This window comes from Cytobacillus sp. FSL R5-0377, from assembly GCF_038004385.1.
Lineage (GTDB): Bacteria > Bacillota > Bacilli > Bacillales > Cytobacillaceae > Cytobacillus.
The window spans coordinates 576,717-634,387 of sequence record NZ_JBBORA010000001.1 but is presented as its reverse complement, the minus strand read 5'-3'; the positions used below and the strand labels follow the sequence as shown (position 1 = coordinate 634,387).

General features: G+C 41.1%; 55 protein-coding genes, 1 tRNA gene and 1 pseudogene (2 of these 57 cut by a window edge). 47 read left to right on the top strand and 10 right to left on the bottom strand.

Going from position 1 to position 57,671, the window contains the following annotated elements:
• From NSQ49_RS03130 to NSQ49_RS03100, 7 genes are all read left to right on the top strand, one after another.
• Positions 1 to 86 carry the end of a TIGR00282 family metallophosphoesterase gene (locus NSQ49_RS03130; RefSeq protein WP_159862732.1) on the top strand. Its footprint begins 712 nt before the window's first position, so the window shows 86 of its 798 coding nt (coding positions 713-798); its start codon lies off the left edge, out of view; it ends in the stop codon at positions 84 to 86.
• Between the two features lie 329 nt (positions 87 to 415).
• Positions 416 to 676: a stage V sporulation protein SpoVS gene (gene spoVS, locus NSQ49_RS03125; protein ID WP_009330666.1), complete on the top strand. Its 261-nt coding sequence runs from the start codon at positions 416 to 418 to the stop codon at positions 674 to 676.
• Between the two features lie 404 nt (positions 677 to 1,080).
• Complete coding sequence (locus NSQ49_RS03120) at positions 1,081 to 2,004, top strand: dipeptidase (RefSeq protein ID WP_251282845.1); 924 nt, start codon at positions 1,081 to 1,083, stop codon at positions 2,002 to 2,004.
• Between the two features lie 299 nt (positions 2,005 to 2,303).
• Complete coding sequence (locus tag NSQ49_RS03115) at positions 2,304 to 4,040, top strand: 2-oxoacid:acceptor oxidoreductase subunit alpha (RefSeq protein WP_159862734.1); 1,737 nt, start codon at positions 2,304 to 2,306, stop codon at positions 4,038 to 4,040.
• On the top strand, positions 4,041 to 4,907 hold the full coding sequence (locus tag NSQ49_RS03110) for a 2-oxoacid:ferredoxin oxidoreductase subunit beta (RefSeq protein ID WP_159862735.1): 867 nt from the start codon (positions 4,041 to 4,043) through the stop codon (positions 4,905 to 4,907).
• Positions 4,908 to 5,371: 464 nt separating this feature from the next.
• Positions 5,372 to 6,925 (top strand): tRNA (N6-isopentenyl adenosine(37)-C2)-methylthiotransferase MiaB, encoded by a 1,554-nt coding sequence (gene miaB / locus NSQ49_RS03105; protein ID WP_251282846.1) that lies wholly within the window; start codon positions 5,372 to 5,374, stop codon positions 6,923 to 6,925.
• Entirely contained in the window at positions 6,925 to 7,350 is a 426-nt protein-coding gene (locus NSQ49_RS03100; protein WP_159862737.1) for a RicAFT regulatory complex protein RicA family protein, read from the top strand. The genes miaB and NSQ49_RS03100 overlap by 1 nt, the downstream gene beginning before the upstream one ends.
• Positions 7,351 to 7,452: 102 nt before the next feature.
• Here NSQ49_RS03100 and NSQ49_RS03095 read toward each other — a convergent pair whose 3' ends face one another.
• The 3 genes from NSQ49_RS03095 to NSQ49_RS03085 form a co-directional block, all read right to left on the bottom strand.
• Positions 7,453 to 7,803 (bottom strand): hypothetical protein, encoded by a 351-nt coding sequence (locus NSQ49_RS03095; RefSeq protein WP_159862738.1) that lies wholly within the window; start codon positions 7,801 to 7,803, stop codon positions 7,453 to 7,455.
• Positions 7,804 to 7,868: 65 nt separating this feature from the next.
• On the bottom strand, positions 7,869 to 8,165 hold the full coding sequence (locus NSQ49_RS03090; protein ID WP_159862739.1) for a hypothetical protein: 297 nt from the start codon (positions 8,163 to 8,165) through the stop codon (positions 7,869 to 7,871).
• Positions 8,166 to 8,206: 41 nt separating this feature from the next.
• Entirely contained in the window at positions 8,207 to 8,581 is a 375-nt protein-coding gene (locus NSQ49_RS03085) for a hypothetical protein (protein ID WP_159862740.1), read from the bottom strand.
• Between the two features lie 308 nt (positions 8,582 to 8,889).
• Here NSQ49_RS03085 and NSQ49_RS03080 point away from each other — a divergent pair, with 308 nt between their 5' ends.
• From NSQ49_RS03080 to mutL, 6 genes and pseudogenes are all read left to right on the top strand, one after another.
• Positions 8,890 to 9,435 carry an outer spore coat protein CotE gene (locus tag NSQ49_RS03080; protein ID WP_159862760.1) on the top strand — a complete coding sequence of 182 codons (546 nt, stop codon included), beginning with the start codon at positions 8,890 to 8,892 and terminating at the stop codon, positions 9,433 to 9,435.
• Between the two features lie 326 nt (positions 9,436 to 9,761).
• A pseudogene (locus NSQ49_RS03075) lies at positions 9,762 to 10,073 on the top strand (VOC family protein); the annotation flags it as partial.
• Positions 10,074 to 10,421: 348 nt separating this feature from the next.
• Entirely contained in the window at positions 10,422 to 10,811 is a 390-nt protein-coding gene (locus tag NSQ49_RS03070) for a VOC family protein (RefSeq protein ID WP_201306478.1), read from the top strand.
• Between the two features lie 265 nt (positions 10,812 to 11,076).
• Entirely contained in the window at positions 11,077 to 11,694 is a 618-nt protein-coding gene (locus NSQ49_RS03065) for a PH domain-containing protein (RefSeq protein ID WP_159862742.1), read from the top strand.
• A gap of 187 nt (positions 11,695 to 11,881) precedes the next feature.
• A complete protein-coding gene (mutS, locus tag NSQ49_RS03060; protein ID WP_159862743.1) occupies positions 11,882 to 14,482 on the top strand; it encodes a DNA mismatch repair protein MutS in 2,601 nt (866 codons plus the stop codon).
• 18 nt (positions 14,483 to 14,500) lie between these two features.
• Entirely contained in the window at positions 14,501 to 16,426 is a 1,926-nt protein-coding gene (gene mutL, locus NSQ49_RS03055) for a DNA mismatch repair endonuclease MutL (protein ID WP_159862744.1), read from the top strand.
• Between the two features lie 211 nt (positions 16,427 to 16,637).
• Here mutL and mreBH read toward each other — a convergent pair whose 3' ends face one another.
• Positions 16,638 to 17,645: a rod-share determining protein MreBH gene (gene mreBH, locus NSQ49_RS03050; RefSeq protein ID WP_251282847.1), complete on the bottom strand. Its 1,008-nt coding sequence runs from the start codon at positions 17,643 to 17,645 to the stop codon at positions 16,638 to 16,640.
• Between the two features lie 274 nt (positions 17,646 to 17,919).
• Here mreBH and miaA point away from each other — a divergent pair, with 274 nt between their 5' ends.
• The 4 genes from miaA to NSQ49_RS03030 all read left to right on the top strand — a co-directional run bounded on the left by miaA (position 17,920) and on the right by NSQ49_RS03030 (position 20,776).
• Positions 17,920 to 18,882, top strand: coding sequence for a tRNA (adenosine(37)-N6)-dimethylallyltransferase MiaA (gene miaA / locus NSQ49_RS03045; protein ID WP_159862746.1), 963 nt, complete (start codon positions 17,920 to 17,922; stop codon positions 18,880 to 18,882).
• Positions 18,883 to 18,909: 27 nt separating this feature from the next.
• The gene (gene hfq / locus NSQ49_RS03040; RefSeq protein ID WP_009330585.1) at positions 18,910 to 19,143 is read left to right on the top strand and encodes an RNA chaperone Hfq; all 234 of its coding nucleotides are present in this window, start codon (positions 18,910 to 18,912) and stop codon (positions 19,141 to 19,143) included.
• A gap of 378 nt (positions 19,144 to 19,521) precedes the next feature.
• Positions 19,522 to 20,472, top strand: a complete 951-nt coding sequence (spoVK, locus tag NSQ49_RS03035) for a stage V sporulation protein K (RefSeq protein WP_159866983.1) — start codon at positions 19,522 to 19,524, stop codon at positions 20,470 to 20,472.
• A 70-nt stretch (positions 20,473 to 20,542) separates the two neighbouring features.
• Positions 20,543 to 20,776, top strand: a complete 234-nt coding sequence (locus NSQ49_RS03030) for a glutaredoxin family protein (RefSeq protein ID WP_159866986.1) — start codon at positions 20,543 to 20,545, stop codon at positions 20,774 to 20,776.
• A 73-nt stretch (positions 20,777 to 20,849) separates the two neighbouring features.
• Here NSQ49_RS03030 and NSQ49_RS03025 read toward each other — a convergent pair whose 3' ends face one another.
• Complete coding sequence (locus NSQ49_RS03025) at positions 20,850 to 21,464, bottom strand: trimeric intracellular cation channel family protein (protein WP_159866989.1); 615 nt, start codon at positions 21,462 to 21,464, stop codon at positions 20,850 to 20,852.
• 229 nt (positions 21,465 to 21,693) lie between these two features.
• Here NSQ49_RS03025 and hflX point away from each other — a divergent pair, with 229 nt between their 5' ends.
• From hflX to NSQ49_RS02960, 13 genes are all read left to right on the top strand, one after another.
• Positions 21,694 to 22,950 carry a GTPase HflX gene (gene hflX, locus NSQ49_RS03020; protein ID WP_159866992.1) on the top strand — a complete coding sequence of 419 codons (1,257 nt, stop codon included), beginning with the start codon at positions 21,694 to 21,696 and terminating at the stop codon, positions 22,948 to 22,950.
• 13 nt (positions 22,951 to 22,963) lie between these two features.
• Complete coding sequence (locus tag NSQ49_RS03015; protein ID WP_159866995.1) at positions 22,964 to 24,235, top strand: methionine gamma-lyase family protein; 1,272 nt, start codon at positions 22,964 to 22,966, stop codon at positions 24,233 to 24,235.
• Positions 24,236 to 24,422: 187 nt separating this feature from the next.
• Positions 24,423 to 24,830 (top strand): MerR family transcriptional regulator, encoded by a 408-nt coding sequence (locus NSQ49_RS03010; RefSeq protein WP_159866998.1) that lies wholly within the window; start codon positions 24,423 to 24,425, stop codon positions 24,828 to 24,830.
• A gap of 101 nt (positions 24,831 to 24,931) precedes the next feature.
• The gene (glnA, locus tag NSQ49_RS03005; RefSeq protein WP_159867001.1) at positions 24,932 to 26,266 is read left to right on the top strand and encodes a type I glutamate--ammonia ligase; all 1,335 of its coding nucleotides are present in this window, start codon (positions 24,932 to 24,934) and stop codon (positions 26,264 to 26,266) included.
• A 233-nt stretch (positions 26,267 to 26,499) separates the two neighbouring features.
• The gene (locus tag NSQ49_RS03000) at positions 26,500 to 27,105 is read left to right on the top strand and encodes a hypothetical protein (RefSeq protein WP_159867004.1); all 606 of its coding nucleotides are present in this window, start codon (positions 26,500 to 26,502) and stop codon (positions 27,103 to 27,105) included.
• Positions 27,053 to 27,373: a hypothetical protein gene (locus tag NSQ49_RS02995; protein ID WP_159867007.1), complete on the top strand. Its 321-nt coding sequence runs from the start codon at positions 27,053 to 27,055 to the stop codon at positions 27,371 to 27,373. The genes NSQ49_RS03000 and NSQ49_RS02995 overlap by 53 nt, the downstream gene beginning before the upstream one ends.
• Before the next feature lie 84 nt (positions 27,374 to 27,457).
• Positions 27,458 to 28,456, top strand: a complete 999-nt coding sequence (locus tag NSQ49_RS02990; protein ID WP_159867010.1) for a LacI family DNA-binding transcriptional regulator — start codon at positions 27,458 to 27,460, stop codon at positions 28,454 to 28,456.
• A 330-nt stretch (positions 28,457 to 28,786) separates the two neighbouring features.
• Entirely contained in the window at positions 28,787 to 29,377 is a 591-nt protein-coding gene (locus NSQ49_RS02985) for a KpsF/GutQ family sugar-phosphate isomerase (protein WP_159867013.1), read from the top strand.
• A 20-nt stretch (positions 29,378 to 29,397) separates the two neighbouring features.
• Positions 29,398 to 30,324: a ribokinase gene (gene rbsK / locus NSQ49_RS02980; protein WP_159867016.1), complete on the top strand. Its 927-nt coding sequence runs from the start codon at positions 29,398 to 29,400 to the stop codon at positions 30,322 to 30,324.
• Positions 30,325 to 30,458: 134 nt separating this feature from the next.
• Entirely contained in the window at positions 30,459 to 31,730 is a 1,272-nt protein-coding gene (locus tag NSQ49_RS02975; RefSeq protein WP_251282848.1) for an ABC transporter substrate-binding protein, read from the top strand.
• A gap of 80 nt (positions 31,731 to 31,810) precedes the next feature.
• Positions 31,811 to 32,695: a carbohydrate ABC transporter permease gene (locus tag NSQ49_RS02970; RefSeq protein ID WP_159867022.1), complete on the top strand. Its 885-nt coding sequence runs from the start codon at positions 31,811 to 31,813 to the stop codon at positions 32,693 to 32,695.
• A 9-nt stretch (positions 32,696 to 32,704) separates the two neighbouring features.
• The gene (locus tag NSQ49_RS02965) at positions 32,705 to 33,520 is read left to right on the top strand and encodes a carbohydrate ABC transporter permease (RefSeq protein WP_201306561.1); all 816 of its coding nucleotides are present in this window, start codon (positions 32,705 to 32,707) and stop codon (positions 33,518 to 33,520) included.
• Between the two features lie 50 nt (positions 33,521 to 33,570).
• Positions 33,571 to 34,668, top strand: coding sequence for a glycoside hydrolase family 172 protein (locus tag NSQ49_RS02960; protein WP_159867025.1), 1,098 nt, complete (start codon positions 33,571 to 33,573; stop codon positions 34,666 to 34,668).
• Positions 34,669 to 34,813: 145 nt separating this feature from the next.
• On the opposite strand, the gene NSQ49_RS02955 is transcribed toward NSQ49_RS02960, so the two are convergent.
• Positions 34,814 to 36,571, bottom strand: coding sequence for a hypothetical protein (locus tag NSQ49_RS02955; RefSeq protein ID WP_159867028.1), 1,758 nt, complete (start codon positions 36,569 to 36,571; stop codon positions 34,814 to 34,816).
• Between the two features lie 179 nt (positions 36,572 to 36,750).
• On the opposite strand from NSQ49_RS02955, the gene NSQ49_RS02950 reads away from it, so the two are divergent.
• Positions 36,751 to 37,863: a LacI family DNA-binding transcriptional regulator gene (locus tag NSQ49_RS02950; RefSeq protein WP_251282849.1), complete on the top strand. Its 1,113-nt coding sequence runs from the start codon at positions 36,751 to 36,753 to the stop codon at positions 37,861 to 37,863.
• A 224-nt stretch (positions 37,864 to 38,087) separates the two neighbouring features.
• Here the strand turns inward: NSQ49_RS02950 and NSQ49_RS02945 are convergent, their stop codons facing one another.
• Together NSQ49_RS02945 and lexA are read right to left on the bottom strand one after the other, a co-directional pair.
• Positions 38,088 to 38,372 carry a DUF4257 domain-containing protein gene (locus tag NSQ49_RS02945; RefSeq protein WP_009330566.1) on the bottom strand — a complete coding sequence of 95 codons (285 nt, stop codon included), beginning with the start codon at positions 38,370 to 38,372 and terminating at the stop codon, positions 38,088 to 38,090.
• Between the two features lie 285 nt (positions 38,373 to 38,657).
• Positions 38,658 to 39,281, bottom strand: a complete 624-nt coding sequence (gene lexA, locus NSQ49_RS02940; RefSeq protein ID WP_159867031.1) for a transcriptional repressor LexA — start codon at positions 39,279 to 39,281, stop codon at positions 38,658 to 38,660.
• A 157-nt stretch (positions 39,282 to 39,438) separates the two neighbouring features.
• On the opposite strand from lexA, the gene yneA reads away from it, so the two are divergent.
• The 9 genes from yneA (at position 39,439) to NSQ49_RS02895 (ending at position 48,382) form a co-directional block, all read left to right on the top strand.
• The gene (yneA, locus tag NSQ49_RS02935) at positions 39,439 to 39,771 is read left to right on the top strand and encodes a cell division suppressor protein YneA (RefSeq protein WP_159867034.1); all 333 of its coding nucleotides are present in this window, start codon (positions 39,439 to 39,441) and stop codon (positions 39,769 to 39,771) included.
• A gap of 9 nt (positions 39,772 to 39,780) precedes the next feature.
• Positions 39,781 to 40,428 (top strand): YneB family resolvase-like protein, encoded by a 648-nt coding sequence (locus NSQ49_RS02930; RefSeq protein ID WP_159867037.1) that lies wholly within the window; start codon positions 39,781 to 39,783, stop codon positions 40,426 to 40,428.
• Positions 40,429 to 40,571: 143 nt separating this feature from the next.
• The gene (locus NSQ49_RS02925) at positions 40,572 to 40,805 is read left to right on the top strand and encodes a DUF896 domain-containing protein (RefSeq protein WP_009330562.1); all 234 of its coding nucleotides are present in this window, start codon (positions 40,572 to 40,574) and stop codon (positions 40,803 to 40,805) included.
• A 221-nt stretch (positions 40,806 to 41,026) separates the two neighbouring features.
• Positions 41,027 to 43,033, top strand: coding sequence for a transketolase (gene tkt, locus NSQ49_RS02920; RefSeq protein WP_159867040.1), 2,007 nt, complete (start codon positions 41,027 to 41,029; stop codon positions 43,031 to 43,033).
• A gap of 378 nt (positions 43,034 to 43,411) precedes the next feature.
• Complete coding sequence (gene sirA / locus NSQ49_RS02915; RefSeq protein ID WP_061792605.1) at positions 43,412 to 43,849, top strand: sporulation inhibitor of replication protein SirA; 438 nt, start codon at positions 43,412 to 43,414, stop codon at positions 43,847 to 43,849.
• Positions 43,850 to 43,935: 86 nt separating this feature from the next.
• Positions 43,936 to 44,151: a YneF family protein gene (locus NSQ49_RS02910; RefSeq protein WP_009330559.1), complete on the top strand. Its 216-nt coding sequence runs from the start codon at positions 43,936 to 43,938 to the stop codon at positions 44,149 to 44,151.
• A gap of 137 nt (positions 44,152 to 44,288) precedes the next feature.
• Complete coding sequence (locus NSQ49_RS02905; RefSeq protein WP_236566248.1) at positions 44,289 to 44,729, top strand: DUF6376 family protein; 441 nt, start codon at positions 44,289 to 44,291, stop codon at positions 44,727 to 44,729.
• A gap of 106 nt (positions 44,730 to 44,835) precedes the next feature.
• Positions 44,836 to 46,584: an ABC transporter transmembrane domain-containing protein gene (locus NSQ49_RS02900; RefSeq protein ID WP_251282851.1), complete on the top strand. Its 1,749-nt coding sequence runs from the start codon at positions 44,836 to 44,838 to the stop codon at positions 46,582 to 46,584.
• A 4-nt stretch (positions 46,585 to 46,588) separates the two neighbouring features.
• Positions 46,589 to 48,382, top strand: a complete 1,794-nt coding sequence (locus NSQ49_RS02895; protein ID WP_159867046.1) for an ABC transporter ATP-binding protein — start codon at positions 46,589 to 46,591, stop codon at positions 48,380 to 48,382.
• Positions 48,383 to 48,426: 44 nt separating this feature from the next.
• Here the strand turns inward: NSQ49_RS02895 and NSQ49_RS02890 are convergent, their stop codons facing one another.
• Positions 48,427 to 48,597 carry an aspartyl-phosphate phosphatase Spo0E family protein gene (locus tag NSQ49_RS02890; RefSeq protein ID WP_048009069.1) on the bottom strand — a complete coding sequence of 57 codons (171 nt, stop codon included), beginning with the start codon at positions 48,595 to 48,597 and terminating at the stop codon, positions 48,427 to 48,429.
• A gap of 319 nt (positions 48,598 to 48,916) precedes the next feature.
• Between NSQ49_RS02890 and NSQ49_RS02885 the strand changes: the two genes are divergently transcribed.
• The 3 genes from NSQ49_RS02885 to NSQ49_RS02875 all read left to right on the top strand — a co-directional run bounded on the left by NSQ49_RS02885 (position 48,917) and on the right by NSQ49_RS02875 (position 50,903).
• Complete coding sequence (locus NSQ49_RS02885; RefSeq protein WP_159867049.1) at positions 48,917 to 49,624, top strand: cytochrome c biogenesis CcdA family protein; 708 nt, start codon at positions 48,917 to 48,919, stop codon at positions 49,622 to 49,624.
• 279 nt (positions 49,625 to 49,903) lie between these two features.
• Complete coding sequence (locus NSQ49_RS02880; RefSeq protein WP_159867052.1) at positions 49,904 to 50,263, top strand: response regulator; 360 nt, start codon at positions 49,904 to 49,906, stop codon at positions 50,261 to 50,263.
• A 151-nt stretch (positions 50,264 to 50,414) separates the two neighbouring features.
• On the top strand, positions 50,415 to 50,903 hold the full coding sequence (locus tag NSQ49_RS02875; RefSeq protein ID WP_159867055.1) for a CcdC family protein: 489 nt from the start codon (positions 50,415 to 50,417) through the stop codon (positions 50,901 to 50,903).
• A 110-nt stretch (positions 50,904 to 51,013) separates the two neighbouring features.
• On the opposite strand, the gene NSQ49_RS02870 is transcribed toward NSQ49_RS02875, so the two are convergent.
• The gene (locus NSQ49_RS02870; RefSeq protein ID WP_159867228.1) at positions 51,014 to 51,439 is read right to left on the bottom strand and encodes a DUF2621 domain-containing protein; all 426 of its coding nucleotides are present in this window, start codon (positions 51,437 to 51,439) and stop codon (positions 51,014 to 51,016) included.
• A gap of 127 nt (positions 51,440 to 51,566) precedes the next feature.
• Here NSQ49_RS02870 and NSQ49_RS02865 point away from each other — a divergent pair.
• The 4 genes from NSQ49_RS02865 to NSQ49_RS02850 all read left to right on the top strand — a co-directional run.
• Positions 51,567 to 51,663: transfer RNA gene (locus NSQ49_RS02865), tRNA-Sec, on the top strand.
• A 1,255-nt stretch (positions 51,664 to 52,918) separates the two neighbouring features.
• On the top strand, positions 52,919 to 55,795 hold the full coding sequence (locus NSQ49_RS02860) for an endo-1,4-beta-xylanase (protein WP_251282852.1): 2,877 nt from the start codon (positions 52,919 to 52,921) through the stop codon (positions 55,793 to 55,795).
• Between the two features lie 755 nt (positions 55,796 to 56,550).
• Positions 56,551 to 57,045, top strand: coding sequence for a YehS family protein (locus tag NSQ49_RS02855; RefSeq protein ID WP_251282916.1), 495 nt, complete (start codon positions 56,551 to 56,553; stop codon positions 57,043 to 57,045).
• A 340-nt stretch (positions 57,046 to 57,385) separates the two neighbouring features.
• A protein-coding gene (locus tag NSQ49_RS02850; RefSeq protein WP_341070357.1) for an ABC transporter substrate-binding protein crosses the window boundary here: on the top strand, positions 57,386 to 57,671 show its 5' end (the start). The gene runs 986 nt beyond the window's last position; only the first 286 of its 1,272 coding nucleotides appear in the window; its start codon is at positions 57,386 to 57,388; the stop codon falls past the right edge of the window.

Here is a 57,671-nt window from a genome sequence, read left to right as displayed (position 1 = left end):
CTGTTATTGAACTAAACCCTAAAACAGGGTTGGCTAAAAAAATTGACCGGATCTTAATAAATGATGACCATCCTTTTTACTCTTAATTAGATAAAAACTGCATCCGAATGAGCCGGATGCAGTTTTTTTTATTAGGAGAAACCAGACTTCAGCTCAGATTTTCCTTGAACAAGCAGAACTCAGGAAGAAAATCAGCCAGGAAACCATGCTTTTTTTGTCCAAGCCGGAATATGTGAATTCCAAGCTGAATATAGTAGCAATGGAATGATATATAGACCTGGTGCTGAATTCCATCAAAGCGGCTTGTTTATGACCGGAAAGAAATTGCCTGTCTAAAGGCAAATGGTCTCTCCAGAAGGCTAATCAGCGCTTTGAGCAATGCATACAGGAGGGGTAAAACGAGGAGGAGCTAGGAATGGAAATATTAAAAGTTTCAGCAAAATCTAATCCTAATTCTGTAGCTGGTGCGCTTGCCGGAGTTCTTCGCGAAAGAGGAAATGCGGAAATCCAGGCAATTGGTGCGGGTGCATTGAACCAGGCTGTTAAGGCAGTAGCGATCGCAAGAGGATTCGTAGCGCCTAGCGGAGTGGATTTAATTTGTATCCCTGCATTCACGGATATCCTGATTGACGGCGAAGAACGGACTGCCATTAAGCTGATTGTGGAGCCGCGTTAGTTCAGAAGCTTCAGAATGGGAAATCATCCTTTGTCATATGCAGAAGTCAGTAAAATATAGATCTAACAAAAAATAATAAAACCTGTTTGCATTATAGGCAAACAGGTTCTTTTTTTAATAGGCTGTTTTCGTTATGTTTGCTGCATTAAGGAACCCTGTCTTCGCCTGCTGGGTCTCACATTTCACTCTCCTCGCGCAGGACATTGATGAAGCTTCCTCGAAAAACTACCTCACGAAGAAAATACGTCTGCAATTTGGGGATGAAGTGCCCAAAGCGCAGAGCAACTCAGCAAATTCCAGTAAGTTATGAGGAGTGCCTGCAGGGGAGAATTCAAAAAAAGACAGCCTTTTTTTAGAAAGAGCTTCTTAAAAAGAGAATGATATGAAAAAAGGAGGAAGGACGCTTGAAAATATTTGATGCACATTGTGATGTTTTATATAAAATGTTTATGGATAGAAAGATTAACTTTCAAAATTCAGGCAGTCTACAGGTAAATATGGATGCGATGCAGGCATCCGCCTTAAAGGTCCAGTGCTTTGCCATATATGTGCCGGAATCTGTCCATCCGGAAATGAAGTTCAACGCAGCCTTATATATGACCAATTTGTTTTTCGAGAAAGTGCTTAAACCCAACCCGCAATTAAAGCTCATTAGAAATGCCCGGGACATCGGCATGCTGAAGGATGATGAGGCAGGGGCTATACTGACCTTGGAAGGCTGCGACGCGGTTGGCTGCGATATGCTGAAATTGAAGACTCTTCTCAGGCTGGGAGTATCTTCAGTGGGGTTAACCTGGAATTATGCAAACTGTGCGGCTGATGGAGTGCTTGAAGAAAGGGGGGCAGGCCTGTCTTCGTTTGGCAAAGGGGTGGTTTTTGAACTAAATGCCAGCAAAGCATGGTGCGATGTGTCCCATCTTTCGGAACGGGGCTTCTGGGATGTGATGGAATGGGCCGACTATCCTATTGCCACTCATTCGAACTGCTATTCGCTGTGCCCGCATCCCCGCAATTTAAAGAATGAACAGATTGAAGCCCTGATAGACAGGGACAGTGTGATGGGCATTACATTTGTGACTGAATTTTTATCAGGCAGACAAACAGCGACAATTACCGATATTCTCAGGCACCTGGAGCATGTATGCTCACTTGGGGGAGAGAATCACGTGGGGTTTGGTTCGGATTTTGATGGTACAGAAGGAAAAATTGCAGATTTGGAGGATGCAAGAAAATACGACAGCCTGATAAATGAACTAATAAAATATTATTCTGATATACAAGTTGAACAATTTTTATTTCACAATTTTTATAGCAGGTTTCCAAAGTGAAAATGGTAAAAAAACTATATATCAAGGGATATGAGGAACTTCAAAAATCAAAAATGAAAACATCTTTTTAGCATTTTTCGAAAAATAAAAAAATATTCATCTTTTATCCGATAAATGCCCGGAAAGGGTTGCTTTTTTAGACACATAGGTCTAGAATTGAAAGCGTTTAGTACCCATCCAGCTTCCAGAATATAGCCATAAAAGCATGTTGATTTAGGGGATTGACTGGACAAGTACTACGCTGATATTTAATAAACGTTTTTACATAATTTCTTAACGTATCTAAAGGGGTGTAAGACATGATCAATCAACTTTCATGGAAAGTTGGAGGACAGCAAGGGGAAGGTATTGAAAGTACTGGTGAGATTTTTTCCATTGCACTAAATCGTTTAGGGTACTACCTGTACGGTTACCGCCACTTTTCATCACGTATTAAAGGCGGGCACACGAACAATAAGATTCGCGTAAGCACGTCACAAATTCGTTCTATCTCAGATGATTTAGATATTCTGGTAGCTTTCGACCAGGAAACAATTGATTTAAATTACAAAGAACTTCACGATAAAGGGATCATGATTGCAGATGCGAAATTTGATCCTAAACAGCCAGAAGATACGAATGCAGCTTTGTATGCTGTGCCTTTTACAGAGATTGCTACAGAGCTTGGTACATCCCTGATGAAAAACATGGTTGCTGTTGGTGCAACATGTGCAGTTCTAAATTTAGATATTAAAGTATTTGAAGAAGTAGTTCAAGAGATTTTTGGACGAAAAGGACAGCAGGTTGTCGATAAGAACATGGAAGCCATTCAGGCAGGCTTTGATTTCATGAAAGAAAAGCTCAGTGATGATGTGGAATTAATGGAGCTTGAAAAAGCTGACGGGCTGAAGCGTTTATTTATGATTGGCAACGATGCAATCGCTCTTGGTGCGCTTGCAGGAGGCTGCCGTTTTATGGCTGCTTACCCAATTACACCTGCATCCGAAATCATGGAATACCTGATTAAAAAGCTTCCTGCGCTTGGCGGATCTGTTATCCAGACTGAAGATGAAATTGCCGCTGTTACAATGGCAATCGGTGCTAACTACGCAGGTGTCCGATCGCTTACAGCATCTGCCGGTCCCGGACTTTCACTTAAGATGGAAGCGATCGGCCTTTCAGGGATAACTGAAACACCTTTAGTTATCGTGGATACACAGCGTGGAGGACCTTCCACAGGACTTCCGACAAAACAGGAGCAGTCTGATTTAATGGCAATGATTTACGGAACTCATGGCGAAATTCCAAAAATCGTTCTTGCTCCTAGTACTGTCCAGGAAGCATTCTATGACACTGCTGAAGCATTCAACCTTGCAGAAGAATACCAGTGTCCGGTTATTGTACTGTCAGATTTGCAGCTATCTCTTGGAAAACAGACAGTGGAGCCGCTTGATTTCAGTAAAGTTGAAATCCGCCGCGGAAAGCTTGTTACAGAAGAACTTCCTGAAATTGAAAACAAAGGCTACTTTAAGCGCTTTGAGGTTACAGAAGATGGGGTTTCTCCACGTGTAATTCCTGGCATGAAGAACGGCATTCACCATGTAACAGGTGTTGAGCATGATGAAACTGGAAAACCTTCAGAATCAGCTGCAAACCGCAACGCGCAAATGGATAAGCGTTTCCGCAAGATTGAAAACATTAAATTCAATACACCTGTTCACCAAAATGCTCCGCATGAAGAAGCGGACCTGCTGATCGTTGGCTTCAACTCAACAAGAGGGGCAATTGAGGAAGCTATGAGCAGACTTGAACAGGATGGCATTAAAGTAAACCATGCACAAGTTCGCCTGATTCATCCTTTCCCAACTGATGAATTATTGCCGCTTGTAAAAACAGCTAAGAAAATTGCTGTAGTTGAAAACAATGCTACAGGACAATTAGCGAACATTATGAAGATGAACGTCGGACATGCTGAGAAAGTATATAAGCTGTTAAAGTACGACGGAAATCCATTCTTGCCGCATGAAATCCACACAAAATGCAAGGAGTTGTTCTAAATGGCCACATTTAAAGATTTTCGAAATAATGTAAAACCAAACTGGTGCCCGGGCTGTGGCGACTTTTCCGTGCAGGCTGCGATTCAGCGTGCGGCAGCAAATGTTGGTTTAGAGCCTGAGAATCTAGCTGTCGTATCAGGCATCGGTTGTTCCGGACGTATTTCCGGCTATATCAATTCATATGGTTTCCACGGCATTCATGGACGTTCACTTCCGATTGCCCAGGGTGTTAAAATGGCTAACCGTGATTTAACTGTTATTGCATCCGGCGGTGATGGAGATGGATTCGCGATTGGTATGGGCCATACGATCCATGCGATCCGCCGTAATGTGAACATTACTTATATCGTAATGGATAACCAAATCTATGGTTTAACAAAAGGACAGACTTCACCTCGTTCTGCGGCTGGCTTCAAAACGAAGTCCACTCCGCAAGGTTCAATTGAACAGGCTATTTCTCCAATGGAAATGGCATTAACAGCTGGTGCGACTTTCGTGGCGCAGAGCTTCTCAACGGATCTTAAAGATCTGACTGCGTTAATCGAAGCGGGAATCAAGCATGATGGCTTCTCCTTAATTAACGTGTTCAGCCCATGTGTTACATACAACAAAGTAAACACATATGACTGGTTTAAAGAAAACCTGACTAAGCTTAGCGATGTGGAAGGCTATGATCATTCAAGCCGTGAAATGGCTATGCAGACTCTAATGAAGCACAGTGGTCTTGTAACTGGCTTAATCTATCAGGACACAGAGCGAAAGTCTTATCAGGAGCTGCTTTCAGGTTACTCTGAAACTCCATTATCACAAGCGGACCTTAAGCTTGATCAAGCTCACTTTGATAAACTTGCAGCTGAATTTATGTAATAGACTTGAAGCCCGGGGCATCCGGGCTTCTTTTATATAATCTGTTACGGCTAAATGTGACCTTGGGGAAATTATTGTATAAACCGGGGAAATACAAGACGGATTTTGAAGAAACCTACCAGAAAAATAGTGAAAAATTTAAAATTATCCGGGAAAAATATCTGCATACTGGGGAATGGCCTAAGCGAGAGAGTCTATAGGAGATTGTAAATGTATGTGACAGTTGTCACATACAAAATATTAAAGTTAGTCTAGTATAATTGATAGTGCAGGATTAGAAATGTCTCTGATCGTACATACAAGTAATAGCTGCAGATAAGTGCCGGAGTACGGTTTTCTATTGTTTTAACTATTAGAAAGCCTTATACTATAATAATGTGCACATATATTTTTTGCACAACATGATCATAGCTAAAATGAGTTTAAATGATAGATGCTGCTCAGGAAAAAGAGAAAGGGGATAAATGATGAACGAAAAACAACGTTTAGAAAGCCAGCAAGTGCAAACAGCAAATCCTTCGGACAAAAAATCCGTAAAAGATTACAGCAAATACTTTGAAACTGTTTACACTGCACCTTCCTTAAAGGAAGCGAAAAAACGCGGTAAAGAAGAAGTAAAATATCATAAAGATTTTAACATTCCTGACGAATTTCACGGAATGGGAAATGGACGCAAATTCTATATCCGCACATACGGCTGCCAGATGAACGAGCATGATACCGAAGTAATGGCTGGCATTTTCCTTGGTCTTGGCTATGAGCCGACAGACTCAGTGGAAGATGCTAATGTTATTTTACTCAATACATGTGCCATCCGGGAAAATGCTGAGAATAAAGTGTTTGGAGAGCTTGGCCATCTTAAACACTTAAAAAAAGAAAAACCGGATCTTCTGATTGGAGTCTGCGGATGTATGTCACAGGAAGAATCGGTTGTTAACAAGATTCTTAAAACATATAACCAGGTAGATATGATTTTTGGAACACACAACATCCACCGTCTTCCTAATATTCTTCAAGAAGCCTATATGTCAAAGGAAATGGTTATTGAAGTATGGTCTAAAGAAGGTGACGTAATTGAAAACCTTCCAAAAGTGCGCCGCGGCAATATTAAAGCATGGGTTAATATTATGTACGGCTGTGATAAATTCTGCACTTACTGCATCGTTCCTTACACTCGCGGAAAAGAGCGGAGCAGACGTCCCGAGGACATCATTCAGGAAGTGCGGCAGTTAGCGGCACAGGGCTATCAGGAAATTACCCTTCTGGGGCAGAACGTAAACGCATATGGAAAAGATTTTGAGGATATGAAATATGGTCTTGGCGATTTAATGGATGAGATGCGCAAAATCGATATTCCGCGCGTACGCTTTACAACCAGTCACCCTCGCGACTTTGATGATCATCTGATTGAAGTGCTTGCCAAAGGCGGCAATCTGGTAGAGCACATTCATCTTCCGGTTCAATCCGGTTCTACGGATGTCCTGAAAATAATGGCACGTAAATATACGAGGGAACAATACTTGGAGCTGGTTCGCAAAATTAAAGCGGCTATTCCAGAGGCAACTTTTACAACTGACATCATTGTCGGCTATCCTAATGAGACGGAAGAGCAATTTGAAGAAACAATTTCCCTATACAGGGAGGTTGGCTTCGAAGCTGCTTATACATTCATTTATTCACCTCGTGAAGGTACACCTGCCGCCAAAATGGTGGATAACGTACCAATGGAAGTAAAGAAAGAGCGTCTTCAGCGCCTGAATGCAGTTGTGAATGAATTTTCGGCGGAGGCAATGAAAAAGTATAAAGGCCAGATTGTCGAAGTTCTTGTGGAAGGAGAAAGCAAGAACAACCCTGAAGTTCTTGCAGGATACACAAGAAAGAATAAGCTTGTAAACTTTAAAGGTCCAAAAACAGCGATTGGCAAAATTGTAAAAGTAAAAGTAACAGATGCAAAGACATGGTCCCTAAATGGAGAAATGGTTGTTGAAGAACTAGATGCGGTTGAGGTGAATCAGTAATGGCTAAATACACAAAGAGTGAGATTGTTGAACGTGCGAAGGATTTGGCACGCATGATTGCAGAAACTGAGGAAGTAGATTTCTTCAAACGTGCAGAAGCACAAATTAATGATAATGAAAAGGTTACTGCTACCATTACAGCCATCAAAGGTTTGCAAAAGCAGGCAGTCAATCTTCAGCATTATGGAAAAGCTGAAGCCTTAAAGAAAACGGAAGAAAAAATAGCCAAATTAGAACAGCAGCTGGACGAGATTCCTGTTGTACAGGAATTCAAGCAATCCCAGGTGGATGTCAATGAACTGCTTCAAATTGTGGCAAATACGATTTCCAACACAGTAACAGACGAAGTCATTACGGCTACAGGCGGAGATCTGCTGAGCGGCGAAACCGGATCAAAGATCAAGAACACCAGCTGTTCACATTAATTACACCAACCGAAACACCCTGCACCAGTTAGTGCAGGGTGTTTTTACGCTCTATATTTAAGGGAGGAATTGGTTTTGGCCATGGGTTGTGGGGGAGGCCATTTATTGGTTTCGCAATAGTTCTACTGCTTTTAAAAATTCTTTTCTATACTCCTGCTGTTCAATAAGCGCAGCATTTAACGTCGACAGCAAGGATTGATTGAGCATTTTCGTTCCTGAATCATCAGACTTTTTGTCCAAAAAGTTAAGAAGGAAAGTATATACAAGCAGCAATGTCGAGTAATTGTCCACATATGTCAGATTAATAGCCCGTCCGCCCTTTCCGCCGGCAGCATGGTTATTGATCGAGGGTATCCCGGCTTCTGCAGCCATATCAATAAACTCCTTTGGAATACCCAGCTGCTTAAGGACTTCCGGATCCAGATCGAGCTTTTGCATACTTTGACTTAGCATGGTACTCCCTCCCTTCTTTTTGGACATTTTAATACTCTGCATAGAAAATAATGCTTTATCTTTAATTAAGCTTTGTTGCTTTGCTGCTGAGTTGTGGTGTTAACAGAAATAGCTGTGGAGTCTCCTCCATTAGCAACATTATATTGAGCTGAAAGAATTGGAATGTTGATCAGTGCAGCGTTAACGGCAAATCCTCCACCAGAAATCGGCAATTGGCCGTTTAGGTTTGTTTGTGGAAGGTTTGCTTGTGCAGCGAAAGTAAAAGCTTCCGCTTCATTGCCGCTGTCTGCTCCATTTACAGCTCCTCCGCTTGGCAATACGCTATTGTCATTCTCGTTATTGTCATAGCATCTTGATAGCATAGTTTTCACCTCCTTCAATTGATTGAAGTGGCTTATCCAGATTATGAATCTTTCTTCATCATGTCGGAAAGATCTAAATCCAGAAGTTTTTTACCGTTTACAGATAGTTTTACCTGTTTATAATCCTCGGATGTTTCCACAACAGGCAGCAGATTTTTTAATGCAGGAATCATGTTCCCGATCCCGGAGGAATTTTTTGCGAAGAGTCCTTCTAAGTTTTTCAACGGCTTGAAAGCTTCCATTAGATCTCCTTTTAACTCTTCAGACTGAATTTTTTCTAATCCTTTTGTATAAAATCCGCCCAATGATTCAGTGAATTTGGCAACCATTTGTTCTGCATATTGTTTTGCCTCTTCCCCTGTCAGCTCTTTTCCATTGATAGAAACTTTATAGCTGGAGTTCTCCTTGTCTGCCATTCCTGTTCACCTCCTTATCGATAGTTTATTATATTGATTCATTAGCCAAGCTGTCTCCGCTGGTGTAATAGGACAAACGTGCATTTTTATATTAATTACCTAATTATGAGTAAAGCCTTTTACTTAAGGAAGGCATCTATACTTATTTAATTCTCCCCCGGGATTTGTACTGATCGGAACATTCGCCCGCTTCCGGCATACTATAAATCATGCCAATACTTTTGCCTAACATTCATAAAAATTATCGCACACTAGTCTAATATCCCGCATAGGATGAATTGAAAATGAATGAGGAGGGTTCGCTCGCAATGGGAGATTACAGAGAGATTATAACGAAAGCGGTCGTTGCGAAAGGACGAAAATTCACACAGTCCAATCATACGATCTGCCCGTCACACCATCCGTCAAGCATACTTGGCTGCTGGATCATAAACCATACGTACGAGGCGAAAAAAGCTGGAAAAACAGTGGAAATCTGCGGCCATTATGACATTAACGTTTGGTACTCTTATAACAATAATACAAAAACCGAAGTTGTTACCGAACGGGTTGAGTATAAAGATGTCATTAAATTGAAGTACCGTGATCCGGACTGTTTGGATGACCATGATGTCATCGCCCGTGTTCTGCAGCAGCCGAGCTGCTGTGAAGCTGTTATTTCTCCAAACGGCAACAAAATCATCGTCACAGTGGAAAGGGAGTTCATGGTTGAGGTAATCGGCGAAACAAAAGTTTGTGTAGCTGTTTACCCAGACAAGTGCGAATGTGATGATGACGATTGGGGACTTGATGTGGAAGATGAAGAGTTCGAGGATTTAAATCCTGACTTTCTGGTGGGAACTGAAGAAGAGTAATGACAAACTAGGAGGTTTTGCTTCCTAGTTTTTCTTTTGATATTTCGGTGTTTTCGCAGGGGGCGGCTGGCTGCAGCGGGCCAACCCGGAAGACGCAGAGCCTCGAGGCTATTCAACGCCCGCCCTGCGGTTCGCTAAGCGGCCAGGAGGAGAAATCAGCCTGCAGCATTGCTGGGCCTGGTACAACAATTTATAGAAAGGGTTCTTATATTCTCGTACTATTAAAATCAAGCGAAATAACGACAGAAGCTTCCATCTTTAGTCTGAGCCTTTATAAAGAGCATTTCCTTAGAATGGAGCTATAAGATGTAAAGGGGAGAGGCTAAATGCAAATTTTTCAAGTGAATTTAAAATGCCATGATATTCACAGAATGAAAGATTTTTATACAAATGTTCTGGAGATGGAGCTGCTGACAGAAACTGAAAGTTATTTTACGATTATGGCGGGCACAACAAAACTGCTTTTTGAGAAAGGTGACTCGATTCCCATTTATCATGTATGCTTCCGGACAAATGCCGAATACTTTGATCACATGTTCCAGAAATTAGGAGCTGAAAGTGTGCTGCTTCCAAACCAGAAAGGCGAATACAGTATGTTTTGGAAAGGCAAGCAGGCATATTTTGTCGATCCGGACGGGAATATTCTGGAGATGCTGGAGCGTCCTTTTGAGGGAACAAAAAAGGATTGGTTCCAATGGCATGACGTCGGAGAGGTTGGTTTTCCTGTTAAGGATGTCTCTGCAATGGAGCAGGAGTTAGATCAGTTCCTGAAAAATGAACAGATGGATTCCAGTGAGACGTTTGCCTTTTACGGGGACAGAAAAGGGGTTTTTGTCCTTGTGAAAGAGGGCCGGAATTGGTATCCAACTGAAAGGGCTGCCGTAATTTCTCCTATTAAAATATTTGCTTCAGGGCCAAGAGATGACAGATTTAAGCATAAGGATTATCCATACGAATTGATTGTGAGAAAAGAATGGGAAGGGGGCATCCCGGCAGTGCAGTTTCGTATTGCACGTCCGACAAATCAGCTTGATAAACTTATTGCCTTTTACGAAAAGGGACTGGGACTGAGAAGAGTCGGCGAGTTTTGGAATCATGAGGACTATGATGGGGTCATGATTGGTTTGCCTGACAGCCGGTATCATCTTGAATTTACACAATCCAAGGAAAAAATGGAGCTTCCGCAGCCGACAAAGGAGCATCTTTTAGTCTTTTATGTAGCAGATCGTTTTGAGCGTGATAAAATCGCCGAAAGGCTTGCTGCTTTAGGGTTTTTGGAAACAGAACCGGAAAATCCATATTGGGGCAGAGGAGGAATAACAATAGCAGATCCAGATGGATGGCAGATAGTATTGATGAATACCCCGGGTATATAAAGCTTCCGGCTCTTAAGGCTGTTTTTGCAAGGCTTGCTGCATTTTTCATAACTTAGTATAATTTCCTGCGAAAGGTGTGAGTCCTCTCAGGCCAAGCCGAGGAGGCTAGCTATTACTCTCCGCAGGTTCGCTGCGTGCCTGCAGCAAAAATCAACAGACTAAATTAAACAAGAAACAACAAACTTGGAAAAACGTAGAGCTATCGCTTTCCTGCATATGTTAAAATAGCAAAGTAATAAAATGAATGCAGAAAGGTTGAGAGTTTATGTTTAAAAAGGTTGCCTCTGATGTGCTGGGATTAAGCGATGTGGGGAGCGTTATCCAACCGGCTGACTATGACAAAGTTGATGCTGACGATTATGTCCTGCACGAAGATAATGAGAAAATTTACTTCCTAATAAAGTCCAAATCCGATGAGTACTGCTTTACGAATAAGGCGCTTATACATCTGGATGGCACAAGTGCTGTCAGTAAAAAACGAACTCTAAAGCGCTATAGCTACCGTGAATACAGCATTTCAAATGTGATGCTCGAAACAGCTGGTACAGTTGATTTAGATGTGGAAATCAAATTTGTGATCGGCTCTCAGGCATTCTCGATCGACGTACATAAAAAGCATATCGAAGAATTGAAAGATTTGTACAAAGCTCTGATCCGCATTTCCGAGATTTGCCGGGAGAATGAAGTTTCCATGGAATATGCTGAAAAAAGCCTAAATCTGGCATCAGGCACGATTGGACGTTCAGTATCCAATCAGGATGCCAATGTAGTGGACAATTTCCGTGTTTTAAACGAAACAGCCTTCAACTGGCTGATGAACAGCCGCAAGAAATACAATGTTAAAGACTTCGGCTATGTGTTTGAAAAATACATTAATAATTGAGAATCCTGGCAGCTCTCCATTGGGGAGCTGCTGTTTTTTAGGCTTAATAATCTATACGAATTAGCCAAGGCAAATATTGCACATCTGAGTCAGCTAATAATCTATGATATAATGATTAAGACGTTTTTTAGAGGAATCTTCTAAAAAAATGATAAAAATAATAGATTATGGATCGTTGGAGGAAGTTATGGCAGCAGCTTACACGCCTATGATACAGCAATATTTACGAGTAAAGGCAGAATATCAGGATGCCTTTTTATTTTTTCGCCTTGGCGACTTTTACGAAATGTTTTTTGATGATGCACTTAAAGCATCACAAGAGCTTGAAATCACATTAACCAGCCGCGAGGGAGGCACGGAAGAACGGATTCCCATGTGCGGAGTGCCATATCATTCTGCACCGGTTTATATTGAGCAATTAATTGAAAAAGGATACAAAGTTGCAATCTGCGAGCAAACGGAAGACCCAAGACAGGCAAAAGGGGTTGTGAAGCGGGAAGTCGTTCAGCTGATCACCCCTGGAACCATGATGGAAGGCAAAGGTCTTCAGGAAAAAGAAAACAACTACATTGCATCAATTTCTGCTTTTGAAGATGAAACCTTTGGATTTGCCACCAATGATTTAACTACAGGTGAGACGAAGGTAACGATGCTAAGCAGCGGTTTTGATGAAGTTTTGAATGAGCTGTCTATGTCAGGAGCTAAAGAGGTAGTCATCTCATCAGGCTTTGACGGGGAATGGCAGAGGAGAATGAAAGAACGCTCTGTTATGGCGATTTCATTTGAGGATGATTGCGGAGTGCGAGACTCATTTGAAGGACTTCTTGCTGATTTAAATCAGGACAAGCTAAGGAGAACATCATCCAGGCTGATTAATTACTTGTACCGCACGCAGAAAAGAAGTCTGGATCATCTGCAAAAAGTGGCAACTTATCAAGTAAATCAATACATGAAAATCGATTATTTTTCGAAAAAGAATCTGGAGCTCACAGAGACCATCCGCAGCAAAGGCAAGAAGGGCTCGCTATTGTGGCTTCTTGATGAAACAAAGACGGCCATGGGAGGGCGTCTATTAAAGCAATGGATCGACAGGCCGCTTATCGATGAACAGGAAATCAAGCGTCGCCATTCATTGGTTGAAACGCTGATAGGTTCTTTCTTTGAACGCGAAGAAATCCGGGAAAAGCTGAAGGAAGTTTATGATCTGGAACGGCTTGCAGGACGAGTTGCTTTTGGAAATGTGAATGCCCGTGACCTGGTGCAGCTTAAGAAGTCGCTTCAGCAGATACCCATTTTAAAAGAAATGGTTTCAAAGCTTCCAAATGATGAAGCATTAAGGCTAGCTGAGCGCCTGGATGCCTGTGAGGAAGTAACAGATACATTGGAAAGTGCCATAATGGAAAATCCGCCGCTGTCTTTGAAGGATGGAAACATTATTCAGGACGGCTATCATGAAGAGCTGGATAAATATCGTGATGCCAGCCGCAACGGCAAGACCTGGATTGCCCTGCTTGAGAAGCAGGAACGTGAAAAAACAGGCATTAAATCTTTGAAAATCGGTTTTAATCGTGTGTTTGGCTATTATATCGAAGTAACCCGAGCCAATCTGCACCTTCTTCAGGAAGGGCAATATGAGCGCAAGCAGACCCTTACGAATGCGGAACGATTTATTACACCGGAATTGAAGGAAAAAGAGGCACTCATACTGGAAGCACAGGAGAAGTGTGTGGAGCTTGAGTATGAATTATTTACTAATGTCCGCGAATACGTAAAAGAATATATACCCAGATTGCAAAAGCTGGCGAAAACGGTTAGTGAGCTGGATGTTCTTCAATGCTTCGCCGCTGTCAGCGAACAGAGACATTATACAAAACCAAGCTTTTCAAATGAAAGACGGGTTTATATTAAAGACGGCCGTCATCCAGTCGTTGAAAAGGTGCTGAACGCACAGGAATATGTGCCAAACGATTGTCATATGGATGCGGACAGGGAAATGCTGCTGATTACAGGACCGAATATGTCCGGTAAAAGTACGTATATGCGTCAAATTGCACTTACAGCAATTTTAGCCCAAATCGGATGCTATGTGCCCGCTGATGAAGCAGTGCTTCCTATTTTCGACCAGGTATTTACGAGAATTGGAGCTGCTGATGACCTTATTTCGGGGCAGAGTACCTTCATGGTAGAGATGCTCGAAGCGAGAAATGCAATTGTGAATGCCACTCAGAATAGCTTAATTTTATTTGATGAAATCGGGCGGGGAACATCCACTTATGATGGAATGGCATTGGCACAGGCAATCATTGAATATATACACAACCGGATTGGTGCGAAAACTTTGTTTTCCACTCACTACCATGAATTAACCGTGCTTGAAGAAGAACTCCAAAAAGTGAAAAATATCCATGTCAGCGCAGTCGAGCAAAATGGCCGGGTCGTGTTCCTTCATAAAATTAAGGAAGGAGCAGCAGATAAAAGTTATGGTATCCATGTGGCCCAGCTTGCAGAGCTGCCGAATGAACTGATTGTAAGGGCAAATGAAATTTTAACAGGGCTGGAATCAAACGACACTCATCCCGTGAAAAAAGAGGTTACTGCTGCAGAAAATATTGCAGAGCCACAAGCCCAATTATCCTTCTTTGAGGATTCTGAAGATCTAAAGAAACCTGTAACAAGCTCTAAAGAAAAGAAGTTCCTTGATAAAGTCAGAGCGCTGGATATCTTGGATATGACGCCAATGCAGGCATTAAATACATTATATGAGCTGCATAAGAAACTTAAGAATTAATAAATAGGGGGTGACGAGATGGGGAAAATCATTCAGCTTGATGATTCTCTTTCAAATAAGATTGCTGCCGGCGAGGTGGTGGAGCGGCCTGCATCAGTGGTAAAGGAACTGATGGAGAACTCAATTGATGCCGGAAGCACGATTATTGAAATTGAAGTGGAAGAAGCAGGGCTGGCTAAAATTCGTATTATTGATAATGGTGATGGCATTGAGGAAGATGATGTTCTGAGTGCCTTTCATCGCCATGCTACCAGCAAAATAAAAGACGAAAATGACCTTTTCCGCATCCGCACGCTCGGGTTCCGCGGCGAGGCATTGCCCAGTATTGCGTCGGTTTCCAGAATTGAGATGAAAACTTCCACAGGCGATGCCGGCACACGCGTAGTCATTGAAGGCGGAAAAGTGGACGTGATGGAAAAGGCACCCGGCAGAAAAGGGACAGACCTCACTGTAACAGATTTATTTTTCAATACACCGGCTCGGCTCAAGTATATGAAAACGATTCACACAGAGCTTGGCAATATTACAGATGTGGTTAACAGGCTGGCGCTTGCCCATCCGGAGGTGGCCATCCGCCTGATCCACAATGAGCGGAAGCTTCTGCAGACGAACGGAAACGGGGATGTCCGGCAGGTCCTGGCAGCTATTTATGGGATTAATATCGTGAAAAAGATGGTGCGGATTGAAGCAAGCTCACTGGATTTTAAGATCAGCGGGTATGCGGCACTGCCGGAGATTACAAGAGCGTCAAGAAACTACATTTCTACCATGATTAACGGCCGCTTTATCAAAAATTACTCATTGGCCAAAGCCATTCAAGATGGATATCATACCTTGCTGCCAATTGGACGCTACCCGATTGTCCTGCTGAATATAGAAATGGATCCGCTCCTTGTCGATGTTAACGTCCATCCTTCGAAAATGGAGGTACGCTTAAGCAAGGAGCATGAATTAAATGATTTGGTATCTGGTGCTTTAAAAAATGCATTTAAGAAAGAGGAACTGATTCCTTCCGGATTTACACAGCCGAAGAGCCTAAAGCCCAAATCGGAACAGACTGCTCTAGAACTGGATCATTTGCCGGAGCAGCAGGAAAATAAGCCTTCCTCCTTTGTCCGGGAAACGAGGGAGGAGGTTGTCCGGCAATATCCGATAGATGCAGTTCCCCAATTTAAACAAAGCCATTATGCTGAGCCGTCAGGAGAAGAAACAGCTGAAAAGCAGGGTGCTCCTTCTATTGGTTTAAGCAATTCAGCTGAAAAATCATCTGATGAAGATCAGCATTTATTCCAGCCGGAAGAGCCAAGAGCTGCCGGGCTGGGTCAATTTTTTGCAGAGACGCCCACAATTGAGGAGCCATCGCGGGTGCCCCCGCTTTATCCAATCGGACAAATGCATGGAACGTATATTTTTGCACAGAATGACCGGGGCCTTTATATCATTGACCAGCATGCTGCACAGGAGCGGATTAAGTACGAGTATTTCAGGGAGAAGGTCGGACAGGTTGAAAGCGAATTGCAAGAGATGCTCCTTCCGCTGACATTTGAATACTCAACTGATGATTATATAAAAATAGATGAATACAAAAGTGAACTTGAAAAAGTGGGAGTGTTTTTAGAGCCGTTCGGACATAACAGTTTTATCGTACGCTCCCACCCGCAATGGCTGCCTAAAGGCGAAGAACAGGAAATCATCGAGGATATGATTGAACAGCTCTTAGCTATGAAGAGAGTAGATATTAAAAAGCTGCGAGAGGAAGCTGCCATTATGATGAGCTGTAAGGCTTCCATTAAGGCGAATCATCATCTGCGCAATGATGAAATTCAGGCGCTGCTTGATGAATTGAGAAGGTCCTCTGATCCGTTCACATGCCCGCATGGACGGCCAATCATCATTCATTACTCTATTTATGAGATGGAGAAAATGTTTAAGAGGGTAATGTAGAAAATAGACGCTGAACCAGATTGGTTCGGCGTCTATTTAGTTATAAACGATAATTATATTATGTAAACTAGATGTCTTCAATCGCATAATTATTATCTTAAAAACCTGAATATCTCCGATTAAATTCGTTTTTACGTATAAATATCAAATTGCCGCTCTTAACTAATAAAAGAAAAGCATCCACTTTACAAAGTAGATGCTTTTTTACTGCTTATCTTACTGCCGTATGCAGCTTATCAATAAATTTAAGGGCTTTTCCTGTTCCAACTGCTACTGATTCAAGCGGGCTTGGGGCAAGGTGAACAGGCACCACAATTTCATGTGAAAGCCATTCCTGCATGCCATTTAAAAGGGCACCGCCTCCAGAAAGGATTACACCGCGGTCTACGATGTCTCCGCTAAGTTCAGCCGGGCTGTCCTCTAGGGTTGCACGGATTGCTTCGAGAATATGAAGCAATGATTCTTTAATAGCATCGCGGATTTCATAGGATGACAATGTAATAGTCTTAGGCAGGCCGGTAACGAGGTCGCGGCCGCGCACTTCCATTGTCAGTTCTTCATGATCAATCAGAGCGTAGCCGATTTCCATTTTAATATGCTCGGCTGTTCTTTCTCCTATAAGTACATTGTACTCTTTACGGACATATTGAATAATGTCATCGTCAAGTCTGTCTCCGCCAATCCGGATTGAATTGCAGGCAACAACACCGCCAAATGAAATGATTGCCACTTCAGTTGAACCCCCGCCAATATCAACAACCACGTTGGCAACAGGCTCATCAACAGGCATGCCTGAACCAATTGCTGCTGCTACAGGCTCTTCAATCAAATGGACTTTCTTCGCTCCAGCATTGCGTACAGCATCTTGGATGGCTCTTCTTTCAACACTGGTTGAACCAGATGGCGTACATACAACGACATTTGGCTTTCTGATGGCAAATCCAACTGATTTCGATGCTTTTCGCATAACCTGGCGAAGCATTTCAGTTGTTGTGTCATAGTCGGCAATAACCCCGTCTTTTAGCGGACGGATGGCAACGATGCGGCCTGGTGTTTTTCCGATCATCTCTTTTGCTTCTTTACCAACAGCTAACACTTTTTTCGTTTCTGTATCAATTGCTACTACTGAAGGTTCATTGAGGATAATGCCTTTTGTTTTGCTGTATACAAGAATATTAGCAGTTCCTAAGTCTATTCCAATTTCAGATGTATTTAACATGAATTCTTCACCTATTTTCAAATTTATATTGTCACAATATAACCTTCTAATAAATTAACATGATTTTGGGGGTTAGCCTTTATTTGTTATGGAATCGTTAATAAAATGTAATTTTATAAGAAAATTTTAGGAAAATTGTCGAATAGGAAAGAGAAAACTTGTTTATAATGCATAAATGTTCTGTTTTTATGAAAAGAATGGTAAGATGATACCTGAAAAATTTTCCTGCTATATGGTAGGATTAAATTAAGATGGCAGTAAAGGCAGTGAACAGATGAGTGAAAAAGAAAAGCTTGCGGTGCTGATTGGCCCTACAGCTGTTGGTAAAACAAAAATGAGCATTCTTCTGGCAAAAAGATTTAATGCGGAAGTCATTAGCGGAGATTCAATGCAGATATATAAAAGCATGGATATCGGCACGGCCAAAATTAAAGAAGAAGAAATGGCCGGGATTCCGCATCATCTCATCGATATCAAAAATCCTGAAGATCCATTTTCGGCAGCCGAATTTCAGGAACTGGTCCGAAGCAAAATCACAGAGATTACTTCTCGCGGCAAACTTCCAATGATTGTTGGGGGGACGGGATTGTATATTCAATCTGTTATTTATGATTACCAATTTTCTGATGCGCCTTCAAATGAGGAATTTAGGAAAACATTGGAGAAGCGCGCCGAAAGGGAAGGGAACACAGAACTTTATAAGGAGCTTTTGGACATAGACCCTGAAAGCGCGGAAAAAATTCACCCCAATAACATTCGCAGAGTGATCAGGGCGCTGGAAATTTACCATTGCACAGGAAAAAAGATGTCCCAGTATCAGGAGCAACAGGATCCGGCTCTTCTTTATGATGCGGCGCTGATTGGGTTAACGATGAATCGGGAAACTTTATATGACCGCATTAACCAGAGAGTCGAGATCATGATGCAGGAAGGCTTGCTGGAAGAGGTGAGAGCCCTGTATGATCAGGACTTAAAAGATTGCCAGTCCATACAGGCCATCGGGTATAAAGAGCTGTATGAATACTTTAATGGGCATGTCTCACTGGAGGATGCGGTTGAAAATCTTAAGCAAAATTCAAGAAGATATGCAAAAAGGCAGCTAACATGGTTTCGAAACAAGATGAATGTGGAATGGTTTGATATGTCCGATACAGCCGACCCTCATGAGTTTGAAAAAAAATTCGCTGAAATTTCTGCTCATATTGAAGGAAAGCTGAAAATAAAATCGAATACATAATGATAGAGATAAAAGAGGAGGATTATAATGAAATCAGCAATCAATATTCAAGACCAGGTACTCAATCAGCTTCGCAAGGATAATATTAATTGTACTGTATTTTTGTTGAATGGATTCCAGATTAGAGGCCAAATTAAAGGCTTTGATAATTTTACAGTATTATTCGAATCAGAAGGGAAACAGCAGCTTGTTTATAAGCATGCCATTTCTACCTTCGTTCCACAGCGCAATGTTCAGCTGGATATGGAAAACCAGCAATAATATAACTGCAAGAAAAGCCCGCTTCGACTGAAGCGGGCTATTTTCTTATGCAAAGACAAATATTTTTAATGAAATGGATGATGGCTGAATACATATAGATATGAGAATTTATGCGGATATGAGGGGAAGACAATTGGCGGGCTTGTTCCCCATGTACTGGCTGTAAATGCCTGTTCTCCGCATACTCCAAAAGCGGAGAAAAACCCGTTATTTCTCGGGAAACCGCATGAACTGACACTCCTGCATTGATTCTTGTTGAAAAGGGCGGGACTTTGTCGCATTTTAGCCTAATTACCGTATACTCGGGGATCATATAGGCTTTTGTCACAACAAATACTTCTGTGCGTATACTGTGCTAAGAATGTGAGGTGATAGCTTTTGGACCAGCCGATTCGCTTGAAAAATAACGGACAGATCAGCATCGTTCTCAATTCACAAAAGCGTAAAACATACACAAAAGAGCTTCCCGAATCCCAAGCGGCTCCAAAAGTCATTCCGGCTGAGCATACAGCTCTCAAAGAAATTGAAGAAGAACTTGGCGCTCTTGTGGGAATGGAAGAAATGAAGAAAATGATCAAGGAGATTTATGCCTGGATTTATGTGAATAAGAAGCGGGAAGAGGCCGGCCTCAAAGCTGGAAAGCAAGCATTGCATATGATGTTCAAAGGGAATCCCGGTACAGGTAAAACAACTGTTGCCCGTTTAATAGGCAAGCTTTTTCAAAAAATGAATGTGCTGTCAAAAGGACATTTGATTGAAGCGGAGCGGGCCGACCTTGTCGGTGAATACATTGGACATACAGCCCAAAAAACAAGGGATCTGGTTAAAAAAGCGATAGGCGGAATTCTGTTTATCGACGAAGCATACTCGTTAGGCAGAGGGGGAGAGAAAGATTTTGGAAAGGAAGCCATTGACACTCTCGTCAAGCATATGGAGGATCGGCAGCATGAATTTATACTGATTCTTGCAGGCTATTCCAGAGAAATGAATCATTTCCTGACCTTGAACCCGGGGCTTCATTCCCGTTTTCCCCTTGTTATTGACTTCCCTGATTACTCGATAGAGCAGCTGATGGAAATTGGTCAGAGGATGCTAAAGGAAAGGGAGTATACTTTAAGTCACGAATCCGAAAAGAAGCTGAGGGAGCACTTGCACTTTGTAAAAAACAATTTAAGCCCAAACAGCTTTTCGAACGGGCGTTATATCAGAAACATCCTTGAAAAATCTATCAGGGCACAGGCCATGCGCCTGTTACTGCAAAATAGCTATGACAAACATGATTTAATGACCATCAGGAGCAATGATTTGGTGTTTCAAGAAACCGATTAAGGGGATATTGTAATTAAAAGGCAGTGTCAAGACACATTGGCATTGTTTTTTACTGGAGGAGGAATGTAAAATGAATGAAATTACGGTTTATACTACGAATACTTGTCCGTACTGTACGATGGTTAAGAATTTCCTGGATCAGCAGGGGCTGGAGTATAAAGAGGTTAATGTCCAAAATGACCAGAGGGAGGCACAAAAACTGGTTGAAACCACCGGACAAATGGGAGTGCCTCAAGTTTATGTGAATGGAAAATGGGTCATTGGCTTTGATCCTAACACGATTATGGCGAATGTAAAGCAATAATAAGTGGCCTGCTCAGGATTGAGCAGGTCTTTTTAATTAAGAGATAGCCTTCTTCAATATGAAAAGCACCGGCTTACGCCGATGCCTTTGTCCCCAGTCTCTTAACGGGCAGCTTCCAATTATATGTGTAAGATAAAACCCGCAAAGCGGTAATGATAATAAACAAAGTATAAAGTTCAAACGGCTCTGAAGCGATGTCGAGTCCTACTGCGAAACCGCAAAGGATTGCCCAGACAGCATAAATTTCAGATCGCAATACCAGCGGTTTTCTTCTTGCAAGAAGATCGCGGACTATTCCCCCGCCGCTTCCGGTCAATACAGCTGCTACAATAACAGCGCTTAAAGGATGATTCATTTCCGTTGCGTAAAGGGCTCCTTGGATGGCAAACGCGGATAACCCGATTGCGTCAGTGAAATTGCCCCATTTTTGCCAGTGTTTGAGCAGGTTGTTAGGGAACAGCATTACTGCTGTGATGGATAGAAGGGCAATTTGGAAAAATAACCCCTGTTCCCAAAGGGCGGAGACAGGAACGCCTATTAGCAGGTTTCGGATGGCCCCGCCGCCAAAAGCAGTAACAATCCCGAGTATATAAACGCCCAGAATGTCATATTCTTCTTCCATGGCTACAATTGCACCGCTGACAGCAAAGGCAATAGTGCCAATCATACTTAAAACTTCCCATGTCATATGCCATTTCTCCTCATGATGCAAATCTCTAAATCTATTTTTGTCCAAATTAATTACAAACGTCAATTCTTTCCAAACAATATGATTTTAACATGGAAAAGAAGAATTACAACCTTTTTTTGCATTTTAATTGAAAGGTTCAAAGCCTTTGGCTAGCGGAGAAAATTAGTATTTGACCATGTTTTTTGATATGATCAATTAAAATAAGAATTTGAAAGAGGGATGCTGGTTGGAAAATAAGCCAGATTATGAAAAAGTCATTCTTGTCGGCTGTCATACTGAAGAAGATGATCAGCGGTTTGAATATTCAATGGAAGAATTGGAATCCTTAACCGAGACTGCCAATGGTAAAGTTTTAGCTATGGTTACGCAAAAAAGGGACCGGGTTCATCCATCTACATATATAGGAAAAGGAAAAGTGGAGGAACTGGCTGCTCTTCAGGAAGAAATGGAAGCAGATCTTATCATTTTTAACGATGAGCTTTCACCAAGCCAGGTTAGAAACCTATCTGCAGAGCTGGATGCACGGATCATTGACCGGACACAGCTGATATTAGATATTTTTGCTCAGAGGGCGCGCTCTAAAGAAGGGAAACTGCAGGTTGAATTAGCCCAATTGCAGTATTTGCTGCCCCGCCTTTCAGGTCAGGGTATCCAGCTTTCAAGACTTGGAGGGGGAATTGGAACAAGGGGACCGGGTGAGACCAAGCTGGAATCAGACCGCCGGCATATCCGCCGCCGTATTGATGATATTAAGACCCAGCTTTCCGTTATCGTGCAGCACCGGGATAGATACCGTGAACGGAGAAAGAAAAACAAAGCATTCCAAATTGCACTTGTCGGCTATACAAACGCTGGGAAGTCCACAATTTTCAACAGGTTGTCTGAAGCTGACTCTTATGAAGAGAATCAACTGTTTGCCACACTTGACCCAATGACCCGCAAGCTGATTTTGCCAAGCGGGTTCATTACACTTGTGACTGATACAGTCGGATTTATTCAGGATTTGCCGACTACATTGATTGCGGCTTTCCGGTCCACCCTGGAAGAAGTAAAGGAAGCAGATCTCCTTCTCCATGTAGTCGATATGTCCAATCCGGATTATTACCAGCATGAGCAGACAGTCAATAAACTAATAGAAGATTTGGAAAACGATAAAATACCGCAGCTGACGGTATATAATAAGAGAGATCTTAGGCATCCTGATTTTGTCCCGACCGCCAGGACAGAAACGATTCAGATCAGCGCTTTTGAAGAAAATGACCGAAATGAGCTGAAAAGGAAAATTGAGCAGATAATCCTGGGGATGATGAAGCCTTACCATGTTGAAGTGCCGTCGACAGAAGGAAAACTGCTGTCACAGCTTAAGAATGAAACCATCCTGAGGGAATTAACTTTTAATGAAGACAAAGAACTCTATATATGCAAGGGTTATTATCTCGAAGACCATCAAATTTCAGGGCCTTTAACGAAATATACTGTATAGTTAGGAGAACAACATGTTTCAACAGTTATCACAAGGAGAAAAGCTGCAGCCGATAGTAAAAGAAGTGGAGCAGCAAATTTCAGGGGTATTTAAGAACATTGAAGAGCGGATTGATGAGAACCAATTCCGGGTATTGAAGAGCTTTCAAAATTTCAAAGTCAGCGATTCTCATTTTATGCCATCAACCGGCTACGGTTATGATGACATCGGCAGGGATACATTGGAAAACATATATGCAGAAGTATTCGGCGGTGAGGCCGGATTAGTGCGCCCTCAGATTATATCAGGCACCCATGCCATTTCCATTGCACTCTTTGGCGTATTGCGGCCGGGTGATGAATTGCTGTACATAACAGGCAAGCCGTATGACACACTTGAAGAAATCGTGGGAATTCGGGGAACAGGCAACGGCTCGCTGAAAGAGTTCGGGATTGGATACAATAGCATCCCGCTGAATGAAGATGGGGGCATAAATTATCCTGCAATTGAAAAAGCCATCAAGCCCAGCACGAAAATGATCGGCATTCAGCGCTCTAAAGGATACGCAACAAGACCATCTTTCACAATTGAACAAATTGAAGAAATGATTAAGTTTGTAAAGGAAATTAAGCCGGATGCGGTTATTTTTGTTGACAATTGTTATGGGGAGTTTGTAGAGGACAGAGAGCCGTGCCATGTTGGGGCAGATTTGATGGCCGGGTCGCTGATTAAGAATCCTGGCGGCGGCATTGCAAAGACTGGCGGATATATTGTCGGAAGGAAAAAATGGGTGGAAGCCTGCTCTTACAGGATGACTTCCCCGGGAATTGGTGCAGAAGCGGGTGCGTCCCTATATAGCCTTCAGGAAATGTATCAGGGCTTTTTTCTTGCTCCGCACGTTGTCGGCCAGGCACTGAAAGGGGCGGTTTTTACAGCAGCTCTGCTTGAAAAGCTTGGAATGAACTCCAATCCAAAATGGGACCGTAAAAGAACTGATTTAATCCAATCTGTCCAATTCGATGATAAAGAAAAAATGGTTGCCTTTTGCCAGGCGATTCAGTTTGCATCACCGGTTAATTCCCATGTAACAGCCTACCCTGCATACATGCCGGGATATGAAGATGATGTCATCATGGCAGCCGGCACTTTTATCCAGGGTGCAAGCATTGAGCTGACTGCAGACGGTCCGATCAGGCCTCCCTACGTAGCCTATGTACAGGGCGGTCTTACTTATTCGCATGTAAAAATGGCTGTATGCATTGCGCTAAACCAATTGCTGGAAAAGGGTTTAGTTCAAATAAATTAGGTAAATATAAGAGGGACAGCTGCTTAGTCAGTTGTCCCTTTCTTTTGCTTAACTGAGAATTATATGAAAATATGAAAGGCAAAAATTTTTTGAAAAAATCATGTCATAAAACCTAACATATGATTGACATATTTTCTTACATTACATATAATAAGATCAAGAAGTAATTGAAAAGGGGGAGAAATAGTTGACTGGAAGCGAGATTCGACGTTCCATGCCGCTTTTCCCAATTGGTACTGTCATGCAGCTGACTGACCTGACTGCCAGGCAGATTCGCTACTATGAAGAACACCAATTGATTTCTCCAGCAAGAACTGACGGAAATAGAAGGCTTTTTTCCTTAAATGACATCGATGTCCTTTTGGAAATCAAAGATTTAATAGATCAAGGCGTAAATATGGCCGGGATCAAGCAGCTATTTTTCGTTAAAGAACAGCAAGCTCTAACTGAAACGATGAATAAGCAATCTGAAAAAGCGAGGCGCGATCTTTCGGATGAAGAAATCCGGAAACTTCTTCGCAAGGAAATTGTGCAGGCAGGACGTTTTAATCGTTCTTCATCCCGTCAGGGCAACATGCACCGCTTTTTCCATTAAAAATTCCGTTTTTAAGCTCGTTGATAATGTCTTGGATCTCTTGCAAGCACCAACAGAGCAAAAAATAAATCACTTATGTAAATTTAAGGGAGGAACTACCAGTGGCCAAGTTTACTAAAGAAGATATTAAACGTATTGCAGAAGAGGAGAATGTGAAATTTGTCCGTTTACAGTTTACGGATATCCTTGGAACAATTAAGAACGTGGAAATTCCAATTAGCCAGCTTGAAAAAGCGCTTGATAACAAAATGATGTTTGATGGATCTTCAATTGAAGGATTCGTCCGCATTGAAGAATCAGACATGAATCTATATCCAGACCTTGATACTTGGGTAGTATTCCCTTGGACTGCGGAAAAAGGTAAAGTAGCACGTCTAATCTGTGATATCTATAATCCGGATGGCACTCCATTCCTTGGCGATCCGCGAAGCAACCTAAAACGCATCCTTAAAGAAATGGAAGACCTTGGATATACTGATTTTAACTTAGGACCTGAACCGGAGTTCTTCCTTTTTAAGCTTGACCAAGCAGGAGAACCAACTCTTGAATTGAATGACAATGGCGGATACTTCGACCTTGCTCCAACTGATCTTGGGGAAAACTGCCGCCGTGATATCGTACTTGAGCTGGAAGAAATGGGCTTTGAAATTGAAGCTTCCCACCATGAAGTTGCGCCTGGGCAGCACGAAATTGACTTCAAATATGCTGATGCTTTAACAGCTTGTGACCAAATTCAAACATTCAAGCTTGTTGTAAAAACAATTGCCCGCAAGCACGGTTTACATGCGACATTCATGCCGAAGCCTTTATTCGGTGTCAGCGGATCCGGAATGCACTGCAATGTTTCACTATTCAAGGATGGCAAAAATGCATTCTTCAATGAAACCGGTGACCTTCAGCTAAGTGATGATGCCCGCCACTTTATTGCTGGAATTGTGAATCATGCAACTGCATTTACAGCAGTGACCAACCCTATCGTTAACTCATACAAGCGTCTGGTTCCAGGCTATGAAGCACCTTGCTATGTTGCCTGGTCTGCTCAAAACCGTTCACCTCTCATCCGTATTCCTGCTTCCCGCGGAGTAAGTACACGTGTTGAGGTGCGCAGCGTTGACCCAGCAGCGAACCCATACCTTGCGATGGCCGTATTATTAAAAGCTGGCCTGGACGGTATCAAAAATAAAATGACTCCTCCAGCTCCAGTGGATCGCAATATCTATGTGATGACAAAAGAAGAGCGCGAGGAAGAGGGAATCAAGGATCTGCCGCCTACATTGGCTGCAGCTCTTGAAGAACTAAAGAGAGATGAAGTAATTGTTTCTGCTCTTGGAGACCACATTTTCGAACACTTCATTGAAGCGAAAGAAATCGAATGGGATATGTTCCGTACGCAAGTGCATCCATGGGAGCGCGAGCAGTACTTGAGCATGTATTAATACTATCAACCCCAACCCTTGATACCATTGGTATCGAGGGTTTTCTTATGTTCGGACATAGTAAAGCCTACGAAAAAGACGTGAAGTAATTGTTGATATTAACAGATATAAGGTTTATATTTAATGTGTAATCGTTTACATATAAAATGTAAAATTTTGGAAAAAGGTAATCATTCTCCAACACATCATCAAATTCCCGCTAAATCGAGGGAGCAGAAAAGGGGGCAGCTAGTTTGAAAAAAATCGGAATACTAAAGCTAGGGACGATTCCACAAATCGTTAATGTAGCAATTGATCAAGTAGTTCATAGGTTCGAAAGGCAAAACGATTATGTTGTAACCGGAATTCAAGAAGATGCCCAAAAAGAAGCTAATATAGAACACCTGAGTTTTAACGGACAGGAACAAGCGAAAAGGCTTTGTTCAATCTCAAATTCTGCTTGGAAGAGGCACGGGGCCAGCATGGTAAACAATCTAGATATTTTGTTTGTATTTTATAATGAAAAGGAGTTAGCAGAATTCAATTTCGAGTTGCTGACAAAGAAATCTGTTTGCCGTGTACTTTTGATTCCCATAAACCTGTTTGATTCCCAGGAATCAAATCTTTATCAGTTAGGGTTTGATTCTGCTATAAATGAAGTAGTAAAAAGCATATATAAGGTCAAAGACACAGCCGGTTCCTTACTATTATCAAAAAAAAGGTTATTCCTTATTGAGATTCCTGGAGAAAAAGCTGGAGTATTTATAAAAGCTGCAGCAAAAGCGCTTGAATGTGAATATTTGGCCGATGAAAAAAAACGAATTCCACCGGATTACAAGGAACATAGCCGAGAAATATGAAGATGGATATAACTATGCGCTTTTGTTATTTAATGGGACAATTAAAGAAGAAAACATAAAGAATCATATATATGCAGAATTAAACGTAGATTTCCGTTCTGTTATGATTGAAGAAGGACAATGCATCGGGGGGAATCCGACTGTTATTGATCGGGTGTATGCAATTGAATTAGGGGAAAAAATGGCCAACTGGGCAGATTCTACAGGCCAACTTCATACTGTTCGTTTGGAAAAGATCGAACAAATTAAATTCGGACTCGCTCATTAGAATGCTCTTTAACAAGTTTACATATATTTATAGATTTTTTGCAAAAAGCAATTCTCCTAGAAAATAAATTGGAAGTGAGTTAGGTTGAATAATGCAACAATCAAGGATATCGCAAAAGAATTAAATATTTCGACGGCAACTGTATCCAGGGTACTAAATAATAGTGGTTATGCAAGCGATGAGGTTAAGAAAAAAGTACTGGAAACGGCCAAAAGATTAAATTATCGGCCTAATGCCATTGCAAGGAGCTTAAAGAAACATCAAACGAATACGATTGGCATTATTGTTCCTGATATTTCCAACCCCTTTTTTATGAAAGTATCCAGAGGGATTGAGGACATTGTTCATAAAAATGGCTATCATTTAATTTTTGCAAGTGCGGATGAAAATCCTAAAAAAGAAAGAGAAATGCTGCAAGTTTTATATGAAAAAAGGGTGGATGCCCTAGTACTTGCTACGTCTGGTGAAAATGAGGACTATATAAAAAAAATAAAAAGTGCGGGGATTCCCATTATCCTGGTAGATAGAAAAATAAATAACGAAACATTAGGCTTAGATTATGTGGTTGAAGATAACATTCAGGGGGCATATGAGTTAACCAGATATATAATTAAGCATGGACACACTCGAATTGGAGTCGTAAATGGTTCCTTAACCGTTAGTACAGGCTGGGAACGTTTTGAAGGATGTAAAATGGCTTTGAAGGAAAATGGGATTGATTTAAATTCAGCATATACTTTTAATGGAGATTTTACCAAAGAGGGGGGATTCAAGGCTGCGGATTATTTTTTGAATTTGCCAGAAGTACCCACTTCCATCCTTTCATTTAATAATACGATGACTTTTGGGATTCTGCTCAGGCTATCTCAAAATGGGATGTCCAATTATAAAAATCTGATTATCGCATCGTATGGTGAAAATGAAGCAGATCAATTAATCAAAATACCCAAGATTATTAGCATCAAACAATCACCATATGAAATGGGGCTACGAACGGGAGAAATATTGCTGAAAAGATTGCTCAACAATGTTGAAGCCCCAATTTTTGAGACGATCACCCCAGCTCTAAACAGCCCTGTCTAAAAAGGAAGCGAATTTTTCGCTTCCAGTCATCATGAAAAATTCAAAAAATTATAAAAATAGTATTGCATTTATTTGATTTTTTTTATAAACTCTATGTAAACGATTACACAGTTCTGTATATTTTTTTACATTAATGTTTTACCGGTAAAGTAATTTTTGATGATTACAGATGGTCTTATTGATTAGCTGAGGTAATTTTTATTTGTTAAATGTGTAAACGATTACACCTAATTTCCAGATGAAAAATTAATTTTTTAGCAATGTGTAAACGTTTACATATTGTAATGCAAGTGTTTTTAGAAAATAGCTTCAAGGGAAAGGGGTTAGTTTATGAATATATTGGAGCAAATTAAAAGGGTTATAGAAACAGAGGCTTCATCTATTTCAGCATTATCTGATCAAATAGGTCTGAATTTTGAAGAGGCAATAAATTTACTTAGCAGCTGTGAAGGAAAGGTGATTGTCAGCGGGGTGGGCAAATCCGGCCATATCGGCAAAAAGATTGCTGCTTCACTGGCTAGTACCGGAACACCGGCATTCTTTGTGCATAGTACAGAAGGGCTCCACGGTGACTTAGGAATGATTCAGCAAAAAGATGTTGTCATTTTAATTTCTAATAGCGGTGAAACTTCTGAAGTAATTAGTCTTATTCCTTCATTAATGAAGATTGGCTGCAGAACAATTGCGATTACATCCAAGCCTGGATCATCACTTGCACAATTCTGTGATGTTTCCCTAACCTACCAATACGCAGGCGAAGCTGATCATCTTGGATTAGCTCCGACTACAAGCTCTACTATTACATTAGTGATTGGTGATGCACTAGCTGTAGCATTATCAATGTCTAAAAGCTTTAAAAAGGAAGATTTTCATTTGTACCATCCTGGCGGCAGCTTAGGGAAGAAATTATCGAATAAATAACCTTAAAGGATGTAGATTGTATGGGGATTTTAGTGATTGGAAGTTTTATGATGGATTTAGTCGTAAGGACCGGCCGTTTTCCGCAAAATGGTGAAACTGTAATTGGTTCAAACTTTTCGAAATTTCCAGGTGGAAAAGGAGCCAATCAAGCTGTCGCAGCAGCAAGACTTGGAGCGGATGTTACCATGGCCGGGAAAGTGGGATCAGATCCATTTGGTGATGAATTTATTGTAACTTTAAAAAATGAAGGAATTAATACGGAAAACATCTTATGTGATTCTAAATATCCTACAGGAGTCGGTTCCATAACCCTGGAGGAAAGCGGAAACAATCGAATTGTTGTCGTTCCAGGAGCAAATTTACATTATGACTTACAAGAATTGAATCGTATAAAAGGACTTATTCAAAATGCTGAGCTATTAATAGTCCAGCTTGAAATGGACCTCAGCATGATTGAGCAAGCTGTTGCTTATGCCTCTGGGGTGCAAGTGCCTGTTATTCTCAATCCAGCCCCGGCCCAAAAACTAAGCGAGAGATTACTTGAAAAAGTAACTTATTTGACTCCGAATGAAACAGAGGTTGAAATTCTTACCGGCATTAAGATCTTGACTTTGGAAGATGCAGAGATTGCCGGGAAGGTTCTTTTGGATAAGGGTGTTCAAAACGTAGTGATTACACTTGCAGAAAAAGGGTCGTTAATTGTCAATAAAAATGACATTATTCATATTCCCAGCTATAAAGTTCAGCCCGTAGATACGGTTGCGGCAGGAGATGCATTTAATGGTGCGCTTGCAGTAGGGATTGTCAATAAGAAACCATTGCAGGAGGCGGTTGAATTCGCCAATGCTGTCGGTGCATTAGCTGTAACAAGAGAAGGTGCCATCCCATCTCTGCCAAATAAAGCTGAGGTCGAGAATTTTCTGATCCATCAAAATGGTAATCAGTGATTCATAAAGTCAATTAATTTAGCAGAAAGTGTTTAAGCAATTCTATGGAAAGGGGGAGGTCTTTACATAAAAAAATCATGTGTAATCGTTTTCAAAATATCTGTTAAAATACTAGTACAGAGGGGGCCAATTATATGAAATTCTGGAAGCCGTTATTGATTTTCAGTCTTGTGTTATTACTAGTTTTTCAAGCAGGATGCAGTACACAACCTTCTTCCGGAGATGGAAAATCCGATGGTGCGGTAACACTGGAATTTTGGGATTTTCACACAGAGGCTGAAAAGAAATTTTTTGAAGATCTAGTTAAAGAGTACAATGACTCACATAAAGAAAAAGTAAAAATTAAGTACACTGCCTTTAACCAGAGTGATTATACAACAACAAAGTTACCTGTAGCGTTTGCAAACGAAGAGGGGCCAGACATTTTCATGGTAAGCCCTGGAGACTTTACGAAGTATGCACAATCAGGAATTATGGCTGATTTAAATCCATATTTTCCGGATGGAGCAAAGGAAGATTTCCTTCCAGCTGCCATTGATGCAGTAACCTATGACAATAAAGTACTTGCATTGCCATATGAACTAGAATTACTTGGACTCTATTACAATAAAAAAATGCTGGCAGATGCAGGTGTACAAGTACCGAAAACGTGGGATGAATTACAAGCTGCAGCTAAAAAGTTAACAACCGATAAAGTTGCTGGCCTTGTACTGCCAACAGATAAAGGTCCTTACCTTAACTTCATTTGGTATCCTTTTTTATGGCAGCAGGGCGGTAATGTTTTAAATGAAGAGGGAATAAAATCTACTTTTAATTCACCTGAAACAGCAAAAGCATTGGACTATTGGGGATCTTTCTTCCAAGATGGTTCTGCACCGTCCAAATTACAATATGGTCCATGGGATGCTGCTAATATAGGGACAGGTTCAGCAGCTATGACTATTGCTGGCACATGGGCGGTTCCTGTATTGGAAAAGGAGTATAAAGATATAGAATTCGGTCTTGCGCCAATTCCAACTCCAGAAGGCGGAAAACCGGCAACGGCTGCAGGTGGCTGGAAAATGGCCGTAAATTCAAAAAGTGAGAATGTAGATGAAGCGGCTAAATTTATTATGTGGTGTTTTGCTGAAGATAAGTCCCGTCCGTTAAAATGGGCAACTGAAATTAAATTTGCATATCCACCTCGTCAATCCGTAGTTGAAGAGGGACAGCAAATTTATAATAAGGGGTTGCGTAAAGTTTTTACAGAAGAAATCTATGATTCTGCTATTCCAGAACCCCGTTATGGACCTGAAGTAGTAGATGCAGTGGGAGAAGCCATGCAGAAGGTCATGTTTGGAAATGCAAAAGGCAAGGATGCGGCTAAAGAGGCAGACAAGAAAATTGAAGAAGCACTGAAAAAATAATAATGGGAAGTTCGGAGGGCTTTCATAAAGCTTTCCGGACTTCTTATCCTAAACCTCGATTTTGCCGAGGAGGCATGAACATGAAATTGAAAGGCTTAACAAACAGGAGAAAAGAAGCATTAACAGCATATGGTTTTTTATTGCCCAATCTTCTAGGGCTGACTGTATTTATTTTTGTGCCAATGGTATATGCATTTTATGTAAGTCTGCATGAGTGGAATGCGCTAAGTCCAAAGGTGTTTATAGGATTTGAAAATTACGAAAAGTTAGCTTCGGACAAAGATTGGTGGAAGTCTGTTTACAGGACTCTTATTTTTACCATAATTTATGTTCCGTTATTGGTTGGCTTATCACTGTTTTTCGCAGTCATGATGAATACTATTAAGCGAAAATATGAAGGATTGGCAAGGACAATGTTTTTACTTCCATTCGCGATCACATCTGTCATATCTGCTGTTATCTGGATGTTCTTATATGATCCTCGCAGTGGATTCATTAACCAGCTTCTTGATCTTTTAGGGATTCCAAATCAGCAATTTTTGGGATCAACAAGCCAAGCAATGGTGTCCGTTATCGTGGTAATCCTGTGGATAAATCTCGGATATAATATGATGATTTTCCTTGCATCAATTAAGGAGATTCCAAATGATTACTATGAGGCTGCCCAGATTGATGGAGCTACGGGATGGAAGGCATTTAAGAGCATTACGCTGCCATTATTGAAACCTACCACGATATTTATACTTATAGTTACAACAATTGGATCCTTTCAGGTATTTGACCAAATCATGGTTATGACAAAGGGAGGGCCGGCAAATTCAACGATGGTTAGTGTGCTATATATTTATAAGCAAGCCTTTGAATTTTTAAATATGGGTTACGCTTCTGCATTGGCTGTTGTATTGTTCTTAATTATTTTCGTGCTTTCACTTGCTCAGTTAAGGGTCTATACCGATAAAGATTAGGAGGTGCAAATGGTCATGGGAAAAAATAAATGGCTTGTAACGATCTTTATAATTGCGTGCGGTATCTTAATCGTATTGCCAATTTTCCTCCTGGTTATTAGTTCGTTTAAAGCGCCACAAGATGTTTTTAAACCAAATATCAACATATTCGCTTTTACTATGGACAATTTTAAAGCTGTTCTGGAAACAAATATTCTAAGGGCCATCTGGAACTCATTAATTGTCTCAACAGCTGTTACTATCATTGCCTTGCTTTTTCATTCAATGAGCGGTTATGCGCTATCACGATTGAACTTTCCAGGTAAAAACCTTGTATTTGGATGGATGATTAGTACCTTAATGGTTCCGTTTACCGTCATTATGATTCCGCTTTATATGGTGACAAAGAATTTAGGTATGGCAAATTCTTATCTAGGATTAATTGTACCGATGATTTTTAATGCATATGGAATATTCTTATTTAAACAATTTTATCGTGATTTTCCAAAAGAATTAGAAGAAGCTGCCTATATGGAGGGGTTATCTATTGCGGGGACATTCTTCAGGATAGTCCTTCCACTATCAAAACCAATGATGATTCCGCTGACAATAGGATTCTTTACAGCAAACTGGAACAATTACTTATGGCCGCTGATTATTAATCAAAAGGAAGAGCTGTGGGTAGTACAGGTTGCTTTAGCTAATATAGTCGGAGGCGGTTACGAAACATCCTGGAGTATTGTACTGGCTGCTGCCTTATTGTGTGCAATACCAACCTTTATAGTATTCTTTTCAATGCAAAGATATTTGGTTGACGGGATTAAAATGTCCGGCGGAAAACTATAAGTCCATCTCATAAAAAGTACTAACAATGAATAGTGAAAAGGGGTATAAGTATGACATTCTTAGGCTCATCTTTAAGAGATCTATATAGAGTAAGAGACAGTAAAAGGAAACGGGCATCAAGCTATGATACAACGGGTGGCAACAGAGATTTTATTCGGATTTTTCCAGGAGATGTTCAAACGATTTGCGAACTTGAAGGATCAGGATGCATTACCCATATTTGGATGACCATGGCTCCTTTGGATGATTCTATTGAGGAATATCTTCATCGCAAAGTAGTGATTAGAATGTATTGGGATGGAGAAGAAAATCCGAGTGTACAAGCACCAATCGGTGATTTTTTCGGGATGGGGCATGGTATTACAAAGAACTATTCTTCTGAACCTCTGCAAATGAGTCCGGAAGATGGAAGAGCCCTGAATTGCTTTTTCCCGATGCCTTTTGGAAAAAAAGCAAAAATTGAAATCGAAAGCAATGCCAATGATCCGATTAAATTCTATTATTATGTAGATTATGAGCAATATGATAAAGAGATTGATAGTCCGCTCCGTTTCCATGCCCTATGGAAAAGGGAGTTAACCGATGGGATTGATGACAGCATTTCCAACGCCTTATACAGCTTTGGGGGCAAGAATACGACCGGGGACGGAAACTATGTGATTTTGGATGCCGTAGGGAAAGGCCATTATGTCGGATGTAACTTAAATATCCATAACCTTCGCTTTACACATGAATGGAACTGGTATGGCGAGGGGGACGATATGATTTTTATCGATGGAGAACCATGGCCTCCGTCCCTGCACGGAACAGGAATGGAAGACTACTTTAATACAGCCTGGTGTCCACAGCAGGAGGTCTGTGCGCCATACCATGGCATCATTCTTGGCGGCGGCCCGAACTGGTCTGGGAAAGTTTCGGCGTACCGTTATCATATCCAGGACCCCGTTATGTTCGACAAATCGATTAAAGTAACGATCGAGCACGGCCATAATAATAACCGCAGCGATGATTACTCCAGTACGGCATATTGGTACCAAACGGAGCCGCATCAGGCTGTTCAGCCAATTCTGCCAGTCAAAGAGCGTTTGCCATTACCAGACACGCTCCCGCAAAAGCCGGAAGACTTAAAAACGTGCTTTGATTATTAATAACTGACAATAGATTCTTTAAATGATCCCGAAAATAACGATTGAGGATTATTTAGAGAATCATTTTTTATGTCATTGCATGTATCTGTGAGTGGATTAAGAAGATTCCCGCCAGCATTTTTATTGGCGGGAATCTCGTGATCCATTATTTATAGTATACTTCTAACTCTCCAATCGATGTAAAGGCTGCTGTGCCTCCTGGAGCACCTATAATTCGTACACCATCTCCCCAAGTTTTATCAAAGGTAAAGGTGTAGGTTTGGTTTTTGCCGGCATCTTTGCTGTTTGGGTAAGCAGGTGCACCTTGCAGGTTGTTGACATCTACCCATTTGAAATTTTGGCGTACCTGAACTTTAATATCATTAAACCACCCGCCATCATTAAACATATTACCTGTAGTATATACAACTTTGTTCATGTTATAGGCTTGTGACCATGTATAGCCCCACCAGTCTTCCTGTTTTCTTTCCCCGTTCCAATCGTCTTCTGATTGATTTTTATTGCCGTCATTTAAATACCTTAGATTCGAATTATGTGCACTGTATTTGGAGACAGGTGTAACATTGCTGGAGTTAGCCGGAAGTGCTAAGTTATTATCGCTGCTTTCATTTGCTGGTTCAGTTGCTTTATAAGGAGTAGCTTTAAGTTTTCTAAAGGATAAACTGTATTTTTGTACTCCTCCCATAAAGGTATTGGAATTCAGCCACATTTCTGTACCATCATCACTGATATATTTTGACGGCATTACAACCCCATATCCTCCGTGGTGATGATTAAACCAAGGATAGACACCAAAGTCTTTTGATAAAAATTTCTTCCATGGTCCATAAGGGGTAGGAGATTCATAGAATTCAAAAGTGAATTCTGTCCATGAAGTATAAATGTATCGGTTTAATGGTTTGTTATATACAACACTTCCCTGTGATAGAACGGTGGAATTGTCAGGGTTGGTTGCATGAAGGGTGTTACTGTATACTCTTCTTTCGTCCTGCAGCACTGGCTTTCTCTGCTTAATATTTTTTTTCCATTTAGGATTTCCGTTTAAATCCCCTGCATAAAATTCCCAGGCGGAGCGATCCTGAATTTTTGTTTTAGGAACCCTGGCAAGGTAAAGATTGGTGGGATCTTCAACAGTGTCAATGAATGAATCTCGCCAATTATAATCTAATCCGTACGCATAAACATACCCATCCGAATTGTTCTCGCTATCTTTTCCATAGTCCAAAAACATGATGGTAGTGAAAACATAGTCATCAAACATTGGTTTTTCTTTATCCCAAGTCCATGTTTTTCCCTTATCAGCCGATTTTAGGATTGTTGCAGAAGGTGCATCATTGAATGCCCGCCAGCCTCCGCCCTTGTTCAGATCCTGAACAGCAAGATATAAATTTCCATCTACAGAAATCATGCCTGTCGGCTTGCGATTGTATTCATATGGGTCATTCCAGACAGTTCCTACCTGATCGCCGCTTGAAAGTCTTTTGCCGGTAATATTTTTGGTTGAAGGGTGTCCTGCTGTAATTTGGTTCACCACAATATCTGACCATGGAGCATTTAGGTCAAATCCCTTTCCATCACCATTGGCTGTATACAGCATATCGTCATCCGACCAGGCGGCCGGCCATAAATCCCCATCACTCGGAGTGTTATAAGAAGAGTTCTCTTCGATGGATACGGTTGAAAAAAAAGTACTCTCTTCAGGTGTTACAATGGTATCCTTTTGATCTTTTTTCTTTGCATTTGGAACAGATTTAACATTATTTTGATTCACTTTTCCGTAGCTTTGCCCGACTTTCCCTTCATCTTTCGCAATGGCACCCAGCGGAGAAAAATTGAGGAAAGAAGTACCTAATAGAACTGCACTAGTAAGTATTATAGATGCGCCTTTCAATTTAGTTTTCAACCAATCCACTCCTTTTTTTATATGACTGCGTTGGTTTTACCGGTAAAGTAGATTAACAAAAAATAAATAACGATTACTTTAACGGTAAAGTAACAATTTTAGTTTACCATAAATATATGTTATGCTCAATTAAATTCTGAATTTTTAAAAAACATAAGTGGTATTAACTTCAAATAAAATTGTCAAGCATTGCTAGATATAATACAATTATTCTTAAATGGCATCAATGGTCGGAGGGGAGTTCCATCAAGAAGCGTGTAAAATTAGAAGATATTGCAAAAATTGCTGGTGTGTCAAAAATGACCGTTTCCTTAGCCCTTAGAGGTGATAAATCGATCAGTGCCAGCACGGCTAATAAAATTAAAGATATAGCTGCTGAATTGGGATATATACCCAATCGTATGGCTCAGGGGCTAAATAGCGGCCGTTCACATATTATCGGCCTTCTAATAGGCGGTTATTTACATGATGATTACCAAAATCAGTTTCTTAAAGGGGCGATTCCCTATGCAATGGAAAGGGGCTATACAATCTCCATTGGCCCTGCAGAATGTGATAGCAAGGTAGAGAAGTCTCTTATTGAAAAATACAGGCATATGATGGTAGATGGATTTCTTGCTTTTCATTGCAATGAAGTGGAGACGTATAAACGCCTGCAAAAATCAAACATTCCATTTGTATTATATACAAAGTATTTCAAGGAATTAGAGGCTGATCATGTGGTTTGTGATGACCTTGCCGGCGGCTATAAAATGACCAAGCACTTAATTGAACTGGGGCATAAGAAAATTGCATTTGTATTCGATAAGCATTTAGAGTCGTCCTCAGAAGTTGTGAATAGAATGCAAGGTTATAAAAATGCTTTAAAAGAAAATGGATTGCCTATTGAAGAGCATTTATTCGTTCCTTTTAATTTAGCGAACTATAATCATACGGATTCCAAAACAGTTATGGCTGAGAATCCGCAGCTATTAGAGTGCTTAAAACAAACCAATCGTCCGACAGCATTATTTGTCTGTAATGATATTACGGCATCCTTTGTCTATGTGATTGTCAAAAAATTAGGTCTTTCTATCCCGCATGATATTTCCATAAGCGGCTATGAAGGTGTTTACTTAGGGTCCATAATAGATCCGCCGCTTACCACGATTTCTACTCCCATTATTGAAATGGGGAGAAAGGCATGTGAAATATTAATTGATAAGATTGAAGGGAAAGTTCCATTATCTGAGAGAAAGAAAATTCAGCTAGAACCAAGTTTGTTAGTAAGAGAATCGACAATGGCCAGATAAATAGCCTTCAACATTATTGAGTACCTTACAGTTGACCGAGCTTGCTGTGCTCTTCATTCAAGAAAACGTGACTTTTTTGAATGAAGAGTCTAAGCTTTTTTCATATTGTTATCCATACAAAAATGACTTTGAAAGTTAGGGAACTTAAGATTCCGCAAGTGAGCACATAAAAAACCCCGCTCAGCGATGAACGAGGTTTTTCTAGAAATATCGTCTGCATCTCTCTATTCTTTATGTCTTATTTTTAAGAAATCGAGACATGTCAGCAGTGCATCTCCTCCAAATCCTGCAATCACTGCCAGGAGAACTACCTTTAAGGCAGAGTCAGGATCTGAAGAAACGACCAAAAAAACAGCCGCTAAAGCCCCCATGATTACCTCTTCAAAGACCCCCAGATAGATGAATTTTTTTGTCCTTCTGGGTTTAACCATTTTGCCTTCTTTCCGAATATGTCCAACGACACCAACCAGCCCACCAATCAACAAAGCGAAGGTAATGTTCAAAAACATTTTTTCTTCACACTCCTAAAGTCGAGATTTTTTGAAAAGCGACCTTAGGTTGATTCTCGGTGTATTACCATTATATAGAAAATGAATATAAAATAATATGCATAAAAATACCGAATTTTCTGAATGATAAATTAGTCATACATGACTGTAACCTTATGCTAAAAGAAAAGTATCAGTTACTTTCGTACCGTTTTGCTGATAGTACCAGGTAATAGGAACTGATATCCTTCTTGAAATTGGAAAAAAACAAAAAGCAGGCTGAGGTGCCTGCTTTTTAACAATCTATCAATGCATATGACGGTATACGCCTATCACTTTCCCAAGAATAGAAACATTGCGGAGAATAATCGGTTCCATTGTGGAGTTTTCTGGCTGTAGACGAATAAAGTCTTTTTCTTTAAAGAATCTCTTAACAGTTGCTTCGTCTTCCTCTGTCATGGCAACTACGATATCTCCATTATTGGCAGTGCTCTGCTGTTTTACGATTACATAGTCTCCATCAAGGATCCCTGCTTCAATCATACTTTCTCCCATGATTTCAAGCATGAATACATGCTCGTCAGCAGGTGCCATTCTTTCCGGAAGCGGAAAATATTCTTCAACATTTTCAATTGCCGTTATCGGCTGCCCTGCGGTTACTTTACCAACGATCGGAACATTGACTGCACTGATCTTGGGGATATTTGAAGCTTCGTCCATATCTAAAATCTCAATGGCGCGCGGTTTAGTAGGGTCTCTGCGGATCAGCCCTTTGCTTTCAAGCCTGGCGAGATGACCGTGAACAGTTGAGCTTGAAGCCAGGCCGACTGCTTCCCCAATTTCCCTTACAGAAGGAGGATATCCTCTCAACTTAACTTCTTCTTTAATAAACTCCAATATATCTTGCTGCCTTTTTGATAGTTTCACCATCTTTACGCACCTCGTATGTGTTTTTGTTGTCTCAATTATAGCATCAATTACCATATGATACAAACATAAGTTCGAATTTTTATTGACACAAAACAAACGTTCGGTCTATAATAAAAACATCAAATGCGAACATATATTCTCTTGAGGGTGGTTAATTATGCTGAACAAATTGTGGAAATCATATTCTTATGCTATTATTCTCTTCGTTTTGAGCTTGGCGGCATCGCTTATAATGCTCATACAGATAGAAGCACCTGATACGGAAAAGTTTGTGAAAGTCACTGTTGCAGAAGGGGATTCATTATGGAAGATTGCTGAAAATTTTTCTGCCGAGCATTCAATGTCAACAGATCAATTTATTAATTGGGTTGAACAAAATAATGGGATAGCGGCAGGAAGGATTTTTCCGGGTGATGAAATTGTCATTCCAGTAAAAGCTCTGGATGACCAGCCATATAAAGAGCTTGCCAGCTCAGACCTTAACGAATAAGGAGAAGTTATGAAAGCAATTATTTACTGCAGAGTTAGTACAACAAAGGAAACTCAGGAAACGTCCCTTTCTAGGCAGGAAGAAGAGCTTTTGAACCTGGCGGGAAAAAATGGCTTTGAAGTAGTCAAGGTCATCCGCGAACAGGCAAGCGGATACGATCTTGAAAGGGACGGTATATTGGAGCTTTTAGACTTAATTAAAAACAAGGAGATAAAGGTGGTCCTCATCCAGGATGAAACCAGGCTGGGGAGGGGGAATGCCAAAATTGCGATCCTCCATTGTATTTTAAAAGAAGAAGTCCAGTTATACAGCATCTCGAATAATGGCAAACTGGAGCTTTCAGAATCAGATTCGATGGTCCTGAGCATAGTAGGAATGGTAGAGGAGTATCAGAGAAAGCTGCATAACATCAAAATTAGACGCGGCATGCAGCGGGCTGTTGATAAAGGGTACAGGCCCGAGAAAAACCTAAGTAATCAGGGAGCAAGTGGCGGCAGGGAAAGAATAGAGGTGCCGATAGAGGAAATTATCCGGCTGAGGAAAAACGAGTTAACATTTGCCGAGATTGCTGCGACATTAAGGGGATTCGGCTATAATATTTCCAAAGCAACTGTCCACAGAAGGTATAAAGAATATATTGATTCACTTTCAGAGTAGAGCACTTTTCTTGTCAAAAGTGCTCATTTTTAGTATGATGGCATTTGAGTTTCAGTATTGTTCCATAACTGAAGCTGCTGTATAATAAAAACTTCCATCAGATTATTCAAAGGTAAACTTTTGATATAAAGGAGTTTTAATAAATGCTGCCTAAACAAAAACTTGCCCGAATTAATGAATTGGCAAAGAAGGCCAAGGAATCCGGACTGACTGAAGCAGAAGCGAAAGAACAGACCTCGCTGCGCAAAGAGTATTTGGAGACTTTCCGCTCAGGCATGTTAAACACGCTGAAAGGCGTTACAATCGTTGATCCGAAAGGGAATGATGTAACACCGAAAAAGCTGAAGGAATTCCAAAATAAAAATCGCCTTCACTAATAATATAATTGCAAGGGATACACTGTGCTGTATTCCTTCTTTTAATAGAGGAGATGGTATTACTGCCTGTCTCCGCTTTTTTTACATATGCCGGGTGTTTTTGTGTCAATATAGTAACAAACCGGCTTTTTGTCCTTTACCTAACCCTATTGGTTGTGAAAATAAGGGACACCCGATAATATTATAAGAGTGAAGAATTTCTACTCGAAAGGATGTATTGAATGTTTAATCACACAGATGAACTATCCATCAGTTCCATTCGTACTTTATCAATTGACGCCATTGAAAAGGCAAATTCCGGCCATCCGGGCATGCCAATGGGAGCTGCTCCAATGGCTTATACTCTTTGGACGCGCTTTATGAACCACAATCCAAAAAATCCGGACTGGTTCAACCGTGATCGTTTTGTCCTTTCTGCAGGACATGGCTCTATGCTTTTATACAGCCTTCTTCATCTTTCCGGCTATGATGTATCCATGGATGATATTAAAGAGTTCAGACAGTGGGGAAGCAAGACTCCCGGTCACCCTGAATACGGCCATACTCCTGGTGTTGACGCAACTACAGGCCCATTAGGACAAGGTATTGCTATGGCTGTCGGTATGGCAATGGCTGAACGCCACCTTGCTGCTACATACAATAAAGACAACTTCAATGTTGTTGATCATTATACATACAGCATTTGCGGTGACGGAGATCTTATGGAAGGCGTTTCGGCTGAAGCTGCTTCCCTTGCTGGACACTTGAAGCTTGGCAGGCTGGTTGTTCTTTATGATTCCAATGATATCTCACTTGATGGAGACCTTGATAAATCTTTCTCTGAAAGTGTTGAACAGCGCTTTAAATCATACGGATGGCAGTATATCCGCGTAGAAGACGGAAATGACCTCCACGAAATAGCAAAAGCTATTGAAGAAGCAAAGCAGGACGAAAACCGTCCGACAATGATTGAAGTAAAAACAGTCATTGGCTACGGTTCTCCAAACAAATCAGGAAAATCTGATGTTCACGGCGCTCCTCTTGGTGCTGATGAATTGAAATTAACTAAAGAAGCTTACAAATGGACATTTGAAGAAGACTTCCATGTTCCACAGGAAGTATATGATCACTTTAATATGCAAGTTGTTGAAAACGGTGCGAAAAAGCAGCAGGAATGGGAAGACCTTTTTGCTCAATACAAAGAATCACATCCTGAGTTAGGAAAACAGCTGGAGCAGGCAATTAATGGTGAGCTTACTGAAGGCTGGGATAAAGACATCCCTGTTTATGAAGAAGGTAAGAGCCTTGCCAGCCGCGCTTCTTCCGGAGAAGTGCTAAATGCTATCGCTCAGAACCTGCCTTCTTTCTTCGGCGGATCTGCTGACCTTGCAGGATCAAATAAAACAATGATTAAAGGAACTGGTGACTTTACGGCTGAATCATTTGATGGCCGCAACATCTGGTTCGGAGTACGTGAATTTGCTATGGGAGCTGCCTTAAATGGAATGGCGCTTCACGGCGGATTAAAGGTATTCGGCGGAACATTCTTCGTGTTCTCTGATTACCTTCGCCCGGCAATTCGTCTGGCTGCTCTTATGAACCTGCCTGTAACATATGTATTTACCCATGACAGTATCGCTGTCGGTGAAGACGGCCCTACGCATGAGCCTGTAGAACAGCTTGCCGCATTGCGTGCAATGCCAAACCTTTCTGTTGTCCGTCCTGCTGATGGCAATGAAACAGCAGCAGCCTGGAAAACAGCAATTGAATCAACAAATAAGCCAACTGCATTAGTATTGACTCGTCAAAACCTGCCTACATTAAAAGGGACGGATTCAGCGGCATACGAAGGTGTTCAAAAAGGCGGATACGTTGTATCACCAGCTTCTAACAGCAATGCGGATGTATTATTGCTTGCTGCAGGATCTGAAGTCAGCCTCGCAGTTGAAGCTCAAAAAGTGCTTGAAGGCGAAGGCATCCATGCATCTGTAATAAGTATGCCTGCCTGGGATCGTTTTGAAGCTCAATCAAAAGAGTACAAAGAAAGCGTAATTCCTAAGACAGTCAAGAAACGTCTTGCCATTGAAATGGGATCTTCACTTGGCTGGCATCGTTATGCTGGAGACGAAGGCGATGTTCTTGCCATCGATACGTTCGGCGCGTCTGCACCAGGAGAAAGAATTATGGAAGAATACGGATTTACAGTAGATAACGTTGTAGCACGCGTGAAAGCATTGCTGCAGGGATAATAATAACAGTGAAGGGAGAGCTGATAGGCTCTCCTTTTTTTGATTGGATTTGATGAGTAGGCATGAAGAGAGAAACAAGAATTAGCCGCCATATAGGCTCAGAAGCCACCAGAAAGAGAAAAAGCCGCAGCTAAACAGTGAATATTCAAGCCGTCATTAAAATCAAGATTACAAGCAGTCAAATCTGGGAATATGCCATAGTGAATAGATTTTTGTAAAGAGCAAATCGGCAGATTTCAACCACCATGAATCCTCATAATCCACTGAACTCTTCGCTTTCGACAAAATTAGTGATAGTTTTTAACATCTTCAGACACATTCTTTAGAAGCGTTTACTTATAATTGAAAGAAATGGATTGTCCCGGAAGGAGGGGCCAGATGAGAGCTTATCAATTGTATTTAATAGAAGATGAATTTGCGTCCCATTATTTTGGCAGAGAGCGGATGTTTTTTCAGTTGTTTGAAGAGTATGAGCGTTCGTCAGGTGAAATGAAGTCGATTCTATCGAAGCAAATTGATTTTGTGACTAAGCCAATCCCGGGTTTGAAAGTGCATCAATATATCCATCAGCAGCTGCAGAGAAAAAAGGACTTTATCATAGAAAAAAGTGCATACTATATAGAGATGAGCAAAAGAAGCAGGGCGAAGCTTGAAGTATTTGAACGAAGCCTGGTATTAGAAGCGGCGGGCAGCTATGAGGCTGAGACAGTTTTTTTCGAGGTGCTGCGAAAAAGCGAGTCTTCCTTTTTGGCTGTTGACCTCCAGCATAAGCGCTATGGGTGGCTAAAACCGATTAAAGAAAGAAAATTCGTCTAAAATAAGAGAAAAACTGAAGCAAATATTGTATAATAACCTTTGGTCTAGTACACTGTATGATAGACAACATGAAGGAGGAAGTTAGTATGGGTATGTACATTCTAGTTGGTGTACTGGCGCTTCTTGCCGGTGTAGCACTAGGATTTTTCATTGCTCGAAAATATATGATGAGCTACCTTGAGAAAAATCCGCCAATTAATGAACAAATGCTTAAAATGATGATGATGCAAATGGGCATGAAGCCATCTCAAAAGAAGATCAACCAAATGATGAATGCCATGAACAAGCAGACTGGCAAGTAATCAGGGACAAGCGGCCCATTGGAAGCCATTTTTCTGTTATACTAACAGGAAGGTGGTTTTTTTATTTATAAATGAAACCTTCCTTTCAAGCAGACCGTATATAATACTATGACAAATCATGAAAGGAACGAGCAATTTTGAAGAAAGTAATCTTAATAGGGCTCCTTACCATTTCCATGTTATTAAGCGGCTGTTCCGTTCTGGGAGAAGTTAATAACTCCATTGGCTATGTTAATGAGGCGACTGAGCATATTAATACATTAAGCAACTTTGCCGAAGAGGCCCCGCAGCTGATTCAGGAAGCGGCAGCAGACCCGGCAGCAAAGCAGGAACTTGAAGACAGGTTGATGACTCTAAAGCAGGAAGTTGAAGAATTTATCGCCATTCAGGATATACCGAAGCTTGCAGAAGATGTTCATCAGGAGCTTGTGACCCAGAATGAAACGCTTTTGGCAGAGATCAATAAAATTATGGAAAATGGCAACCTTGCGCTGGATCAGCTGGAAAATTCAGAGCTGTTCTCAACAATTAATAAAGCAACAAGCCTGATAAATCGAATAGAAGCATTAGGGCAATAAAGCATCCATCCGGGTGCTTTTTTTTGTTGCGGGAAAAATCTTCCTTATTTTCTTAATATTTGATAAACTATTTAAGCTATGATGGATTTCGGAGGATGAATGGGGTATGAAGGTTTTTTTTGATTTAATGTGGTTTTTTAAACAGGAGAAAAAGGCTTATATAAACGGGATTATCCTGCTGCTTTTTGTGGCAATGCTTCAGCTGGTCCCTCCAAAGGTAGTGGGGATTGTTGTCGACTTGATTAAAAATGGCAAGCTGACTGCGCAAGCATTAATTATGTGGGTTGTAATTCTGATTGTGGTTGCCCTCATGATGTATGTGCTCCGCTATTATTGGCGCATTATGATTTTCGGTTCAGCCGTTAAGCTGTCCAAACTTCTGCGCAACAGGCTTTACAAGCATTTTACCAGTATGTCGCAGGCCTTTTATCAGAAAAAGCGGGTAGGGGATTTGATGGCGCATGCGACCAATGACCTGCAGGCTATCCAGCAGACGGCAGGGGCTGGAGTGCTAACTTTTGTCGACTCCCTTGCGACAGGCGGCTTCGTTATTATTGCAATGGCAGCAACAATCAGCTGGAAGCTGACACTGATCTGTCTGATACCGATGCCTCTTATGGCACTTTTGACAAGCTGGTATGGAACACTTCTTCATAAACGGTTTCACAAAGCTCAAGAGGCTTTTTCTTCACTGAATGACAAAACTCAGGAAAGTGTTTCAGGAATTAAGGTGATTAAAACATTCGGCCAGGAAAAAGAAGATATAGAAGATTTCCGCAGACAGTCTGAAGATGTAGTACAAAAGAACATGGCTGTTGCTAAGGTTGACTCTTTGTTTGATCCAACGATCAGCATTATTGTAGGGATCTCTTTCTTCTTGTCTATTGCATTTGGGTCAAGGTATGTTATTGCAGGAGAACTGACAATCGGACAGCTGGTTTCATTTACAACTTACTTGGGTCTCCTGATTTGGCCAATGCTTGCCTTTGGCTGGCTGTTTAACATCGTCGAAAGAGGCCGCGCATCATATGATCGAGTCTCTTCACTTCTTGCAGAAGAAATCGAAATTAAGGATGATGAATCAGGCATCAATGAAGTTCCATGCGGTAACATTGAGTACAACGTCGAGGAGTTCGCTTATCCGGGTGAACAGGATCGGCTGCTTAAGGATATTCATTTTAGATTGGAAAGAGGAGAGACGCTCGGCATTGCAGGTAAAACGGGTGCGGGAAAAACCACAATTCTAAAGCTTTTGTTTCGGGAATTTGAAGGCTATAAAGGAGAGATATTTTTTGCAGGACATCCTATCAGCCGCTATAAACTCGGTAAGCTGAGAGAGGCTGTTGGCTATGTCCCGCAGGAGCACTTCCTGTTCTCGGCCACTGTTGCTGAAAATATAGCTTTCACAAAGCCGGATGCAAACCCTGAAGATATTTATGCGGCAGCCAAACTGGCCAATATCCATGATGATATTCTCGAATTTACAGAAGGTTATCAGACTGTTGTCGGTGAAAGAGGGGTCTCTCTTTCCGGAGGGCAAAAGCAGCGAATTTCCATCGCAAGGGCACTATTGATGAATCCGGAAGTATTGATTTTAGATGACTCCCTTTCTGCTGTTGATGCCAAAACAGAGGAAGCAATTCTCAGTTCCTTGCGGGCTGAACGGTCTGGCAAGACAACAATTATTACAGCTCACCGGCTGAGCGCCATTCAGCATGCGAATCTCATATTGGTGATGGATGAAGGGGAAATTGTTCAGAGGGGAACACATGATGAACTAATGGCTGAAGAAGGCTGGTATAAGAATATGTATCTTCGCCAGCAGCTGGAAGAGCTAGTGGAGCATGGGGGATAAGACTATGGAAAAGACACCGATTATGAAGGGGAAAGAGCAGCGGAAGGTTCTTTTCCGGCTGCTTTCCTATACAAAACCGCATAAAAAAACAATCACACTTGCCTTCAGTCTTCTTCTTTTAACAACGATTGGAGACCTACTGGGGCCGATACTTGTTAAAATATTTATTGATGATTATTTAACACCGGGAAACCTGGTTTTTGAGCCGCTATTTGCCCTTGGTGCAGCCTATCTGGGCATTCAGATCATGAATGTGCTGGTATCCTATTTTCAGCTGCTCAAATTTCAGGAAATCGCGCTGAAAATCATTCAGCAGCTTCGAGTGGATGTCTTTTCAAAAGTACAGTCACTGGGCTTAAAGTACTTTGATAAAACGCCAGCGGGAAGTATTGTTTCTCGCGTTACCAATGACACAGAGGCAATTAAAGATATGTTTGTCAGTGTACTGGTTACCTTCATTCAGGGTGCCTTCCTGCTGACAGGTATCTTTGTGGCGATGTTTATCCTGAATGTAAAGCTTGCCCTGTTTTGTCTCGTAATTCTCCCAATTCTTTTTCTGATCATCCGGACTTACCGTAAATACAGTTCGGTATTCTATAAGGACTTAAGAGAAAGGCTGAGTGAGCTGAATGCAAAACTGAGCGAATCACTGCAGGGAATGTCGATTATCCAGGTATTCAGGCAGGAAAAAAGACTGCGGAAGGAATTTGGTGATATAAATGAGGAGCATTATAAAGCCGGGATGCGCAATATCAAAATGGATGGGCTCCTGTTAAGGCCGGCTATTGACCTGGTTTATGTTCTGGCACTTGTCATTGTATTAAGCTTTTTTGGGATTTCTTCTTTTTACAATCCGATCGAAATCGGTGTGCTGTATGCATTTGTCAGCTATTTGGACCGCTTCTTTGAGCCTGTGAATCAAATTATGATGAGGCTTTCCATGTATCAGCAGGCCATCATTGCCGCTTCAAGAGCATTTGCTCTGCTGGATGAAAAAGAGGCTGCCCCAGCACAGGCGGAAAGCAAGTCAGCTGAGATTCAGGAAGGAGAGATTGAGTTCAGGAATATCAGCTTCTCCTATGACGGTAAACGAGATGTATTGAAAAACATTTCATTTACAGCCAAACCGGGTGAAACCGTTGCTCTAGTTGGTCATACCGGAAGCGGCAAAAGCTCCATCATTAACTTAATGATGCGATTCTATGAATTTGAACGCGGCGATATACTTATTGACGGAAAAAGCATTAAGTCCTACCCTGCAGAAGAACTGCGTACAAAAATGGGGCTTGTTCTACAGGATCCTTTCCTTTTTTACGGGACGATAGAGGATAATATCAGACTGCATAATGAAAGAATGACAAATGCTGAAATTGAAGCTGCTGCCCAGTTTGTTCAGGCTCATATATTCATAAACAAGCTGGAAGACGGATATGATCATCCGGTGGTGGAGCGGGGATCGACGTTTTCAAGCGGGCAAAGACAGCTTATTGCATTTGCAAGAACGATTGCTGCCAATCCTAAGATTCTTGTGCTGGATGAAGCAACAGCTAATATTGATACTGAAACAGAAGAAGCCATTCAGACAGCACTGGAAAAAATGAGAAAGGGCCGCACAACAATTGCAATTGCTCATCGATTGTCTACCATACAGGATGCTGAACAGATTCTCGTTCTTCATCAGGGGGAAATAGTAGAAAGAGGAACGCACCAGGAATTGCTGGCTAAGCGGGGATTGTATCATAAAATGTATCTGCTGCAGAATGGAAACGCTGAAAAAGTGGAGGATGCAGCAGGTTAATGGAGTTAACAAAAAACAGCCTGCAATTACTGCATGGCTGTTTCTTAATGTGTCTGCACTTTTTTAATGAAGCTTCGGTTATATTCATTTAATAGGGCATCCAATTCCTGACTGTATCGGATTGCTGCGGCAGAGCTTAAGCCGCTTTTCATGGCCACTTGAATTAACTCTGTTCTTTTTTGTTCGATCAATGTAAGCAGTTCCTGTTTACACATGGCCAATAGTTCCTCTCTGATCAATTCTTATATGTAGGCTATACTCTCCCAATTTGAAACCATGTCAAAAGCTGAAAGATAATAACAGAATTTGTTAAGTTCTATACTAGTATATCGAATTATGGTAATAAATTCAAAAGAAACTTGTTTTAAAATTTGGTAACATTTACATTAAAAATACATGTTTTAGGTTGAAAATTAAAATGCATTAATTTAGCAAAAGTTGATGAAACAAAATGTTCACATACTATCCATTATCTTTTCTATATAAGATTTGTTAGAATAAAATTGGATTGAATGAGTATCAGGAGTTGTGACTATGACAGATTTGAATGTTTTTATTGCACTAGGTGCAGGGTTTTTAAGTTTTGTTTCGCCTTGCTGCCTGCCATTATATCCGGCTTTTTTATCGTATATCACCGGAATGTCTGTAGGGGAGATTAAAGAAGAAAATGCGATGCTGCAGAGAAGGAGTATGCTTCATACATTATTCTTCCTGATCGGATTTTCAGCCATTTTTATCGCAATTGGGTTTGGAACAACCTTGCTTGGTCAATTCTTTCAGCAATACCAGGATTTAATCCGGCAAATTGGCGCTATCTTTGTATTTATTTTTGGATTATTAATTGTCGGTATTATAAGGCCAGAATTTCTTATGAAAGAAAGGCGGTTTGAGTTTAAGAACCGTCCATCAGGCCTTCTCGGATCTGTTCTGATTGGAATGGCATTCGCAGCAGGCTGGACTCCATGTACAGGTCCGATATTGGGGGCTGTGTGGTCATTAGCAGTTACAAATCCTAATTCTGCAATCGTTTATATGATCGCCTATATTCTTGGTTTTGCTATACCATTCTTTGTTCTTTCTTTCTTCATCGGAAAAATGCAATGGATCAGGCGAAACAGCGCCAAGATAATGAAAATCGGCGGTTTATTGATGATGATTATGGGTGTAGTTTTATTCTTTAACTGGATGACAAAAATTATTATTTTCCTTTCACCATTGTTTGGCGGATTTACTGGTTTCTAAAAAGCAGGGGCACATTCTATTTAGGAATGTGCCCTTTTCCTATTTATAAGGAAGAAAGGGCTATGACAAGCGGTCGAAATTTGTCATAGTCTTTCAATTGAAATTTATCTGATAGTTCGATATATTGAAATATGTGTTCTTTGGGAGTTGATTAATGTATCTCTCTAAAGGATCATTCCCTTTTGCAGATGTTTAATGAAATTTATTATGGGTAATTTTTACTATATATGTAGTATAATAGAGATATAGCTTCCAATGCACTACAAGGAGGAAACAGCGGTGGCGAGAATTTTAATAATAGATGATGCGAAATTTATGAGAGTTACCCTGAGCACGATTCTAAAAAAAGCCGGTCATGAAATAGTTGGAGAAGGGGAAGACGGGAAGGAAGCCGTGGATCTTTTCGAAAATTTGAACCCGGATCTGGTGATGATGGATATCACGATGCCTGAAATGAGCGGTCTTGAGGCTGTCCGGGAAATTAAGAGGGAAAACCCTAATGCAAAGGTCATCATGTGTTCAGCCATGGGACAGCAAAAGGTAGTGGTTGAATCCATTGAAGCCGGCGCGAAAGATTTTATCATAAAACCATTTGATGAAGGCCGTGTATTAGAAGCGGTTAATCGGGTATTAAGTTAAAAGCTGACTCAGGGTACCCTGGACATGCGGATGTGTCCGGGTATCAGCTGGAGTGGCTTTTTTAATGCACTTTTATTGTTCTGAGTACCTAAATCAAGCCTATTAAGATATAATATGGGTAGTAATCAAATGAGATAGAGGATGAAATCGAATGGACTTTGTACTAATTTCATCAATCGGTGCCGTTTTTATGGCGATCTTCGCGATGTTCATCCGCATGAAGGCTGCAAAAAAACCGGCTTCCGGCAAGAAAATTATCTTGCCGCCGATTTTTATGAGCACAGGTGCTCTTATGTTTACCGTTCCTTATTTTCGCGTTACACCAATGGAGATCCTGGAAGCAGCCACAGTCGGAGTGCTGTTTTCCATCCTTTTAATAAAGACATCTTCCTTTGAAATCAGGGACAGCGAAATTTATCTGAAGCGATCTAAAGCGTTTGCTTTTATATTAATAGGATTGCTTGTAATCCGCATTATTGGAAAAATAGTTCTAAGCTCCACTATCGACTATGGCCAGCTGAGCGGCATGTTCTGGATTCTAGCATTTTCAATGATTGTACCGTGGAGAGTTGCGATGTATATGAATTATCGGAAGCTCCATCAGGAACTGAATGGAACGAGGAATCCAAAAACAACTTAATAAATGAAGGCCGCCGGATATTGCTTTTGGCGGTTTTTAATTGTTATTTAATGGATCCCATTTTGGGCTCCCAGAATAATAAAAAAACCATTCCGGTAATCCGAAATGGTTTAAAATAAATGTTCATAAGGAGACATGCTTATCTGTTTTTCTGTCAATTTCTTGCGCAGGAATTTATGGTCCCGTTTTGGCGTGGCTAAAATATAGCCTCGAATCAGGAGATCCTGATCAATTCGATCTGCTTTTTCTTTTATAGCAAGCTCACCAATTTTACCGGCAATCTTCATTCTTGCTACATCCCTGAACAGCTCAGGCACCGGACTTACGAGATCTTCCAGCAGATCTTTTTCCCTTTGCTGCCATAAATGCCGTGTTTCATTGACATAATGCTCTTCCCAATCCAAATCTGATTTGCCATCTTCTTTCGGCATGCGCTTTAAAAATTTGCGGAACATGAAAAAGCCGCCAATCGCAAAGAACGAAATCAGAATAACAACCCAGAACAATATAAAATACATAAACCAGCCTTCTAGCATTTCCTTCACCTACACACATAATTTCCTGTTCTTATTATAAGCCTTGTCCCGCGAAACGACAAGAAAGGAGGCATAAGTCTTGAAAGCAGCACTATTTGCCCTTATAATAGTAAGAGTCTTTCTTTATGGGGCTGATTGGGGTGCTGGTGCCCTCCACGGTCTTCAAAACCGCTTGTGACCTGCGTGCCAGGTTAGCTGGGTTCGATTCCCAGGCAGTCCCGCCAACCTTTTTAGTTATCATCGATTTGACCAGTTTTTTTGATCTGAAAGGTGATTTTCCAATAAATTCACACTAGGATTCTTCTGAAAATTACATAATATACGGCAACTTTTTCAATATATCCGAAGCGTTAAATCCACCAATCTATTAAAGAAAGGTGGATTTTTTTATGGCTATTTTAACAAAGACAAAATGAAAAGATGCAAGGGGAAGTACAGCAGTGGTAGGTGAAAAGTCAGTTGAACACAAATTCTCGTTATATGAAATGTTTGAACTGTTCATGAATTAAATGGAATCTGAAGGGGGAGCAGCACCTGCTTTATACTGTTAATGCGAATACTACCTGGACATTTCAGCCGGAGACATAACAAATGATGAAGTGACCTTGAAATTGCTATTGGTACATTTAATTTATGCTTTAGGAATTTTAAGAAAGAAGTTTTCTTTTAAAATAAAATCAAATTTAGATATAAATTGTTCTGGAATAATAATTAGTTGAACAATTAAAAAATTCAGAAAATATTATTGACACAAATATAACAATTAGCTATTATTGGAAGCGGATAACTTAATTATAAAACTGAGTTTTACATTATAAAACAAATATCCTCTTGAAAGAAAAAATCCCGAGTATTTACCGTAAAAAAAGAGAACGTAGTTTTATAATATAAAACTTTTACTTCAACTAATTGATAGCTGTTAGAAAATAGTGGTGGAAACAGCAATTGAATTCTCTCTCTTTTGTAAAGATCCAGTGTGCTGAACTCGAGAGAGGCAATATGGTGGCTTATTTAATAGAAAGAAGGATGTCATGTAGGACTTGCTGCAAGGTTGGACACGACAGGGGAAAATACTCTCATAGCTCAAAAACACAATTCAGTGCTTGAGAACACAAAAGAGTAAAACACCTGTCACATTTTGAAACCACCATATAGGCAGCTTCAAAGATTTACAGCTTTTGCAGGTAGATGTTAGAAACAACTGGCGAAAGTCAGAGAAATAAAGGTTTTAGATCAAAATTCACTTATTATTTTGTCACAGCGTAAACCAGAAGGGGGGAACACATGTACTGATATGTGAGAGTTTGCTTGAGTACTCTAATTTAGATGGCCGCATGGTGTATTTGGTATGTGTAATTAACCATAGTATTCGTATGAAATGGAACTATCAAAATAAATGATTGTATCTATTAGTGAAGTACCATTAAAAAACCAAATTATCAAAAAGAGTAGATCAAAGTTATGAGAGGAATGATTTTTTTGAAAAAAGCTAGAAACCTACTGACATATTTATTAGCGCTGGTTTTTACCTTGAGTTCTTTTCCCGGTATCTCATTGCCGGTCATCAATGCTTCAGCAGCAGAGGGTGTCAATGGGAAGGCTTCTGACACTGAGGTTGTGTCGCTAAAAGAAGTCTATAAGGACCATTTTCTAATCGGAAATACTGTTAGCCCTTCCGATTTAACCGATGCAGCGAAGTATGATTTTATGAAGTTCCACTATAACGTGCTGACGCCCGAAAACGCTACGAAGCCGGACTCCATATGGTCCAGCCCAACCAGCGAACCGTCGTTCACATCAGCCGACAACATGTTAACTAAAGTTAAAGCCGACGGATTCTATACGATTGGACATGCGCTGGCGTGGCATAATCAGTCAGCTGGCTGGCCGCCGAGTGGTCAGAATTATACCGAGGCAAGGGCAAGCTTGCAAAGATATATTTCTACAATCGCCGGGCACTATAGTAAGGGTCCTTATAAGCTCGATGCCTGGGACGTGGTAAATGAAGCAATGAGGGATAATCCGGAAAATCCGACCGACTGGCGGAACGCACTTCGCTCCGGAATTAATCCAACGGAACGGCCGTCCAGATGGTTTGAAGCTTATGCTAACGGCGGAAACGGGTGGGATTATATCTATGATGCCTTCTTGTTTGCGCGTGAGGCTGCCCCGGACGCAGTTCTGTATTACAATGACTTTAACGACGAGGAACTTGCCAACAAAGCAATTGCAATTGCCTCTATGGTCAACGAGCTCAACGAAAGATACGCGAATGAACACCCTGAGGCAAAAGGCAGGAAACTGATCGAGGGCATCGGGATACAGGGGCACTACAACCTTCGACTCAATGTCGATAATTTAGAGGAAGTTTTAAAGATATATAGTGAAACCGGGTGTGAGATCAGCATAACCGAACTCGATGTACAATTCAATGGCACTTCAGCCCAAGTCCCCCCTACCGAGGCGCAATTGAAGAAGCAGGCGGAATTGTACGCCAAGCTGTTCATGCTATATAAGAAGTACTCCGATAATATAGAACGCGTTACATTCTGGGGCGTGGCTGATAATAACAGCTGGCGCAGGACGGGTTACCCGCTGCCATTCGACTCCAATCGTGCACCAAAAGAAGCATATTGGGCCATAATAAATCCGGAGGCCTATCTCGGGCTCGATGAATTATCGCCTAAGCTCACATCGTTTAACTTCGGCGGCGATAATTTCAATGTCGCGGGCAAGACCGAATTTGATGTTAACGTGCCAAAGGACGTATCAAACATCGACTTCTCAGCTGCGAACGTCGGACACGAATATCCCGACGATGATGTTGACGTAAGCGTTACACTCAACCCGGCAAGCGGCGCGGTGAGCGCAGGGAAACCAGCAGTGGCGACGGTGAAAATCGCCAGGAAGGAATCCCCGAATAGATCGACTACGTATACGGTAAACTTCGGGCATATGACCGCCGAATGGGAAAAAGACCAAAACTATAAGGATACGGGCTACCGCTCATCCGTCAATATACGCTTCAGCGACGGTGAAACCGAATTTAAACTGTTTCAGGAGTTTTATAATCTAGACGACGGTAAACTGGCAATGCTCAACAGTAAGGAATTCCAGCCATTTCCAAAACATACAGGTGGTAAGCTCACTATAAATACAGAAAAAAGTATAGACGATGATCAATTGAAAACATTGAAGTTAAAGAAATCTATGTGGGATCAGAACTGGGCTCCGATTAATCCCGCACTTGTTACAGACTTCAATGTTCCGGAAAATTTCTGGAGATTGGCTAAAACTATTGCATCCGGTAAGACTTATATCGTTGTCTCCGCCAGCTCAGGTTTGGCGCTAACCAATAGGAACGTTGCATCCGTCGAGCCGTCCAACAAACGAGGACTTGCGGGTACACCTGTCACCATAGATGACGACATTATTACAGCGCCTGAGGTGATCCAGGACAATACGAGATTAATTTTTAATGAGCAAACCAGCCCCGATCCGGGACCATACACAAAGGAGAACGGATACACCGGATACACAATGTTAAGTCTGGTTCATGGCGGCCTTGTCGCTCCCTCTATTATGTATCGGGATTCGAGCAGCGACGATACGGCTGCTTTACGCACAGACTCAACTATTGCAGATAGTGCATTAGATCGAGCGGTATGGTTTAACACGGGTATAGATCCCGTTACAGGGGAGACAACGATATTTTCACATACTGGTTCCAGCGGTCACACTTATGCGCTGCACGGAAATGAATCCGGTTTCATCACCCAAAGAGTCGATTCAATGGAGGACGATGCAGCCCATCGTGTTAAGCTATATGAGTACGTGTCCGACTATTCATACGAAGATATAACGAGTCTTGGCACAGAAGTTAGCCTCTCCCCGTTGGAGCGTATCGTGAGTGAGCGGGACACCAATATCCCCGTCACGGCGGATGTCCCAGACGGTTCCAAAGCGGTGTTGAAAAAGGACGGCGTTTCATTGGCTGCCGCGACATTTGCAAACGGCAAAGCAATGATCAGTGTTAAAGGCAGCGATGTTGATGCCGTCGCGAATTATGCCGTCGTATTGTATGATGGTTCCGAGATAATTGGCGCGGTAATTCTCCCGGTAGTCACTGGCGTAAGCGCAACGCCGTCGGCAACGGTAGAGAGACTCAAAGGTAATCAAAACAGACTGACAGTTACCGTAACGGAAGTTTACTCCGATGATTCGACGGAGGCTTTTACTGAAGAGATACTAATCAAAAATAACGCGGCAGACGTTTATAAGGTGGGACCATATAAGGTTTATGTTGACACCAAGGGCAACAACAAAATTAATAAATGCTATATTGTGAACGAGTAGCCCAAGAAATTGGACAGCAAACAAGCAGCCTATTGAAAGTTCACAATAAAATTGATTTCCTTTTATTGAGCAAAAAAAGTGGTGTTAAATAATCAAGCCAGAAGTTTATATTAATAAAAAAATAAAAGTAGTCCTAGTGGCTGCTTTTATTTTTTTTGGGTTCTTTCCGGCACGTTCTTATATGAATATCTTAAATATGCTGCAATCCTGACCGGAGGGAATATCTTACTTTTTTGGTAATGATTTATTCGCAAACGTGGGGAATAGTATTGGACGTCTGCTGGTGAAGAATTTACTGGTTATTGCAAGAAGCATTTTTAAATAATAGTTCGTTTAACACCTGAAAATTTCATGTAAATAGGGAATAATAGTTCGAGCGACAACCCTATTACACTGAATGGGCACCTATTTAAAACAACAGACTTAACTTCTACTTGGTGCTTATAAAACTTTAACCGATCCTATATAGGAAGAAAATATACTTTCCCTAACATCAAACCGCTTGTGAATTGCGAGCAAAGTCAGCTGGGTTGGATTCCGTGGCGGTCCCGCCAAATATACATATTAGTGCTGCACAGTGAGATGCTGTACGGTTTTTTGTGTCATCTGTATACTCTCATTAGGTGCTAAAGCATATTAAATTAATTGTTTCCGTATTCTACTCAGTTATTAGGCTTCGGCTATGATAGACTTAAGATTGTTAACAGGGTACTGTTGTAATTAAGAGCAGTGTAAAAATAGGAGGAAGTAAGTTGATGGATAATAATGATATTTTAATTCGATTGAGATATGCCTTAGAAATCAAAAATAGTGAAATGGCAGAGATCTTTAAGCTGGGGGGAGAGGATGTGTCCGTACCAGAGGTAGTAAGGATCCTCAAGAAGTCTGATGATGAAGAAGAAAGTGACAGCCAATTAACATTGACAAATAGGATGTTAAATTCATTTTTGAATGGCTTTATCATCTATAAAAGAGGGAAACAGGAGCCTAAACCCGGTCAAGCTAATTCGCCGGACCCATCCATTGAAAATTATAATAACATAAACAATATCCTGTTAAAGAAAGTCAAAATCGCCTTGTCCCTAACAACAGAGGACATGTTAGATATATTCAAAAAAGCTGGATTAAACGTGTCAAAAGGAGAACTCGGAGCTTTTTTAAGAAAAGAAGGACATAAAAACTATAAAGTATGCTTAGACAATTTTGCGAGAAACTTCTTAAAAGGTCTAACGATAAAGTATAGAGGTTAGTTGAGGCAAGGCAGCAAGTGAATTTATAGCTAACCTGAAATAAGTGAACCCGTCAGAGAATTTGGTGTCTGACCCCCGTCTGTGTTTTGTGAGAATGCTTATGGGGCCAGGCACCTTTTTCATGTTATTAATTGCAAGATAGAATACTTGGTAAAACTTCCAAAATATAATACAAAAAAATTAGTTATTATCCTATGTGATAAGACATATATATTAGACAGGTTATTGTCAAAGGGTAGAGACGCGGAGATTCCCTGTGATCAATAAATTGCATGACACTTCTTTGTGATGCAGGTTATTGTTCATGGGTTTTTTTATGAAAAAATAAGGGGGAAGTGGCATGAAGGGTAGGTTTTTATCATTCGTTTTAGTTTTACTGGTTGTCCTTGCCGGATGCAGCAGTGACGCTGGAGTGGAAGAAAAGACTGAGATTGATTTCTGGTTCCCGGTTGCAGTTGGCGGGGATGTAGCGAACATTGTTGATGGTATTGTAGAAGACTTTGAGAAAGAGAATCCCAACATTAAGGTTAATGCGAAGTATGGAGGCAGTTATGCCGAAACGATGACACAGGTAATGGCGTCAGCGCAGGGAGGAAATCCGCCTGAACTTGCTGTTTTATTCTCAA

Coding starts and splice junctions, on each gene's coding strand:
- NSQ49_RS02900 (WP_251282851.1), top strand. CDS start 44,836: ATGAAGGTTTTTTTTGATTTAATGTGGTTTTTTAAACAGGAGAAAAAG.
- NSQ49_RS03015 (WP_159866995.1), top strand. CDS start 22,964: ATGTTTCAACAGTTATCACAAGGAGAAAAGCTGCAGCCGATAGTAAAA.
- lexA (WP_159867031.1), bottom strand. CDS start 39,281: ATGGTGAAACTATCAAAAAGGCAGCAAGATATATTGGAGTTTATTAAA.
- miaB (WP_251282846.1), top strand. CDS start 5,372: ATGATGAACGAAAAACAACGTTTAGAAAGCCAGCAAGTGCAAACAGCA.
- NSQ49_RS02855 (WP_251282916.1), top strand. CDS start 56,551: ATGGATAATAATGATATTTTAATTCGATTGAGATATGCCTTAGAAATC.
- NSQ49_RS02930 (WP_159867037.1), top strand. CDS start 39,781: ATGAAAGCAATTATTTACTGCAGAGTTAGTACAACAAAGGAAACTCAG.
- NSQ49_RS02925 (WP_009330562.1), top strand. CDS start 40,572: ATGCTGCCTAAACAAAAACTTGCCCGAATTAATGAATTGGCAAAGAAG.
- yneA (WP_159867034.1), top strand. CDS start 39,439: ATGCTGAACAAATTGTGGAAATCATATTCTTATGCTATTATTCTCTTC.
- rbsK (WP_159867016.1), top strand. CDS start 29,398: ATGGGGATTTTAGTGATTGGAAGTTTTATGATGGATTTAGTCGTAAGG.
- mreBH (WP_251282847.1), bottom strand. CDS start 17,645: ATGTTAAATACATCTGAAATTGGAATAGACTTAGGAACTGCTAATATT.
- mutL (WP_159862744.1), top strand. CDS start 14,501: ATGGGGAAAATCATTCAGCTTGATGATTCTCTTTCAAATAAGATTGCT.
- miaA (WP_159862746.1), top strand. CDS start 17,920: ATGAGTGAAAAAGAAAAGCTTGCGGTGCTGATTGGCCCTACAGCTGTT.
- NSQ49_RS03080 (WP_159862760.1), top strand. CDS start 8,890: ATGGGAGATTACAGAGAGATTATAACGAAAGCGGTCGTTGCGAAAGGA.
- NSQ49_RS02970 (WP_159867022.1), top strand. CDS start 31,811: ATGAAATTGAAAGGCTTAACAAACAGGAGAAAAGAAGCATTAACAGCA.
- NSQ49_RS03115 (WP_159862734.1), top strand. CDS start 2,304: ATGATCAATCAACTTTCATGGAAAGTTGGAGGACAGCAAGGGGAAGGT.
- spoVS (WP_009330666.1), top strand. CDS start 416: ATGGAAATATTAAAAGTTTCAGCAAAATCTAATCCTAATTCTGTAGCT.
- NSQ49_RS02875 (WP_159867055.1), top strand. CDS start 50,415: ATGGACTTTGTACTAATTTCATCAATCGGTGCCGTTTTTATGGCGATC.
- NSQ49_RS02885 (WP_159867049.1), top strand. CDS start 48,917: ATGACAGATTTGAATGTTTTTATTGCACTAGGTGCAGGGTTTTTAAGT.
- NSQ49_RS03090 (WP_159862739.1), bottom strand. CDS start 8,165: ATGCTATCAAGATGCTATGACAATAACGAGAATGACAATAGCGTATTG.
- NSQ49_RS03030 (WP_159866986.1), top strand. CDS start 20,543: ATGAATGAAATTACGGTTTATACTACGAATACTTGTCCGTACTGTACG.
- NSQ49_RS03095 (WP_159862738.1), bottom strand. CDS start 7,803: ATGCTAAGTCAAAGTATGCAAAAGCTCGATCTGGATCCGGAAGTCCTT.
- NSQ49_RS02910 (WP_009330559.1), top strand. CDS start 43,936: ATGGGTATGTACATTCTAGTTGGTGTACTGGCGCTTCTTGCCGGTGTA.
- NSQ49_RS02890 (WP_048009069.1), bottom strand. CDS start 48,597: ATGTGTAAACAGGAACTGCTTACATTGATCGAACAAAAAAGAACAGAG.
- tkt (WP_159867040.1), top strand. CDS start 41,027: ATGTTTAATCACACAGATGAACTATCCATCAGTTCCATTCGTACTTTA.
- mutS (WP_159862743.1), top strand. CDS start 11,882: ATGGCAGCAGCTTACACGCCTATGATACAGCAATATTTACGAGTAAAG.
- NSQ49_RS03085 (WP_159862740.1), bottom strand. CDS start 8,581: ATGGCAGACAAGGAGAACTCCAGCTATAAAGTTTCTATCAATGGAAAA.
- NSQ49_RS02960 (WP_159867025.1), top strand. CDS start 33,571: ATGACATTCTTAGGCTCATCTTTAAGAGATCTATATAGAGTAAGAGAC.
- NSQ49_RS03100 (WP_159862737.1), top strand. CDS start 6,925: ATGGCTAAATACACAAAGAGTGAGATTGTTGAACGTGCGAAGGATTTG.
- NSQ49_RS02985 (WP_159867013.1), top strand. CDS start 28,787: ATGAATATATTGGAGCAAATTAAAAGGGTTATAGAAACAGAGGCTTCA.
- hfq (WP_009330585.1), top strand. CDS start 18,910: ATGAAATCAGCAATCAATATTCAAGACCAGGTACTCAATCAGCTTCGC.
- NSQ49_RS03025 (WP_159866989.1), bottom strand. CDS start 21,464: ATGACATGGGAAGTTTTAAGTATGATTGGCACTATTGCCTTTGCTGTC.
- NSQ49_RS02870 (WP_159867228.1), bottom strand. CDS start 51,439: ATGCTAGAAGGCTGGTTTATGTATTTTATATTGTTCTGGGTTGTTATT.
- NSQ49_RS03065 (WP_159862742.1), top strand. CDS start 11,077: ATGTTTAAAAAGGTTGCCTCTGATGTGCTGGGATTAAGCGATGTGGGG.
- NSQ49_RS03110 (WP_159862735.1), top strand. CDS start 4,041: ATGGCCACATTTAAAGATTTTCGAAATAATGTAAAACCAAACTGGTGC.
- NSQ49_RS02895 (WP_159867046.1), top strand. CDS start 46,589: ATGGAAAAGACACCGATTATGAAGGGGAAAGAGCAGCGGAAGGTTCTT.
- NSQ49_RS02995 (WP_159867007.1), top strand. CDS start 27,053: ATGAAAAAAAACGAATTCCACCGGATTACAAGGAACATAGCCGAGAAA.
- NSQ49_RS02965 (WP_201306561.1), top strand. CDS start 32,705: ATGGTCATGGGAAAAAATAAATGGCTTGTAACGATCTTTATAATTGCG.
- sirA (WP_061792605.1), top strand. CDS start 43,412: ATGAGAGCTTATCAATTGTATTTAATAGAAGATGAATTTGCGTCCCAT.
- NSQ49_RS02945 (WP_009330566.1), bottom strand. CDS start 38,372: ATGTTTTTGAACATTACCTTCGCTTTGTTGATTGGTGGGCTGGTTGGT.
- NSQ49_RS02975 (WP_251282848.1), top strand. CDS start 30,459: ATGAAATTCTGGAAGCCGTTATTGATTTTCAGTCTTGTGTTATTACTA.